Raw genomic sequence first — 54,109 nt, 5'->3', positions numbered from 1 at the left:
GTCGCGCGCTCGGCCCGCGCGCGCCGGCCCGCAGCCCGCAGCCAGCCGCGCGCCCGCGAAAGATCCGGCGCGTGATCGGGAGCGGGGGCGTCTGTGCAAAGCGTGAACGCGTCGGTCGTGGTGTCGTGCAAGGCGGCGACGAAGCGGGTATCCGCCGGCAGGTCGATCCCGTGGGCGCCAAGCCCGGCCCGCGTGTCGGGGTCGTTGAGCAGCTGCGCCAGCATTCGGGCCGAAACCTCGCCGGTATGACCGCCGCAGGCCCCGCAGTGATAGGCGCTTTCATGGGGGTTGTTGGCCGTCTGCGCACCGTGGCCGACCAGCAGCACCAGCCGCGCGAAGCCCCGGGTCAGGCTCATCGCCTTCAGCACGGCGGCGCAGGTCCGCGTCTTGGTCTCGGCGTCCAGTCCGCCGACGATCCGCGGCGCGGGCGTCGCGCCGCGCGCTTGGCGAAGGCCGAGCGCGTCGCGGACCAGTTTCACGCCATAGACCGGCCCCGCCGCTTCGACGAAGGCGAAGGAGGACACCGCCGCCTGCCGGAACCGCCCCCAGGCCCGCGCGGCGCGTGCGTCGATCCGCATCGCCGCCTCGACGGTGGGCCCGCCGCGGCTGATCGAGCGCAGCGACGGCGCGAGCAGCGCCGGCAGATGCGCCTCGATCACGTCCGAACCCTGCGCGCTGTGGGCGAGCGGCAGGCCGAAGAACCCGGCGAAGCCGAGGGTCTCGATTCCCGGATCCTGCGTCTCCAGCGCGCGGCGGATGACCTCGGAGCGGGTGTCGATGCAGAACGCCGCCTGCAGGGCGGGGCGGGCCTCGGCGGCCGTTCCGCCGGTCAGGGCGCGGTCGAGGCCACGCTGATGGGCGCGCTCCGCCGCCTCCTGCAGGATCGCATCGACGATCTGGTCGGGGGTCGCGGCCACGGGGGCTTCGTGGGCGGCGACCACCTCGCGCCACTGCGCGGCGATTTCGGGCGCGTGGTCCAGCAGCGCCGCCTCCCACACCATGCGGATCGCCAGCAGATCGGCGAGCGTCGCGTCGGTTCCCCCCGCCAGCTCCGCCTGCCACAGCCGCCAGCGGGCATGCTGCGCCCAACCGCCCAGGTCCATGAGCAGGCGGTGAAAAGCCGTCTCCGCGGCGGCGTCGGTCAGGCCGAGCTGACCGGCGGCGCGCAGGACTGCGCGCTCGGCCGTGTCGGGGGCGGCGGAGACGTGGGCGCAGAAGCCGGCGAGGCCGGCGATCTCCGGCGTCAGGTCCCGGCTCGCCCAGGCCCGCCAGGCGGCGTAGGCGCCAAGGCCGGGCGAGGGCTGCCACAGCGCCTGGCCCCGGTCGAAATGACCCGAAGCCCACAGCCCGAAGGTCCGCTCGATGACCGCGGGCCAGTCGACCCCGGTCGCCTCCGCCGCCAGCTCGGCCACGGTGGGCAGGGCGCGCGGCGGGGGCGGGGAGAGCGTCGAGGCCGCCTTCAGCCGGGCGAGATCCGCGGGTTTCAGCGGCGAGCGACAGGCCGCCAGGGCGCGCGCCAGATCGTCATCCGAAATCTCTCCGGCCGCGATCCGCGCCGCATGGTCCGCCCGCGGCAGGCTCAGCGACACCCCCGCGACGCGCGCCAGCCGGGCGGAGGCGGTGGCGAGGTCCTCGCCGCTCTGACCCAGGAAGGGGTTCACGGCCACGGTCGCCTCCAGCGGGAAGGCGGGGGGGATGGCGCGGGCGGCGGCCTCGGCGGCGGCGAGCAGGTTCGCGATGGTCGCAGGGGCGATCGGGTCTGGCTTCATGAACATCGGAATTCCCCCTTCAGTTCGGTTTCGCCGCCCGGAACCCGCCGATCAGGCGGTCGAGCAGGGCGTTGAGGTAGAGGCCGTTGGCGAGGTGCACCCGGATCCCGGCGCTGGCCGGATGGTGGGCCCAGAGCGGGAACAGGACCTGGGCGAAGGCGACCAGCCCGAAGGACAGCAGCGCCAGCACGATCAGCGCCCATTCGAGCGGCCCGGCCTCGGGCGCCGCGGGAAGCCCCGGCCCCCAGGCGGCATGGGCGCCCAGCTGGAAGGTGAAATAGGCGGCCGCGGCCCCGAGGGAGGCAAGCCCGGTGCGCCGGGTCAGGGCGGCGGGCGCGGCGTCGGCCAGGCCCTGCGCCACCAGATAGGCGACGCCGAAGATCAGCATCGCCCCCAGCGCCAGCGCCTGCGGCGATTTCGGCCCCGCCACCGCCAAGAACGCCGTCGCCATCACGGCGTAGAGCGTCAGCGCCATGGCGAAAGCCTTCAGCACCGCCCCCACCCGCGGCACGGCCACCGGCCCCGGCCGGCGCAGCCCCGCGACCGCCTGCACCGCGCCGCCGGCCGACAGGAAGGCGTGGGCCTTGTAGAGCGAATGGGCCACGATATGCAGCAGCGCCAGCGGCCAGAGGCCCAGCCCGCATTGCAGCAGCATGAAGCCCATCTGCGCCACCGTGGACCAGGCGAGCGCGGTTTTCGCCGCGCTCTGCGTCAGCATCACCACCGCGCCGAAAAGCGCCGTGAGCCCGCCGATCATCACCAGGGCCGCCATGACGCCGGGGCTCGCCTGCGTCAGCCCGGCCGAGCGGATCAGCAGCAGCCCGCCGGCGTTGACGATCCCCGCATGCAGCAGGGCCGAGACGGGGGTGGGCGCTTCCATCACCTCGGTCAGCCAGCCATGCAGCGGGAAGGACGCGGTTTTCAGGGCGGCGGCGAGCAGAAGAAGCACGGCCGCGAGATGCCCGGCGAGGGGCAGGCCGGGGGCGGCGGCGTCGGCCAGCGCCGCGAAATCCATGGTTCCGAAGGCGACGACCAGCAGCACAGCTGCGCCGATCAGGGCGGCGTCGCCCGCATGCCAGACCAGCGCGAACTTGGTCGCGGCGCGGCGCGCGGCCGGCCGCTCGGGGAAGTGCAGCAGCAGCCGCCGCATCCCGACCCCGATCGCCACGAAGCACGGGATCGCCAGCGCGAGGTCGCCCGCCTGCGCCAAGGTCAGCACCGCGGCCAGCGTGGCGAGCATCCAGCCGTGGAACGCGCCCTCGCGCGCCGCGCCGTCCATATAGGTCCGGGCGTAGCGCATCACCACCCAGCCGACGAAGGCGACCAGCAGCGTCATCGCCGCGCTGATCGGATCGAGCCGCAGCGTGAAGGCCAGCGGCCCGACAGGCAGGGAGACCTGCGCGTTCCCCGCGACGACCATCTGCACGAGGCTCATGCCCGCCATCGCCAACGCCGCCAGCGCCGCGGCTTCGGCGAAGCGCGGCACGCCCCCGGGGCGTCGGCCCGGGCGCCGGGCCGCGAAGCAGGCGGCGGCCAGCAGCGCGAGGGGCGCGAAATGGATCAGGGGGGCGAGGGTCGGCATGGCGATGACTCCGGTCGTTTCGGGGGGCGTTTCGGGGCGCATCCCGGAACTACCGCGTCGCCAGGCATGTAAAAATCACATATATTGCGCGGAGACGTTCCATGGAATCGAACGATCATGGCCTTGAACCTCCATCACCTCCGCCTGTTCCGCGCCGTGGCCCGCGACGGCACGCTGACCGGCGCGGCCCGGGCGCTGAACCTGTCGCAATCCGCGATGTCGACCCAGGTGAAGGCGCTGGAAGCCGCGCTCGGCCACGATCTCTTCGAGCGGCGGGGAAGGGGGCTGGCGCTGACCGAGGCGGGGCGCATCGCGCTCGACCATGCCGACGCGATCTTCGCCGCCGCCGAGGATCTCGCCGCCACCCTGCGCAACGCTGGGGCGGCGCGGCGCGCGCTGCGGGTCGGCGCGCTCGCCACGCTGTCGCGCAATTTCCAGATCGAGTTCCTCAAGCCGCTGGTCGGGCGGGCGGATGTGGAGATGGTGCTGCGCTCGGGCGCCCAGGCGGACCTGCTGCGGGCGCTGGAGGCGATGGCGCTCGATGTGGTGCTGACCAACCTGGTCCCGGCCCGCGATGCGGCGAGCCCTTATCTGGTGCACGCCCTGTCAGAGCAGCCGGTCAGCCTGATCGGCACGCCCCGCCTCGGCGCGCCCGAGGGCCGGTCGCTGCGCGAGATGATCGAGGCCGAACCGCTGATCCTGCCCACCCCGGAATCCGCGCTCAGGGCCTCGTTCGACGCGCTGGTCGAACGGCTCGGCGCGGTTCCCCGGATCGCGGCGGAGGCAGACGACATGGCCATGCTCCGCCTTCTGGCGCGCGAGGGCGCCGGGCTCGCGGTCATCCCCCCCATCGTGGTGCGCGATGAACTCGCCGCCGGCACGCTGGTCGAACGCGCCCGGCTGGAGGGGATTTCGGAGGGGTTCTTCGCCGTCACCCTGCAACGCCGCTTTCCCAACCCGCTGGTGGCCGAGACGCTGGAGGAATTTTCGGGCGCCCCGTGACGCGCCCCAGCATGACGCGCCCCAGCATGACGGCCCCCGGCCATGACGCGCGCCGCGATCAGCTGGCGTAGCGGGTGGCGCCGCGGCGGTTGGCGTCGACCGGCTTCGACAGCACCAGCGCGTTATGGGCACGCTGGTCGCAGGAGGCGCGGGGGCAGATCCGGCAGTTGATCCCGATCGGCGTGGGGTGCGCCCGCCCGGCGCTGAGATCCTCGGCGTAGCCGATGCGCTCGGCATGCTCGACCCCGCAGCCCATCGCCACCGCCAGCCGCACATCCTGGGCGTGGCGGGTGATGCTGGGACGTTCGACTGTGCGGGCGAAGACCAGAAAGCGGCTCGCATCCGGCATCTCGACGAACTGCGGCACGATCCGCCCCGGCGTGCGGAAGCAGGCGTGCACGTCGAGCCGCGGGCAGGCGCCGCCATATTCGGCGAGGTGGAAGTCGGTGGCGTTGAACCGCTTGGTGACGTTGCCGGCCTTGTCGATGCGCAGGAAGAACAGCGGCACCCCCTGCGCGCCGGCGCGCTGCAAGGTGGTGGCGCGGTGGCAGGCCTGTTCGAAGGTCACCCCGAAGCGGACCGCGAGATGGTCGAGATCGTAGCGGCTCGCCCGCGCTTCGGCGAGGAAAGCCCCGTAGGGCATCAGCACCGCCGCGGCGAAGTAGTTGGCGAGCTCCACCCGGCAGCGCGCCCGCCCATGCGCCTCGACGATCCCCGACTGGTCGAGGAGGGCGTCGAGCGCCTCCCGCCGCTCGATCAGCCCCGCCACATGCACCAGTTGAAACACCCGGTTGGGATGATCGAGCGCTTCCGAAAGCAGCACCTCGCCGCGGGTCTCGTCATGCTGGCGCAGGGTCTCGGGCATGTCGGCCACGCTCACCAGCCGCACCCGCAGACCGAGCCGGTCTTGCAGCAGCGCCTTCGCCTCGGCGTAGACGTCGTCGGCGGGGATGCGGCGGCCGCCCCAGAACGCTTCCGCCGCCGTCTCCAGCGCCGGGAAATGGTTGCGGTTGCGGCGGAAGAAGTCGTGGACCTGCGCCTCGGGCGAGGCGGCGGGCAGGGCGGCGGCGTCGCCGGCTCCCGCCGCCAGCGTCATCAGCTGGTCGGAGGCGGCGAGATAGGCGCGATGCAGCTTCAGAAATGCCGACGCAAGGTCCGGGCTGTGGATCTGGGCGGCGCGCATCTGGGTCAGGTCCGGCCGGCCGTCATCGAAGAGGTTGTCCTGCAGCGCCGCGCGCAGATCGGCGAGCCGGGCGGCGTCGTCATCCTCCGCGATCTCGCGCCAATCCACCCCGTAGGCGGCGAAGAGCTTGAGCAGCACCGGCACCGAGACCGAGCGCTCGTTCTTCTCCAGCAGGTTCACATAGGCGTTCGAGATCCCCAGCGCGCGCGCCATCTGGGCCTGGGTCTGGCCGTGATCGAGACGAAGGCGGCGAAGGCGCGGGCCGATGAAGGTCTTGAGCATCGCGAGGCTCTGAAAAGTTAACGGATTAACGGAAAAGCTAGCATGTAAACCTTCGCATTCACAGCAGGACCCGACAAAGTTTCCCCTGAGGCGCCCCAGCGGTCAGATTGCGCAGGAATGATCGCACCGGGAAGGACCGATGCCATGCTTGAACACGGTCTCATCAGACGCGCCGCGGCCCATGGGCGCGAGGTTGGAGCCGTCGACCTCCGGACATGGGTGGGTCGCACTCAGAGCCATGACGGCGCGCTGCCCGAGCAGGTCGCCGGCATGCTGGGCGCGTCGCTCTCCCACCCGTCCGCGCCGAGCTACGACCATAGCGCCGGCGCGCCGATGCCGCCGCTCTGGCACTGGGCGGCGTTCCCGGAATTCGTCCCGATGGCCGAGCTCGGCCCCGACGGCCACCCCGCGCGCGGCGGCTTCCTGCCGCCTGTGCCGCTGCCCCGACGCATGTGGGCCGGCGGCCGCCTGAGCTGGGAGGGCGCGCTGGTGATCGGCGAGCCGCTGCGCCGCCGCTCGGAGATTCTTTCCGTCACCGAGAAGACCGGCGCGGCCGGATCCATGGTCTTCGTCCAGGTCGAACATCGCATCGAAGGCGCGCTGGGCGAGGTGCGGGAGCTGCAGGACATCGTCTATCTCGCCATCCCCGACCCGTGGCGCGCCCCCCGCGCCATCCCCGCGCCCGAGACCACCGACTTCGACGAGACGGTGAGCATGAGCGAGGCGCGGCTCTTCCGCTTCTCGGCCGCCACCTTCAACAGCCACCGCATTCATTACGACCTGGCCTATGCGCGGGAGGCGGAGAAATACCCCGCGCTGGTCACGCATGGGCCCCTTCAGGCGATGCTCCTGATCGACGCCGCCTGCCGCCACGCCGGAAACCCGCCGCGGCGGTTCCGGTTCAAGGGAGTGCATCCGATGTTCCACGACCACGATCTGCGCCTGATCGGCGCCCGCCGGCCCGGAGAGGACAAGCTCGACCTCTGCACCGCCTCGCCCGCGGGAACCCAGGGGTTGCAGGCCGAGATGGAGTGCATGGCATGAGCGGCATTCTTCAGGGCATGCGGGTGGTCGAGGGTTCGGCCTTCGTCGCGGTGCCGCTGGCGGGCATGACGCTGGCGCAGATGGGTGCCGACGTGATCCGCTTCGACCGGCTGGAAGGGGGGCTCGACGCCGGCCGCTGGCCGCTGGCGCGCAATGGGCGGAGCCTGTTCTGGGCGGGGCTCAACAAGGGCAAACGCTCCATCGCCGTGGACATGAAAAGCCCGCGGGGGCGGGAGCTGATCACCCGGATCATCTGCGCGCCCGGCGACGACGCGGGCCTGTTCCTGACCAACCTGCGGGTGCGCGGCTGGATGGATTACGAGACGCTGTCGGGCCATCGCCCGGACCTCTGCATGGTCACCCTCGCCGGCGACCGGCGCGAACGCCCGGCGGTGGACTACACCGTGAACCCCTCGCTGGGCTTTCCGCATGCGACGGGGCCGGAGGGGTCGGACACCCCGGTCGCCCATGTCCTGCCCGCCTGGGACTGCATCGCGGGCAACATGGTGGTCTCCGGCCTGCTGGCGGCGGAGCGTCGCCGGCTGCGCAGCGGGCAGGGCTCCGAGGTCAACCTGACGCTGAAGGACGTGGGCGCGGCCATGCTCGGCCATCTGGGCATCATCGGCGAGGTCGAGCTGAACGGCGAGGGCCGGGCGCGGTCGGGCAACGCGCTCTACGGCGCTTACGGCCAGGACTTTTCGACCGCCGACGGACGCCGCGTGATGGTCATCGGGCTCACCGACCGGCAGTGGCGCAACCTGTTGAAAGTCACCGGAACGGGCGAGGCGGTGGCGGGGCTGGAGGCGGAGCTGGGCGTCGACCTCGGCGACGAGGGCGCGCGCTGGACGCATCGCCATCGCATCACCGAGATCCTCGCCCCCTGGTTCGCGGCCCGCCGCGTCGCCGATTTCGCCGAGAGCTTCGACAAGGCCGGCGTCACCTGGTCCGAATTCCGCGACTTCGCCCGGGCGCTGGCCGAAGATCCGGACCTCTCGCTCGACAACCCCATGTTCTCGCGCGTCGAACAGCCGGGCATCGGGACCTACCGGGTTCCCGGCACGCCCTTCGCCTTCTCGAGCGACCCGCGCGAAGCGCCGCGCCCGGCCCCGGAGCTTGGCGAGCATACCGAGGAGATCCTGGCCGACGTCGCCCGTCTGCCCGATACGGAGATCGCGTCGCTGTTCGACGCGGGCGTGGTGCAGAGCGCGCCGCGTCGCGAGCGTCGCCGCGCTTCCTGACTGGGCGCAGGCGACCGGACGTCCGACGGCGCGCCCCCCCTCGCCGCCGTCGGACGTCGTCGATCAAGGGGGGTCGGGCTCAGAACACCGCATGGTCGCCGAGATCGGTCGCGACCTCGCCCCGGATCAGGCGGGCGTAGTGGTCGAACAGCGTGTCCGATCCGAAGGAGGGCGTGGCGTCGGCGTCGTAGCGCCCGGTGGCGGGGTCGAGGACCAGCATCGACTCGGTCGCGTAATATCGCCCGATGCGCGCCAGCTCCGCCTTCTCCGCCATCTTCGGGCTGATCCGGCCGAGGGCGGCCAGACCCCTCTGGATCGTGTCGAGCAGCGCCACCGGCACGTGCTTGAACTTCGGCGCCCGCCCCAGCAGCGCGAAGAGGTGTTCCGCCTGATCGCGCGGCGTGATCGCGGGGCCGGGGCCGCCGATGGGCAGGATGCGGTCGCGCAGCGCGGGCTCGTCGAGGCATAGCGCGAGATAACGGCCGAGGTCCTCGTCCCCGATGGGCTTGCACGCGGTCAGGGTCCCGTCGCCGAACATCAGGAACGGCTTGCCCCGCTGCACCCGCGCCACCTGTCCCGACAGCGACTTGAAGAACGCGGTCGGCCGCACGATGGAATAGGTCAGGCCGGAGGCGATCAGCGCCGCCTCGAAGGCGAGTTTCGCGCGCTGGAATTCCAATAGCGGCCTCTGCACGCAGATCGCCGACAGCAGCGCCATCTGTCCGACGCCGGCCGCCCGCGCCGCCGCCAGCGCGCCCACATGCGCCGCGTGATCCACCGCCCAGGCGTCCCTGGGCGACCCGGTGCGCGAGGCGAGGCAGGAGACCAGCGCGTCGAACCGCTCGCCCCGGAACCCGTCGCGGGCGAGCGAGGCCGCATCGGTCGCATCCCCGAACCGCAGCGTCGCGCCTTCGAACCGCGCCTCCGCGCCGGGCTTCGGCCGCACGAAGCACACCACATCATGCCCGCGCGCGACCAGCGCCCGCGCCGTCGCCCTCCCGATGGTGCCGGTGGCGCCGAGCAGCATCACCCGGCGGGGATGCGGCGAGAGGTCGGGCGATGCTGCGGAAGGATGGGTGTCGGTCATGGCCATCCGGGGCGAGAGCGGGGGCGCGGAAGCGCCGATCAAGCGCCGCGAAGCCCCCCCCGATGCGGGGATGGCCGTCGCCCAGACTAGTCGCTACCCATAGGCTGACAACACAGGAGTTCGTTGCCGGAATGGACCCGAGCGCGTCGCTCGTCGCCGATGTCCCCGAACCGCGGTCGCCCGAGACCTGCGGAGGGCATGACCATGCGTCCCGCAGGCGGTTGGTCGGACGCTCCGCCGTTCTTCGGAGACGCGTCCGTTCTTTCATGCGGTCGGTCCGCCATGCCCGCGCCGGCCGATCGTTTGATCGCCGTGGGCCGACGGCCGCCCATGCCTGACGCCAGGTCGTCGATGAAACGCCATGTCGCCCTGTGGCTCCTCGCCTTCGCGGCGCTGCTCGCCATCGCGCTGTCGGTGGTCAACCTGGAGCGGGGCCGCGCGGGGCTGGAGATCTCCGAACGCGCGGTCGGCACGACCCCGGCCACGGTCTACCGCCGCCCGGGCGGAACCGGCCCGCTGGTGGTGGTGGCGCATGGTTTCGCGGGCTCGCGCCCGATGATGCAGTCCTGGTCGCTGACCCTCGCGCAATCGGGCTACGTCGTCGTCGCCTTCGATTTCGAGGGGCACGGTCGCAACCCCACGCCGATGTCCGGCGACGTGACCGCCATCGATGGGACCACAAGCCTGCTGGTGGCCGAGACCCGAAGGGTTCTGGAAGCCGGCCGGGCCCTGCCGGGGGTCGAGGGCGCGGCGCTGCTCGGTCATTCCATGGCGACCGACATCATCGTGCGCGCGGCGCTGGAGGAGCGGGCGGCGGGCCGGCCGGTCGCCGCGGTCGTGGCGCTGTCGATGTTCTCGCAGGCCGTGACGGCGACCGGGCCGAAGCGCCTGCTCGCCATCGCCGGCGAATACGAGGGGGCGCTGCGCCGGGTCGGACTCGACGCCGTCCGTCAGGTGGACCCGGACGCGGAGGAGGGCGAGACCGTCGTCGCCGGCGACGTCTCCCGGCGCGCCCTGGCCGCGCCGGGGGTGGAGCATGTCGGCATCCTGTTCAGCGCCACGGCGTTGCGAGAGGCCCGCGCCTGGCTCGACGAGGCCTTCGGGCGGACCAGCGAGGGCCCGATCCTCGCCCGCGGCCCCTGGATTCTGCTCATGCTGGCGGGCATCGTCGCGCTGCTGCGCCCGCTGGTCGCGCTGCTGCCGAAACGCGCGACGCCGACCCCGGAAATCTCCGCCCGCCGGTTCTGGGGGGCGATCCTTGCCCCGGCGATCCTCGCGCCGCTGGTCTGCGTGCCGCTGCGCCTGTCGTTCCTGCCGGTGCTGGTGGCGGACTATCTGGCGTTGCATCTCGCGCTTTACGGCGGGCTGCAGATCGTGATCGCACGGCCATGGCGCCTGGATCGAGGCGGCGTCTCCTGGCCGGGGGTCGCGCTGCTGGCCCTGTGGGGGATCGCCGCCTTCGGGCTGACGATGGACCGCTATGTCGCGAGCTTCGCGCCCAATGCCGAGCGTCTGGCGATCATCGCTTGCCTTTTCGTGGGGACCGCGCCGTTCATGGTCGCCGACAGCCTGGTCACCGGCGGCGGGCGCGGGGTCTGGTGGCGGCGGATCGCGGCGCGGGTGGCGCTTCTGGCGTCGCTCGGCGGCGCCGCGGCGCTCGACCCCGAGCGGCTGATGTTCCTCTTCATCGTCCTGCCGATCCTGCTGCTGTTCTTCCTGGTCCATGGCGCGATGGGACGATGGATCGGGCGTCGCGGCGGCTGGCTCGCGGCGGGGCTTGGCCTCGGCCTCTGCCTCGCCTGGGCGCTGGGCGTCACGTTTCCGCTGTTCGCCGCGGGCTGATCGGGGGCGCGGCCTGGCTCTGCCAAGCGTCCCAGCCGCACATCGACGCTTCCGCCACCGCCAGCAGCGCCGGCCGATCCGCGCCGTCGCGGGCCAGGACCGACATGCCCTGCATCACCGCGATCGCGAGATCGGCCAGCGCCCCCGATGGGATATCGGGCGCGAGCGCCCCGCGCCCGATATCCTTCTCGATCCGGCCGATGATCAGCGCCCGCACGCCCCGCCGCTCGGCCGCGACCGCGTCGCGCACATCCGCCGCCTCCGCCGACCCGGTCGCCGCGGCGCTGGCCAGCAGGCAGCCCGTCGGCGTCGCCGCGCCGGTGTAGAGCGCGGCCGCCTCGCGCAGCATGCTCGCCACCGCCTCCCGGGCCGTCGGCGCGGCGCGCATCGCCTGCGCCAGCGCCGCGCGGTCGCCGGCGTAAAGCCGCATCGCCTCCAGAAACAACGCCCGCTTGTTGCCGAAGGCCGCGTAGAGGCTCGGCGCCGTGATCCCCATCGCCGCGGTCAGATCGGCGATGGAGGTCGTCTCATAGCCGCTGCGCCAGAACGCCAGCATGGCCTTTTCGAGCGCCTCCTTGCGGTCGAAGGACAGCGGACGTCCGGTCTTGCGGGGCGGGAGGTCGGCGGGTTTCATAGCGATCGATATTAAAGCCGTTGACAGGGCCGCGCAAGCCGCAGAAGTGTTTCATATCGTTCGCTACGAAATATCGGAGCCCACCCATGCCCCTCACGGCCTATCGCGCCCTCGGGCGATCCGGCCTCGTGGTCAGCCCGCTCTGCCTCGGCGCGATGACCTTCGGCCCCGGCGACTGGGGCGTCGACGCCGCCGGCGCGCGGGCGATCTTCGACGCCTATCGCGAGGCGGGCGGCAATTTCGTCGACACCGCCGACATCTATTCGGGGGGCGCCAGCGAGGCGCTGGTCGGCGCTTTCATCAAGGACACCAGGTCGCGGGACGAGATCGTGCTCGCCACCAAATTCGGCTTCAACGGCTCACGCAGTCCGCTGGCGGCCCAGGCCGGGCGCGCGGGAAACCCCCATGCGGGAGGGGCGGGGGCGAAAAACATCCACCGCGCGCTCGACGCCTCGCTGAAGCGGCTGGGGACCGACCATATCGACCTATACTGGATGCACATCTGGGACGGCGTCACCCCGGTCGAGGAGATCGTGCAGACCCTGGGCGACCTGGTGCGCGCCGGCAAGATCCGCCATTACGCCTTCTCCGACATGCCGGCCTGGCTGGCGATGAAGGCCGCGACCATCGCATCCGAGCGTCGGGCGCCCGGGCCCATCGCGATGCAGGTGGAATATTCGCTCGTCGCCCGCGACGTGGAGGCCGAGCACATCCCCGCTTCGCGCGAGGCCGGGATGGGCGTGATGCCGTGGAGCCCGCTCGCCGGCGGGTTCCTGACCGGCAAATACCGGCGCGAGGATACCTCGGGCAGCGGCCGGCTCAGCGGCGCCAACCCTTTCGGCGACAGCAAGTTCACCGACCGGAACTGGGCGATCCTGGAGGTCCTGCGGCAGGTGGCGGCGGAGCGGGATCGCCCGCCCGCGCAGATCGCGCTCGCCTGGGCGATGGCGCGCCCCGGCGTCGCCTCCACCCTGATCGGCGCGCGCACGACGTCCCAGCTGACCGGCAGCATCGCCGCCGCCGGGATCCGCCTGACCGAAGATCAGACGGCCCGGCTCGACCAGGTCAGCGCGCCGGAGGCAGGGTTTTCGGCGAGCCTCGCGGCGCCGATGATCCGGCGCATGATCTATGGCGGCCACGACGTGCGGGGCTGGAACGAATAGAGGCAGGGACCCGCGCGCAAGGTTGACAGGCGCCGCCGCGCAGGGCCCATTTCCCGCGTCGCCTGACGCAGGCGCCGGCCTTGCGAAGGATGCGACCCATGGCGGTTCTCAACGATTTTCCGATCCGCAACCGCGGCGACCTCGCGCGCTTCGAGACGGAGATGACCCTCGCCCAGCGGTTGCCGGAGCGGAGCGTGCTCGACATCTTCGTCGCCGGCGCGCGCGACCATCCCGAGCGGACCGCGATCACCCTGCTGATGACCGGCGCCGAGGACGAGCAGCCGCGCCGCATCACCTATGCCGGCCTCCTCGGCCGGATCCGCCAGGCCGCCAACCTCTTCGTCGACCTCGCCGGCCCGCGCCCCGGCGTCGCCTACATGCTGCCGAGCCTGATCGAGACCCATGTCGCCCTTTGGGGCGCCGAGACGGCGGGCTTCGCCGTGCCGATCAACTTCCTGCTCCAGGTCGAGCCTATCGTCGAGCTGATTCGCAGCTCGGGCGCGAAGATCCTGGTGGCGCTGGGCCCGCATCCGGTGCTCGACATCTGGGAGAAGGCCGAGCATCTGCGCGCGATGATCCCCGGCCTGATCGTGCTGCGCGTCGGCGCGCCCGGCCAGCCCGCGCCCGAAGGGGTGCTCGACTTCCACGACGCCCTCGCCGCCCAGCCCGAGGACCGGCTGAGCTTCGGCGCGCCGGGCCAGGGCGACGACGTGGCCGCCTATTTCCACACCGGCGGCACCACCGGCACGCCGAAGCTGGTGGCGCACAGCCATGCGGGGCAGCTCGCCTCCGCGCTCGGCGGGGCGGCGCTCGCGGACATGAAGGGGACCGACACGCTGACCGCCACGCTGCCGCTGTTCCATGTCGGCGGCACGATCTTCTGCGCGCTCAGCCCGTTCATGGCGGGCGCGGGGCTCCTGATCATGTCGCCCGGAGGCTTGCGCACGCCCGCCATGGTGCAAGGTTTTTGGCGGCTGGTGGCCCAGCATGGCGCGACGCTGGTCGGCGCGGTCCCCACCTCCATCGGGGCGGTGCTGGAGGTTCCGCTGGACGGCGCCGACATCTCCCGCGTCCGCGCCGGGTTCTGCGGCGCGGCCCTGCTGCCTCCGGCGGTGGGCGCGAAGTTCCGCAAGGTGACCGGGCGCGATCTTTACGAGGTCTATGGCATGACCGAGACCTCGGGCCTGATCGCGCTCGACGCGGTGGCGGGGGAGCCTGGCATCGGCTCGGTCGGCTGGCCGCTGCCCTATACCGAGGTGACGGTCCGCCGGCTGGAGGCGGACGGGAGGCTCGGCGCGCCCTGCGACCCGGGCGAGATCGGGGTGATCGCGGTGCGCGGCCCCAACGTCTCCCCGGGCTATCACAACCCGGCCTATGGCAAGGGCGTGCTGGAGGGCGGCGTGCTCAACAGCGGCGATCTCGGCTATGTCGACCCCGACGGGCGCATCCGCATCGCCGGGCGATCGAAGGACCTGATCATCCGCTCGGGCCACAACATCGATCCGGTGATGATCGAGAACGCCATGGCGGAGCATCCGGACGTGACCCTCGCCGCCGCGGTCGGCATGCCCGACGCCTATGCGGGCGAGCTGCCGGTCTGCTTCGTGACCCTGCGCGAGGGCGCGACGGTGACCGAGGTGGAGCTGCGCGACCATGCCCAGCGCACCATCGGCGAGCGGCCGGCCTGGCCCAAGGTCTTCCATGTGGTGGACGAGATCCCGGTGACCTCCGTGGGGAAGATCTACAAGCCCCGCCTGCGCTGCGAGGCGGCGGCGTGGATGATCGGCGGTCTCCTGCGCGACACGCTTTCGCTGCCTGACGCGAAGGTCAGCGCGGCGGAAGGCGGCCCCCGCGGCCTGCGCATCGAGGTGACGCTGCCGGCCTCGGCCCGCGGCGCCGCCCCCGCGGTCGAACAGGCGCTGTCGGCCTATCTGTTCGAGGCGGTGGTCGCCGTGGCCTGAGCCCGGCGGGGGGCCCGCGCTCAACCCAAAAGCGCATAATATTTTGCCGAGACCCCGTGGGCGAGCTACTTCATGAGGAACCAAGCCTAAATCGGCCAGTCAGAACAGGTGGTTCCAAATGAAATACGCGCTTCTCGCGACGCTGCTGATGGGCGGAAGCCTCGCGCTTTCCGCCTGCGCGCAGGAGACGGGCTATTCGCGGCCCACGGCGCAGCGTCCCATCGTCCCCGCAGCCTCCGCTCCCGCCCCCGGCGGCGGCATGCCGGCGGTTTCGCGCCAGGCCAACGGCGCGACCGCCGTGCGCTACACCAACGGCTGCACGGTGACCTACAGCAACGACGGGCGACGCTCCGGCTCGCAGGGTTGCCGTCCCGAGCAGGTGGAGCGCGCCGACCGGGCCGTGCAGGAGGAGACCTCGGATCGCGGGGGCGGCGGGCTGAACTTCCAGAAGCTCCGGACCGGCGCCGGGCAGGCCACCTTCAACGACGGCTGCACGGTCACTTACGGCAAGGACGGCCGGCGCAGCGGGTCGCAGGGCTGCACCGCCAAGCAGGTCGCCCGCGCCGACAAGGCCGCCCAGCAGCAGTGGTGACATGACGGCGCCGCGCCTCATGGGGCGCGGCGCCGACCTTTAACGTCGTCACACGGCTCTGTCGCCCTACACGGCGGTGAAGGCGCGGACGAAATCGGTGGCGGGCCTGGCGCGGATCTCGGCCGGCTTGCCCACCTGCTCGATCCGTCCCATCGACATCACCACCACCAGATCGGCGAGCTCCATCGCCTCCTCCTGATCATGGGTCACGAAGACCGTGGTCAGGCCGGTGGCGTCATGGATCTCGCGCAGGCCCTGGCGCAGCTCCTTGCGGACCTTCGCGTCGAGGGCGCCGAAGGGCTCGTCGAGCAGCAGCATCCGCGGCTCGATGGCCAGCGCCCGGGCCAGCGCCACCCGCTGCCGCTGCCCGCCCGAGAGCTGACTGGTGTAGCGCGCCCCGATGCCGGGCAGCTGGATCAGGTCCAGAAGCCGGTTCACCCGCCGCCCGATCTCGGCCTCGTTGGGCCGCTCCCGCCGCGGCCGGGCGCGCAGGCCGTAGGCGATGTTCTCGAACACCGTCATGTGCCGGAAGAGCGCGTAGTGCTGGAAGACGAAACCCGCGCGGCGTTCCTGCACGCTGAGCCCGGTCGCATCCTCCCCGTCGAACAGCACCCGCCCCGAGGTCGGAAATTCCAGTCCGCCGAGGATGCGCAGCAGCGTGGTCTTGCCCGAGCCCGACGGCCCCAGCAGCGCGATCAGCGCGCCGGAGGGTATGGCGAGCGACACCGGATGCAGCGCCCGCGACGTGCCGAATTCCTTGGCCAGTTCGTCGATGTCGATATGCATGGGATCGCTCCGGTCAATGACGGCGCGTCGCGGCCAGCAGGTCCGCGTGACGCCATTCGAGAAGGGATTTGAGGGCGAGGGTGACGAGCGCCAGCGCGGCCAGAACCGCTGCGAGCGAGAAGGCCGCGACCGAGAGATATTCGTTGTAGAGCATCTCGATCATGATCGGCATCGTGGTGGTCTCCCCCCGGATCTTGCCGGAGATGACGGCGACCGCGCCGAATTCCCCCATGGCGCGCGCGTTGCACAGAAGCACGCCGTAGAGCAGCGCCCAGCGGATGTTGGGCAGGGTCACGGTGAAGAAGGCCCGCCAGCCGGTGGCGCCGAGGGTCAGCGCCGCCTCCTCCTCGGCCTGGCCCTGTTCGATCATCACCGGGATCAGCTCGCGCGCCACGAACGGGAAGGTCACGAACAGGGTGGCGAGCACGATGCCGGGGAAGGCGAAGACGATCTTCATGTCGTTGGCGATCAGCCAGGCCCCGAAGGTCGAATTGGCTCCGAAGAGCAGGACCAGCGCCAGCCCGGCCACCACTGGCGACACCGAGAACGGCAGGTCGATCAGCGTCACCAGGAACGCCTTGCCGCGGAAGTCGAACTTGGTGATCGCCCAGGCGGCGGCGACGCCGAAGATCGCGTTGAGCGGCACCGCGATGGCGGCGACGGTCAAGGTCAGCCGGATGGCGGAGCGGGCGTCGGGGGCGGCGAGGCTCGCGGCCGCCGCCCCCGCTCCCTGCCGCAGCGCCTCGGCGAAGACCACGATCAGCGGCGCGAAGAGCAGCGCCGAGATCAGGATCAGCACCGTTCCGATCAGCAGGCGACGCACGCGGCGCGGCTCGCTGGTCACCGGCTCGTGACCGGCCCATGCGACGTCAGACATGCACGGCGCTCCCGCGATAGGCGTCGAGGCTGCGGGATCGGCGGCGCCCGTCCCCGCGATCCTGCCGCGGACCGCGGCCGCCGCGGTTCGTCCGGGTCGCGAACACCAGAAGTCCGCTCGGTCCGGCCAGCAGCCAGGTGAGAAGCGCCCAGCCAGGTCCGGCCCCTGCGATCCAGACGGCGCCGGCCAGCATCAGGCCGCCCAGCCCCAGCAGGGCGGCCAGCGCCATGCCCGCGCCCCCGGGCGCGTCGCGGAGATCCGCGCCCGGGGGAGCGCAGCGGACATCGTGGCCCGGGGGCGCGTCGCAGCGGCGCCGGAACGTATGCTTCGAGTGTTCAAACAAGGCCGATCCTCCGTCTGCTCCAGATCTGAATGATGTTGATGGCCAGCAGCATCGCGAACGAAATCAGCAGCATGGCGATCCCGATCGCCGCGGCGGCGTCGTAATTGTATTCCTCGAGCCGGATCACGATCAGCAGCGGCGCGATCTCGGTCAGGTTCGGGATGTTGCCGGCGATGAAGATCACCGAGCCGTATTCCCCCACCGACCGCGCGAGCGCGAGCGCGAAGCCGGTCAGCAGCGCCGGGGTCAGCGTCGGCAGGATCACCCGGCGCAGCGTGCGGGCCCGGTTCGCGCCGAGCGTGGCGGAGACCTCCTCGACTTCACGGTCGAGCTCCTCGATCACCGGCTGCACGGTGCGCACCACGAAGGGCAGGCCGATGAAGATCAGCGCCATCCAGATGCCGACCTCCGTGTAGGCGACCTTGATGCCCAGCGGGGCCAGCGCCTGGCCGAAGATCCCGTTGGGCGCGTAGAGCGCGGTCAGCGCGATGCCGGCCACCGCGGTCGGCAGCGCGAAGGGCAGGTCGACGGCCGCGTCGACCAGCCGGCGCCCCCAGAAGCGGTAGCGCACCAGCACCCAGGCGAGCAGCAGCCCGAACACCAGGTTGAACAGCGAGGCGACCAGCGCGGCGCGGAACGACAGGCTCAGCGCCGACCAGATGCGGCGGGAATTGACCATGTCCCACAGCTCGGCCGGCCCGATGGCGAGCCCGCGGCTCAGGAGCGCCCCGATGGGAAGCAGGACCACCATGGACAGCGCCGCCATCATGATCCCGAAGCTCAGCCCAAACCCCGGAAGGGGAGAGGGCGAGCGCAGAAGACCCGCCCTCATCGCTCACTCCTCGTAGATCTGGTCGAAGACGCCGCCTTCGGCGAAATATTCCGGCTGCGCCGCCGCCCAGCCGCCGAAATCCGCGATGTTGGCGAGCGTCACTTCGGGGAAGCGCGCCACATCCTCGGGGGCCGCGGCGGAGGTGTCCCAGGCGCGGTAGTAGTGGCGCAGCGCCAGCGCCTGCGCCTCGGGGCTGTAGAGATGCTCGAGATAGGCCTCAGCCGCCTCGCGCTGCGCGTCGGACCTGATGTTGGCGTCGACCAGCGTCACCGGCGGCTCGGCCAGGATCGAGACCGAGGGGACCACGATGTCGAAGGCGCCCTCGCCCAGTTCGTCGAGCGCGAGGAAGGCCTCGTTCTCCCAGGCCAGCAGCACGTCGCCGAGGCCGCGCTGGGTGAAGGTGGTGGTCGAGCCGCGCGCCCCGGTGTCGAGCACCGGCACGTTGCGATAGATCGCGCCGACGAATTCCCGCGGATCGAGGCCGTTCTTCTGCGCATAGGCCCAGGCGGCGAGGAAGTTCCACCGCGCCCCGCCGGAGGTCTTGGGATTGGGGGTGATGACCGCGATGCCGTCCCTGGTCAGGTCGTCCCAGTCCTTGATGCCCTTGGGATTGCCCTCGCGCACCAGGAACACGATGGTCGAGGTGTAGGGCGACGAGTTGTGCGGCAGCCGCGCCTGCCAGTCGGCGGGAATGCGGCCCGACCGCTCGGCGATGGCGTCGATGTCGGCCGAGAGCGCGAGCGTGACCACCGTCGCCTCGAGCCCGTCGATCACCGCCCGCGCCTGGGCGCCGGCCCCGCCATGGGACTGCTGGATGGTGACGGCCGCATGGCCCTGCGCGGTCCACCAGGCGTTGAAGAGCTCGTTATACGCCCGGTAGAACTCGCGCGTCGGGTCGTAGGACACGTTGAGGATCTCGACCTGCGCCTGCGCCGTCCCGGGCCCGCCGCCGAAGGCGAGCAGGATCGTCGCCGCGAGAACCGCGCCGCGGCCCCGGCGGGCGAGCAGGGCGGGGGCTTTTTCCAGATGAGGAAGGGTGCGCAACATGCTGATCTCCTTTGATAAACCTGTCGGGCGCTTCAGCGCCTGGCCGCTGAGGCGCCCGACACCTGAATATCGACAGAGTTAATCGAGATTAGCAAAGGAAGAATCACGCTCTTTTGGGTCGTGTTTTTAGCGGATCATTCTCCCGCAGCGGCCTCAGGCAGGGCGAAACGTTCCAGCGAGGACGCGTCCTCCTGCAGATCGGCCAGCGTCAGCGACTCGATCATCAGGATGTAAGCCGCGTAGAATCCGCCGAAAACCGCGCGCACCCGGCAGGTTTTCTCGTCCGTGCAGTCCTCGCAGCGCTGATAGGCGCGGCGCGAAAGGCAGGGCAGCGGCGCCAGCGGCCCGTCGATCAGGCGCAGCACTTCGGCGAGCGAGATCCGCTTCGGCTCCTTGATCAGCTCGTAGCCGCCCTTGCGCCCGCGTCGGCTGCCGATCAGGCCGGCCCGCTTCAGATCGAGCAGGATATGCTCCAGGAACCGCTTCGGCGCGCCCGAGCGCTCGGCGATGTCCTCGATCCTGAGCGCCTCGGCTCGGCCCGCCTTTTCGTCGGCGAGGGTCATCAGCGCCTTGATCGCGTATTTGGTCTTGTGGGTGATCATCGGTGGCGAAGGATCCCGGAAAGCGCGACTGACCGGGTCGACTTTATCAGGATCGGCGGGGAAAGCGAGACTCGCGCCGTAAACACGATAAACCTGATCGACTTTTATGGGAAATCTGTCATGCTGACCTCATCGAACGTCACATTCCAGGGAGCGGCGCGATGACCTTCGACCGGATCGACTTGAAAATTCTCGATATCCTGCAAAGGGATGCGACGGTTCCCGTGGCCAGGATCGCCGAACAGGCGGGCCTGTCGCAGACGCCCTGCTGGAAGCGCATCCAGAAGCATGAGGCGGCCGGCGTGATCCGCGGGCGCGTCGCGCTGCTCGAGCCCGACGCCTTCGGCCTCGCCCTCACCGCCTTCGTCACGGTCGAGGCGGAGGCGCATACCGCCGAATGGCGCGCAGGCTTCCTCGTCGCCGTCGAGACGCTGGAGCCGGTGCGCGACGTCTATCGCCTCGCGGGGGCGCACGCGTTCCTGCTGCGGGTCGTGGCCCCCGACATGGCCGCCTTCGACCGTCTGTGCGAGACGCTTTCCGCCGCCTGCCGCATCCGCTCGCTCACTTCGTTCTTCGCGGTGGAGCGGGTGAAGGTCGACACCGCCCTGCCGCTGACCGCCCTGATGGGCCAGGACCGCCGCGACCCGGTCAGATCAGGACCGAGCGGATGATGAAGGCGATGGTCCCGATCACCGCGATGCCGGCGAGATACATCCCCGCGAACCACAGCCAGCGGCGCATCAGTGATAACCGTCGCCATGGCCGATCTTGCCGCGGAACACCCAGTAGGAATAGGCGGTGTAGATCAGGATCATCGGGATCAGCACCGCCGCGCCGACCAGCAGGAACCACAGCGAGGCGTCGGGGGCCGCGGCCTCGTCGATGGTCAGGCTCGGCGGCACCAGGTTGGGGTAGAAGCTGACGCCAAGGCCCGCATAGGACAGCACGAAGATCGCCACGGTGGCCAGAAACGGCGCGCGGTCGCCGCCGTCGCGCAGGCCGACCCAGAACCGCCACACCGCGACCGCCATCAGCAGCGGCACGATCACGCTCCACGCGCCCGAAGGCCAGCCGAACCAGCGGTCGAGATATTCCGGCCGCAGGAATGGCGTGAGCAGGCTCACCCCCCCGATCAGCCCGACCAGCGCCACGCCGAGCGGCAGGGCGAACCGGCGGGCGCGGTCATGGGTCTCGCCCTCGGTCTTGAGCATCAGCCAGGTCGCGCCCAGCGTGGCGTAGCCCACCAGCAGCGCCGCCGCGGTCAGGACCGAAAACGGCGTAAGCCAGTCCCAGGCGCCGCCGCCATAGGCCCGCCCGTCCACTTCGATGCCCTGCACCAGCGCGCCCAGCGCCATGCCCTGCGCGATGGTCGCGACCAGCGAGCCGCCCCAGAAGCCGATCTCCCAGAACCCCTGCATGCGCTTTGTGCGATGTACGAATTCGAAGGCCACGCCGCGGAAGATCAGGCCCAGCAGCATGGCGATGATCAACGGATAAAGCGCCGGCATCACGATGGCGTAGGCCAGCGGGAACACCGCGAAAAGCCCGCCGCCGCCCAGCACCAGCCAGGTCTCGTTGCCGTCCCAGACCGGGGCGATGGTGTTCATCGCCAGATGCCGCTCGTCCCGGTCCTTGAGGAACGGGAACAGGATGCCGATGCCGAGGTCGAAGCCGTCGAGCAGCACATAGGCCAGCACCGCGAAGGCGATCAGCCCGGCCCAGATGAAGGAGAGATCGAATTCCATGGCCTATTCCCCCACATTCGCGTGCGGCTGGGACGGGTTGCCGGCGACGGGCGTGACGCCCGCCGTCCGGGTCGGGCCGATGTCGTCGATGTCGATCCGGTCCCGCGGGCGTTTGCTCATCAGGCGCATCACGTAGAACGTGCCGGCGCCGAACACGAAGAAATAGACGACGATGAAGGCGATCAGCGAGGCGCCGACCGCCTCGGCCTGCAGGGGGGCCGCGCTTTGCGAGGTGCGCAGCAGGCCGTAGACGGTGAAGGGCTGGCGGCCGACCTCGGTGGTGATCCAGCCGCAGAGCACGGCCAGGAACCCCGAGGGGCCCATGAGGACCGCCGCGCGGTGCAGCCAGGGCGTGTCGTAAAGCCGGCCCTTGCGCCGCGCCCAGCCCGACCAGAGGCCGAGCCCCAGCATGGCGAAGCCGATGGCGACCATGATGCGGAAGGTCCAGAAGATCAGCGCCGATTTGGGCCGCTCATCCTCGGGGAAGGCGTCGAGGCCCTGGATCGGGGCGTCGAGCCCGTGGGTCAGGATCAGCGAGCCGAGCAGCGGGATCTCCACCTTGTGGCGGGTGACGCCGGCCTCGTCGTCGGGGATGCCGAACAGGATCAGCGGCGCGCGGCCCTCGGGAAAGCTCTCGAAATGGCCCTCCATCGCGGCGATCTTGGCGGGCTGATGCTCCAGCGTGTTCACGCCATGCATGTCGCCCGCGACGATCTGGATCGGCGTCACGATCAGCGCCATCCACATCGCCATCGAGAACATGATCGCCGCCCCCCGGCTTTCGCGGCTGCGCAGCAGGTGCCAGGCCCCGACGCCGCCGACCACGAAGGCGGTGGTCAGATAGGCCGCGAGCACCATGTGCACGAGCCGATAGGGGAAGGACGGGTTGAAGATGATCGCCCACCAGTCCTCGGGCACGAACTGGCCGACCTCGTTGATCGAATAGCCCTGCGGCGTCTGCATCCAGCTGTTCACGCTGAGGATCCAGAACGCGGAGAAGAGGGTGCCGATGGCGACGATGGCGGTGGCGGCCATGTGCAGCTTCTCGCCCACCCGCTCCCGTCCGAACAGCATGATGCCGAGGAAACCCGCCTCCAGGAAAAACGCCGACAGCACCTCGTAGCCCATCAGCGGCCCCAGGATCGGCCCGGTCTTGTCGGAGAACACCGACCAGTTGGTGCCGAACTGGTAGGACATCACGATGCCCGACACGACGCCCATGCCGAACACCACCGCGAAGATGGTCTTCCAGTAGTCGAAGAGCCGCAGATAGGCCTCGTCCCGGGTCCAGAGCCACAGGCCGTTCAGCACCGCCAGGAAGCTCGCCAGCCCGATGGAGAAGGCCGGGAAGATGATATGGGCGGAGATGGTGAAGGCGAACTGGAAGCGGGCCAGATCGATGGCGGAGAAGTCGCTGAGCATGGGGCTTGGCCTCGTATCGGGAGGGATGCCGCCGTACCCGCCGGGCGCGCCGGAGGGAATCGGTGTGGTCGCGCGCGCCGCGCTTCGCTCAGGCGCGTGATGCCGCGCGGGGCGCCTGCGCGGCCGGAACGTCGTTGCGCAGGTTTAGCCCGTGACGCCCGGGGCGTCGCGCGCAGGTTTGTCGCGCGGCGAAAGCGTCGTGGCGCGCAGGTCGGGGCGGGCCTCGGTCCGGCCCTGCGGAAACAGCGTCTTCGCCGCGTCGTCCCGGATCGAGGTCGGGAGGATCGCCGCATCCCCCGGCGTCCCGTCGGCGGGCGCGGCCACGCGATGGGCGCCGGCGGTGCGCAGGGCATCGATCACCCGCAGGATCTCGTCGACGTCGCGCCCGACATTCGTCGGATAGGCCAGGGTCAGGCGTATGGTCTTGTCCGGGTCGATGATGAACGCGGAGCGCTGCGCCCCCGTCGCGCGCTCATGCGCGTGGATCATGCCGCAGAGACGCGCGACCCGGCCCTCGGGGTCGGCGATGAGGGGAATGCCCAAGGTGCTATGCTGGGTGGCGTTGACGTCGTCGGTCCAGCTCGGATGCGACGCGACCTCGTCGGTCGAGAGGCCGAGGGGCTTTAGGCGGCGCCGGGCGAATGCGCCGGCCAGTTGAGCGGTGCGGCCGATCTCGGTGGTGCGGACCGGGGCGATGTCGCCGATATGGAGGCTCATCGAGGTATCCTTTCGCAGGTTCCGCCGCCTCGCCCTCGGGGAGCGGGACGCCGGACCCATGGGTCTCTTATCGCTCGAAATATATATTTTGAATATATCTTTGGTGTCGCACCCGGCGGCGTCGGGCCCGGCGGCGGGGCCTCGATGTCGTCCGGCTTGAACCCGACCAGCTGGCGCAACTGCGCCCTGCGCATCCTGCAGCGGGCGGCCTTGCGCGCGCCCGCGCTGCCGCGACGCGGGCGTTCATGGCGGTGCTCGACGGGCTCACGTTCGCCGACATCGCGTCGAACCGGGCGCAGCTGCTGGACCGGATCGCGCCGCCCGCCGATGACGGGAGGTGGCCCCTCCCGTCATCCGGCCCCGACCCCAGCCCCGACCCCGGTCACCGCGAATAGATCAGCGCGGTGTAGGAGCCGATGCCGATGCTTCCCGAGAAGGGCCGCCCGTCCTGCCCGGTCTCTTCGGCCTCGAGGTCATGGGACTCGAACCCCGCGAAATCCGCGCTGTAGCCCTGCCAGTCGGTGTTGAGCCGAAGCCGCCAGGTCCCGCCGGCGGGCAGGCCGACCCGCATGTCACGGGCGGGCTCCTGGCCGAAGTTCATCGCCACCAGAACGCCGTCGTCGCCCTCGTTGTCGCGGCGCAGGAACACCACCAGCTTGCGCGCGTCGTCGATCAGCAGCACCTCGACCTCGCGCCCCGAAAGCCCCCCGGTTCCGCCCTTGCGGTCGAGGCGGAGCGCGATCAGGTCGCGGTAAAGCCGGGTGATGCCGCGGAAGGTCTCGTCCAGATCCCAGTCGAGCGGCACGGCGTCGTCGAACCACGCGCCCTGCAGGAACTCCTGCCCCTGGAACATCATCGGGATGCCGGGGCTGGTGAAGATCAGCGCGGCCCCGAGGGTGGAGCGTTTCTGCGCCGCCCACCCGGCGTCGCCGTCGCCGTCGATCTCATGGGGCACGCGGGCTTTGCCGTTGGCCACCTCGTCATGGCTTTCGGTGTAGATCACCCGTTCGAACGGGTCGCCATTGTAGGTGTGGGTCAGGGCTGCGACCACCGCCTCCATCGAGCGGTCGGCGTCGTGCTCGGCGATCAGCACCTCCCGGATCGGGTGCACGAAGGCCGCGTCCCACTGCCCGCCGAAGCCCGCGCCGCCCTCATGGGTCGGGCCGGTGACGGCGTCCTTCTGGCGCAGATCCTCGGCGATGGTGATGCGGCCGGGGAACCGCTCGGCCACCTCCTCGTTGATCCACTGCATCAGGCTCCAGCCTTCGGGGAGCGCGTCGTCCTCGCTCGCCTCGTCGCCCGAGATGGTGCGGATATAGAGCGTCATGTCGAAGCGCAGCCCGTCGACGCGGTAATCCTCAAGCCAGTAGAGCGCGTTGTCGCGGATGAAGTGGCGCACTTCGCCGCGCCCGTAATCGGGCCGCGTATCCCCCCAGGGCGTGTCGGAGCGGTGGTCGTTGTAGAAATAGATCCCGCCCTTGTCGTTCTCCGACCAGCCGTCGAATTGCCAGAGGTCGAGGTCCGAGGGCCCGAAATGGTTGTAGACCACGTCGAGGATCACCGCGAAGCCGCTGGCATGGGCGGCGCGCACGAAATCCTTGAAGGCGTTGGGGCCGCCGTAGCTGCTTGTGATCGCGAAGATATGGGCGGGGTTGTAGCCCCAGCTGAGGTCGCCGGCGAATTCCTGGATCGGCATGATCTGGATGGCGTTGACGCCGAGCTTGCGCAGATGCCCGAACTTGGCGGTCGCCTCGGCGAAGCCGCCGGGCGTCTCGTCGTCGTCGCGGTGGAAGGTGCCGATATGCATCTCGTAGATCACCAGACGGTTCCAGTCCGGCGTCTCGAATCCGTCGTCGCCCCAGTCGTAATCGGTGTCGAAGACCACGCCGTTGCCGACGGAATTGGTCACCTCGCGGGCGTAGGGGTCGATCCGGGCGACCGCCTCTTCGCCCGCGACGATGCGGTAGCGGTATTCGTGGCCGGCGGCGGCATGGGGCAGGTGGGCGGCCCAGTAGCCCTCGCCCTCGTTGGTCATCGGGTCGGCGTCGTCGGTCCAGTCGTTGAACTCGCCGATGACGAAGACCGCATCGGCGTGGGGCGCCCAGACGCGGAAGCTCACGCCCGTCGCGCCCAGGGTCGCCCCCATGCCGACGGCGACCGGGGCTGCCAGGGTGTCGTGCATTTCGGGCTCTCCTGCGGACCGCTTCGAAGCGAAGCGGGCCCTGGGCGCATCATTCTCGTCTCCGGGATCGGAAGCAATGGCCTCTTTTGATGCGCGCCCTCAGGCGATGAAGCGCGCGGCCACGTTCTCCGCCCAGGCCGCGATGGATTGGGTGGGGGGCGCCGCGACCGGGGCGGGCAGGGCGGCGGCGTCGGCCACGAACAGCCCCGGCTGGCCATGCACCTCGCCGGCCGCGCCGACCACGCCCCCCGCCTCCGGACGGCCGAGGCAGGCGCCGCCCATCGGATGCACGCTCGATGGCCGCCGCCCCATCCGCATCCGCCCGCCGCTGCGCCGGGCCAGCTCCTGCATCGTGTCGTAGACCCGCGCGTAGATCGGGCTGTTCCCGGGGTTGAAGTCGATGTTCAGCCGCCGCCCCTCCAGCCGCACCACCCCGTCGGCCGCGTCCACCCCCATCGCCGAGGCGACCGAGCCGCGTTTCAGCCGATCGCGCCACCGCGCCGGGATCGGCCAGTGGTCGAGGCTGGGCAGGTTGTTCAGCCCGACCGAGACCCGCGGCTCCTGCGCGTCGCGCAGCACGATCCCGCCTTTGCTGGGCAGGCCCCGGGTCAGATCCGTGCCGGGTTCGTTCAGGTCCCAGAAGCCGCGCATGTCGCCGTTGCCGCTGAACCGTTGGCCGAGGCCGGGGATCGCGGGCAGCGCCTCGGCCTGCACGCTCGCCAGCAGCAGGCGCAGGGTGTTCATCGCGCCGGCGGCCACGATCACGTTTTCGGCGCTGCAGCGGCGGCGCAGGCCGGTGCGCAGGTCCGTCGTCTCGATCTCGTAACGCGCGCGGGGCTCGCCGGTGGCGCGGATCACGGTCGCCTCTGCCATGTCGCGCACTTCCAGCCCCGCCTTCAGCGCCCTGGCCAGATAGCGGATGTCGAGCGTCGACTTCGCGCCCGAGGGCGAGCCGAGAAAGCCGTTGTCGTTGGAGAAATAATCCGCCTCCCAGCGCTCGACCCCGTTCTCGTCGCGGATCTTCTTCGGGGCGGCGGGATCCTCGGGCAGCAGGAAGCCCGCGCGCACCTCGACCTTGGCCGCCGCCGGCTCGAAATTCGGGTCGTTGTGGTAGCGCTCGCGCGACGAGCCGGGCGGCCGGTTGTGGGGGCCGGGCACGACGGAGCCGATGCGCTTGAGAAAGGCGGCGTTGTGGGGGGCCATGCTCTCCTCGGAGATCCCGTCCACATGCCCGTCCCAGTAGTCGGGCGCGGCGGGGCGGCGATGCACGGCGGAATAGACATGGCTGCCGCCGCCGACGCCCGACGCGCAGATCACCTCCATCCCCGGCGACCAGAAGAATTCCAGCATGCCGTGGGTGTTGAGCGTCAGCCGCCCGCGCGGCACCCGCCCCCCGTTCAGCGTGCGGACCGAGCGTTTCAGCATTCCGAACCCGCGGGGCAGGGGCGCGCGGGTCCGGATGCCCATCGAGCGGGTGGGCACCGTGTCCCACCAGGGGCCGCGCTCCAGCAGCAGGGTGCGCACGCCGGCCTCCGCCAGCCGCGCCGCGGTGACCGAGCCGCCGAAGCCGCTGCCGATCACCACCGCCTCGTAGATGGTGCGGGTCACGGCTGCGCCCTCCGCCGGGATCCCTGGGTCCGTTGGTCCATGCTTGTCCTCCCCTTCGTCTTCGCCTTTGCGGCTTGGGTCGTCTCCCGGGTCGCCCTCCCGCGCTCAGAGCTGCGCGCGCGGTCGCGTCGGCGCGCCGGTCCGTCCCGGCGCGGCGGCGATGAGGCGGACCTCCCGTCCCGCCTCCGCCTTCCGTTTGTCGAGCGTCGTGGTCCCGACCCGATGCGCGCCCGTCTCGGCCGGGCGGCGCGGGCGGACGGGAATGGTCGGGCGGGGATGGCAGGCGTCGGGCGGCGGCGCCGCCGCCATGATCCCGACGGCGACCACAACCTGCGCGGTCGGCCGCCAGTCGGCGAGAAAGGCGCCCGACGCCCCGCTCGTTCGGTCTTGAAGCCGGGCGGTCATGCGACCGTCCCGGCCGGCTGGATCGGGGCCATGTCAGCGCCTCGCCTGGCAACCTGCTCTAGCGTTAACTGGCCTCACCTTGCGCGCGGTTCGTTTCAATCGCAAGCCGGGGTTGAGGCGAAATATTCGTGCGGGACTTGATCCGCGGGCGGCGCGGGCGTCTGATCGGGGACCGCCCCCGGGCGCCGCGGGCGGATACGAGAAACGGGAGGAAAGACCCATGATCATCGCGCTCGTCCAGATCCCGCGCAGTCCCAAGCCTGCGCGCGACGCCGCCATCCAGGGCGCGCTCGCGTCCAGCAAGATCTACCGGGAGGTGAAGGGCCTGCAGTCCAAGCACTACCTCAACGGCGAGGCGGGGGGCGGCGGCGTCTACATGTTCGACAGCCGCGAGAACGCCGAGGCCTGGTTCGACGACCAATGGCCGGCCTGGATGGAGTCCCGCTTCGGCGTGCGCCCGACCCTGACGCTCTACGATTGCCACGTGGTGGTCGACAACGTGGCGGGCGAGGTGCGGGTGGATGGCGCGCCGGCCGAGATCCCCGCCTGAGCCTGACCAGGCGCACCCGCGGCGACAGGCGGCGCCGACAGGCGCCGCCGGACCGTCGTCAATGGGTCGCGAGGCCTGCCGGATCCGACCGGCCAGGCCGCGCCCCATGATCGCGAGGAGATCGACGGATGACGGTTCTGAGTTGGGACGAATGGTCCGCGAAAGATGGTCTGGACCTGGCGCAACTCGTCCGCTCCGGTGAGGCGAGCGCCGAGGAGCTGGCCGCCCAGGCCGCCGAGGGCGCGTTGGGCGTCAATCCCGAGATTTCGGGCGTGATCGAGATCTTCGGCGACGCGGTCGCCGACGCCGCCGCCAACGGGACCGACCCGGCCGGCCCCTTCGCCGGCATCCCCTTCGCCATCAAGGATCTCGGCCCCACGCTGGCGGGGCGCCTGCAGGAGCAGGGGTCGTTCTTCATGAAAGGGAACCGGCCGGAGGCGGACAGCTTCCTCGCGTCCAAGATGAGACGGGCGGGCCTGAACTTCATCGCGCGCACCACCACGCCGGAATTCGGCTGCTGCAGTTCGGCCGAGAACCCTGACCTTTACGTCACCCGCAACCCCTGGAACGTGGACTACACCAGCTGCGGGTCGTCGGCGGGGTCCGCGGTCTCCGTCGCCGCGGGTGTGCTGCCGATGGCGCATGGCACCGACGGCGGCGGCTCGATCCGCATCCCGGCCGGGACCTGCGGGCTGGTGGGGCTGAAATCCTCGCGCGGCACCTTCTCGATCGCGCCGGCGGCCTCCGACTTCACTTCGGTCGTCTCGACCCAGGGCTGCCTGACCCGCACGGTGCGCGACACCGCCGCCTTCGTCGACGCCTGCCGCGGCGCGGCGCCGGGCGAGTTCATGCCCTACTGGAAACCCGACACCCCGTTCCTGACCCAGATCGAGGCGGACCCCAAGCCGCTGCGCATCGCCGTCTCCCACGAATGGGGGCCCTACAAGGCCACGCCCCATATCGCGGCCGAGCTCGAGCGGGTGGCGAAGGTCTTCGAGGCGCTCGGCCATCACGTCGAATGGGTCGCGCCGAAAGTCGATCTCGCCGCCGCCTACGCCGCGCAGACCACCTGCTACATCACCAATTTCGCCCAGACGGTGAACAACCTGATCCGGTCCCGCGGTCTCGAGAAACCCCCCGTCGACCTGATCGAGCCGATGAACATCCGGATCTGGGAGGCGGGGAAGGACGCGACCTATACCCAACGCTCGGACATGCAGATGGCGTTCAACGCCACCTCGCGCGCCTTCGCCGCGTTCTTCGAGGACTGGGACATCATCCTGACCCCGATCACCGCGCGCGAGACGCCGAAGGTCGGCACGCTCGAATACCTGACCCGCACCGACAACCCCTCTCCGCAGGACTGGTTCGAGAACCTGTGGGGCTTCTTCGCCTACACGCCGCTGAACAATCTTTGCGGCACGCCGGGGATTTCCGTGCCGATGGCGCGGCATGACTGCGGGCTGCCGCTGGGCATGCACCTGCAGTCGGCGATGGGCCGCGACGGGCTGCTGCTGCAGCTCGCGGCCCAGGTGGAACGCGCGGGGGGCTTCGACTGGAACGGCGGCGCGCGCCCTGACGTGCACGTAACCAGGCTCGGCTGACGCGACGGGTCCGGGGGGCGGGCGCCCCCCGGGGGCTCAGTTCATCAGGATCGAGGCTTCGGTCATGATCGCGAACACCACCGCCGCGGTCACGGCGATGGAGACCGCGCCGGCCGCCAGCCCTGCCAGCAGCACCGCGCCGTCCTGCTCGATCAGGCCGAAGGCGCAGATCAGCATGGCGATGGCCGGCCCCCAGGCGCTGAGCGGGATCGGCAGGAACAAAGCGACCGAAACCAGGAACATCAGCGCGCCCAGCAGCCGCTCGCGGTCCGGGCGGAACAGGCCGGGCAGGCGGGGCCTGAGCACCCGCTCCAGCACCCGGGTGATCGGGCGCAGCCGGTGCACGCCGCGGCGGAAGGCGGGGCGGCTGACCTCGAAGGCCATCAGCCGGCGCGGCAGCGTCACCTGGCGCCGTCCCCAGGCCATCTGCAGCGTCAGATACATCAGCGGAATCGCTGTGATCAGCGTCAGACCCGGCGGCAGCGGCAGCATGTTGACGATGGCGAAGAGCAGGATGGTCCAGCCGAAGGACAGCTCGCCCAGTTCCTCCAGCAGCTCGCCCACCGAAATCTTCGGCGCATCCCGTCGCGCGTTCGCCGCACGCATCAACGACAGGGTCAGAGACTTGCCGCCCGCAGCTCGCGTCGCCCGCACCTGTCCGACCTCTTTACGTTCGCGGCAAGGCGCCAGCCCTGCCAGGTCGCGACAGATGGGGCTCTTTCCGGCATGAGCGAATGCGACCAGACGTCTCCGGCCGTCCCGCGCGCCGCGCGCGGCGCGGTTGCGTTCCCTAGCAGGTGACCGGCGGGTTTGTCGAACGTCGTGGCGGGCCTGTCGCGATGACGCGACGACGGGGGCGGCGGGCAGGCGCCGCTCAGGCTCGGGGCCCGCCTCCGCCGCCGCCGCCGCGGCGCTCGCGGGCGACGACCCCGCTTGAGCTTTCTCCGAAAGCGGGGAAACCTGCGGTCGTCATGATCGCTGCGACGCCACGTCCGCCCCCCGGACGTGCGGACGCCCCAAAGACGATCCGAGGAAACGCCATGCCTGACGCCTACAAGATGCTCGCCGTCGAACGATCCGGTCGGGTCGCCACGGTCACCATCTCCGCCCCGCCGCTGAACGTGATCACGCTGGCCTTGCTGGCCGAACTGGAAACCCTGTCGCATGAGCTGAAGGCCGATCCCGACCTGCTCGTCGTCGTGATGAAAAGCGCCGACCCGGACTTCTTCCTCGCCCATTTCGACGTCTCGGCGATCCTCGACCGCCCAACCGAGGGGCCGGCGCGGCGTGACGTTCAGGTCAAGCCCTTCCATGCGCTGTGCGAGCGGTTCCGAACCCTCGACAAGGTGGTGATCGCCCAGATCGAGGGCCGGGTCGGCGGCGGCGGCGCGGAGCTTGCCGCGGCCTTCGACATGCGCTTCGGCGTGCGCGGCAAGACCAGGATCAACCAGATGGAGGTCCCCCTCGGCATCCTCCCCGGCGGCGGCGGCACCCAGCGGCTGCCGCATCTGGTGGGCCTGGGCCGGGCGATGGAGATGATCCTCGGCGGCGACGACCTCGACGCCGAGACCGCCGAGCGCTGGGGCTTTCTCAACCGCATCTACGAGGCCGACCGGATCGGCCCGGAAGTCGAGCGTCTCGCCCGGCGCATCGCCTCGTTCCCGGCGACCGCGGTGCGCCTGGCGAAGGAGAGCGTCCACGCCTCCGCCCTCCCGCTGCGCGAGGGCCTTTACGAAGAGGCCCATCTTTTCAACCAGCTGCTGCGCACCGAGGGGGCCCGCACCAACATGCGCCGTTTTCTGGAGATCGGCGGCCAGACCCGCGAGGGCGAGCTGCGCATGGGCGAACTGGCCGGGCAGCTGGGCGAAGGCTGAGCGCGCGGATCCAATGCCAGCGGCATCGGCATCGGCGCCAACCGCAAGCCGCCAGGCCGCGCGCGGCGAGGCGTCCTGCGCAGGGCGCCGCCTCCGGCGACGGCGTGATCGCGTCGGCGTCGACCTTCGCGGTCGGCGCCGTGGTCCCGCTCATCGTGGCGCGCCTCGCGCCCGGGGCGCGGTCAGGGTCACGCTCGCCATGGCCGCGACGGCGGGGGTGAGGATGATCTTCGGCGTGACCGCGGGCTAGGCGGCCAGCATCGCCTCCACCGCCGCGCGGCGGGGCAGGGGGGCGACGGCGCCATAGCCCTCGACCGAGATCGCGGCGGCGGCGGCGGCGAAGCGGGCGGCCTCCTGCGGGTCGCCGCATTCCAGCCAGCGGGTCAGGAAGGCGCCGTCGAAGCAGTCGCCCGCCCCGGTCGCGTCCACCGCGCGCGCGGTCCGCGCCGGGATGCGAACGCGGCCCGCAGCGGTCGCCACCATCGCGCCGTCCTCGCCCAGCGTCAGCGCCACGACCTTGGCGCCGAGATCGAGGTAGAAGCCGCAGATCGCCTCGGCATCCTCCAGCCCGGTCAGCGCGCGGGCGTCGTCGATCCCCGGCAGGGCCACGTCGACGCGTTCCATCGCGCGGTGGATCACCTCGCGGGCGCGGTCCAGAGACCACAGCCGCAGCCGCAGATTGGGGTCGTAGGAGACGAGCGCGCCGGCCTCGCGCGCCGCAGCGATCGCGGCGAAGCCCGCCTCGGCGGCCGTCTCCGAAATCGCCTGGGAGATGCCTGACAGATGCAGCAGGCGGGCCTCGCGGATCGCGTCCAGCGGCAGATCGCCAGGCCCCATCCGCGCCGCGGCGGATCCGGCGCGGCGATATTCGAACGCATGCCCGTCAGGCCCGTGCCGCACGAAATAGAGCCCGGTCGGCGCGTCCGGATCGCGGGCGACCGCCGAGGCGTCGACCCCCTCCGCCGCCCAGAGCCGCGCCAGCCCGTCGCCGAACCCGTCCGCGCCGAGCCGGGTCGCGATCCCGGCCCGGGCCCCCAGCCGGGCGGCGGCGATGGCGACGTTCGAGACGTCGCCGCCGAAGCCTTCCAGCCAGCGGCCGGGCTCGGTCTCGTTGAACTCGACCATCGGCTCGCCGAGGCAGAGGATGTCGAGTTTCGCCGTCATGCCGCGCCCCGGGCGGCGCGCGCCGCGGCGACGAGCTCGGCGGCGATCACCGCCACCTCGCTCGCCGGGCGTCCGGGTTTGTAGAGCGCCGAGCCGATGCCGGCCCCGTTCGCCCCCGCCGCCATGAATTCGGCGAGGTTCGTCGCCCCGACGCCGCCGGTGACCACCACGCGGGCGGTTTTGGGGAGCACTGCGCGAAGCGCCTTGATGAAGCTCGGCGCGATCGCGTCGCCGGGGAAGATCTTCAGGCAATCCGCCCCGGCGTCGAGCGCCGCGAACGCCTCCGAAGGGGTGAACACGCCCGGGCAGGACACCATGCCAAGCCGCTTGGTGGCGCGCACCACCTCGACGTTGAAGTTGGGCGAGACCACGATCCGCCCGCCCGCGTCGGCGGTGCGGGCCGCGTCCTCGGGGGTCAGCACGGTGCCGGCGCCGATCAGGCAGGTCTCGCCATGCGTGTCGGCGAGCTGGCGGATGGTGGCGAAGGCGTCCGGCGAATTCAGCGGCGCCTCGAGTATCGAAAACCCCGCCTCCACCAGCGCGTCGCCCACCGGCAGCGCCTCGGGCGGGGTGATGCCGCGCAGGATGGCGATCAGCGGCAGGTGGTCGAGGGCGGCGTCGAGGGTGATCATCGGGCGTCTCCGGGATGGGGGCGGAGGGGGGCTTTCGCCCGCCCCCTCAGTGGTTGTCGCGCGGCATGCCCTTGGCGGCGATGCGCTGGTATTTCACCGCCGGCTTCAGCACCATGCCGTCGCCGAGCTGGTCGACGCAGCCGCGCTGCATCTCCTGCCACGGCGTCTGCGAGGCGGGGTAGGCGTAGCCGCCCGCGTCCTGCAGCGCCGACAGCCGCAGCGCCCAGTCGGGTTCCGAGACCAGCGCGTCGACCGACCCGGTCTTCATGTCCACCCGCACCTTGTCTCCGGTCTTCAGCAGCGCCAGCGGCCCGCCGGCGGCGGCCTCGGGGGAGGCGTTGAGGATCGAGGGCGAGCCCGAGGTGCCGGACTGGCGTCCATCGCCGATGCAGGGCAGCTCGTTGACGCCGCGCTTCAGCAGGTAGTCGGGGGCGCGCATGTTCACCACCTCGGCCGCGCCGGGATAGCCGATGGGGCCGACGCCGCGCATGAAGAGGATGCAGTGCTCGTCGATCTCGAGCGCCGGGTCGTCGATGCGGTGGTGATAGTCCTCCGGCCCGTCGAAGACGATGGCGCGGCCGACGAAGGCCTCCGGGTCGTCGGGGTTCGACAGATACCGCGCCCGGAAGTTCGGCGAGATGGTCGAGGCCTTCATGATCGCGGTGTCGAAGAGGTTGCCGCGCATCACCCGGAACCCGGCCGCCTTCTTCAGCGGCGCGGAGAAGGGCATGATCACGTCGGCGTCCTCGGAGCGCTTGCCCCGGCAGTTCTCGCCCATGGTGCGCCCGGTGACGGTCATCGCCTCTTCGCGGATCAGACCTTCCTCCATCATCGCCCCGATCACCGCCGGCACGCCGCCGGCGCGATGGAAATCCTCGCACAGATACTTGCCGGCGGGCTGGAGGTTGACCACCAGCGGGATCTCGCGCCCGATCCGCTCCCATTCCTGAAGGTCGAGCGCGACCCCCGCATGCCGCGCGATGGCGGCGATGTGGATCGGGGCGTTGGTCGACCCGCCGATGGCCGAGGACACGGCGATGGCGTTCTCGAAGGCCGGGCGGGTGAGGATGTCGGAGGGCTTGAGGTCCTCGCGCACCATCTCCACGATCCGCTTGCCGGTCTGGTAGGCGATCTGGGCGCGTTCGCGATGGGGCGCGGGGATCGCGGCGCAGCCGGGCAGGGACATGCCCAAAGCCTCGGCCAGCGAATTCATCGTCGTCGCCGTGCCCATGGTGTTGCAGAACCCCGGAGACGGGGCCGAGGCCGCCGCCATCTCCATGAAGCCCTCATAGTCGATCTCGCCGCGCGCCAGCATCTCGCGCGCTTTCCAGATGATCGAGCCGGATCCGGCCCGCTCGCCCTGGTGCCAGCCGTTCAGCATCGGTCCGCCCGAAAGCGCTATGGCGGGAATATCCACCGTCGCCGCCGCCATCAGGCAGGCGGGCGTGGTCTTGTCGCAGCCGATGGTCAGCACCACCCCGTCGAGCGGGTAGCCGTAAAGCACCTCGACCAGCCCCAGATAGGCCAGGTTGCGGTCGAGCGACGCCGTGGGGCGCTTGCCCGTCTCTTGGATCGGGTGGACGGGGAATTCGAAGCAGATCCCCCCGGCCTCGCGGATGCCCTCGCGGGTGCGTTTCGCCAGCTCCATCAGGGGGCGGTTGCAGGGGGAGAGGTCGGAGCCGGTCTGGGCGATGCCGATGATCGGGCGGCCCGACTGCAGCTCCTCGCGGGTCAGTCCGTAATTCAGATAGCGCTCGAGGTAGAGCGCGGTCATGCCGGGATCGTCGGGATTGTCGAACCAGTTGCGGGAACGGAGTTTTCTGGGGGCGTCGGTCATCGCCGGTCTCCTCAATGGGTCGTCGCGCGGGTGCGCGCGTCGGGGCGGGTCTTGAGGCCCGCCCGGAGCGTCACGCCATGTCCGGGGGCGTCGGTGACATCTATCATGCCGTTCACGGGGGTGGGCACGGCCTCCGCGATCTCCAGATGCCAGCCGGTGTAGAAGGCGCGCACCGATTCCTGGATCAGGGCGTTCGGCGCATGCAGGGACAGGTGGCAGGACGCGGCGTAGACCACCGGCCCGGTGCAGTCATGGGGGGCCACGGGGATCTGATAGGCCTCCGCCATGCCGGCGATCTTGCGCGCGGCCGACACGCCGCCGCACCAGCCGAGGTCGAGCATCGCGACGCCCGCCACGCCGGTCTCGAAATAGTCCCGGAAGGCGTGGATCGAGGGCAGGGTTTCCGACGCGCAGATCATCGCGTCGGAATGGCGGGCGTATTCCTTCAGATCGGCGAGGTTTTCGAGGCGGAACGGATCCTCGTGCCAGTAGGTGTCATAGGGTTTCAGCGCGCGCGCCAGCCGGCGCGCCATGGGCGGCGACCACAGCGAGTGGAACTCGACCATGATGTCCATGTCGTCGCCGACCGCGCTCCGAATCTTTTCGAAGGGCTCCAGCGCGGTCCGCAGCTCTTCGGGGGTGATGTCCCACCCGCCCGACCGCTCGGCCGCCGGGTCGAACGGCCAGATCTTCATCGCGGTGATGCCCTGGTCCTTGAGGCTCAGCGCCAGCTCGTCGGCGCGATGCAAAAACCCGTCGAGGTCCTCATACGGCCCCTCGGCGGCCGTCGTGTTCCAGTTCGCCACGGCCTGCCCCTCAGCCGAGCGGACATAGCGGTAGCCGGCGCAGGTGTTGTAGGTGCGGATCGCGTCGCGCGCCCGCCCGCCCAGCATGTCGACCAGCGGCGCGCCATGGACTTTTGAAAACAGGTCCCACAGCGCGATGTCGATGGCGGAAAGCGCGCGCGTCTCCACCCCCGCCCCCCGCCAGCCGATATAGTCGCGCAGGCTCGTCATCCGCGCCGGGATCGCCAGCGGGTCCTGCCCGATCAGGCGCGGCGCGCACCAGTCGTGGACATAGGCCTCCACGGCGCTCGCGCCGAAGAAGCTCTCGCCCAGGCCCACCGTGCCGTCGTCGGCGGTGATCTCCACCCAGGCGAGGTTGGGGAACTCGCCCAGGCGCAGGGTTTCGACCTTCGCGATCTTCAATCCGGATGCCATGTCGTCCTCAGCGTCCGGTGATGCCGGGGAAGGCGATCAGCACCGCCAGCGCCAGGATCTGCATGGCGATGAAGGGCAGCAGCGACTTGAAGATCGTCCCCAGGCTGATGTCCGGCGGCGCCACCGATTTCAGGTAGAACGCGGCCGGCCCGAAGGGCGGCGACAGGAACGACACCTGCATGTTCATGCAGAACAGCACCCCGAACCACACCGGGTCATAGCCCAGCTTGGTGATGATCGGCACGAAGACCGGCATGGTCAGCAGCGCGATGCCGGTCCAGTCGAGGAACATGCCCAGCACGAACAGGATGCCCATCATGAACAGCAGCACATGCAGCCGGTCGTCGGAAATCCCGGTGATGAGGCCGGAGACGAACTGGATGCCGCCCATCAGGTTGAAGACGCCGACCAGCGCCGAAGCGCCGATGCCGATCCACACGATCATGCCGACCGTGCGCAGCGTCTGCAGCGCGGCGCCCTTGAGCAGCGCGAAGGTGAACTCGCCGCGCACCACGGTGGACAGCAGCACGCCCAGAACGCCGACCGCCGACGCCTCGGTCACCGAGGCGACGCCCCCGTAGATCGAGCCGAGCACGCCCGCCACCACCAGCATCGGCAGGATCAGGCCCTTGAGCAGCCGCAGCTTCTCGGCCCGCGGGATCGGGGCTTCGTCGACGATGGGGGCGATGGCGGGGTTGATGTAGGCGCGGACCAGCACATAGATCACGTAGAACCCGGCGAGCATCAGCCCCGGCAGGAACGACGCGGTGAACAGGTCGCCGATCGAGACGTTGGCGGTCAGGCCGTAGAGAATGAGCACGATCGACGGCGGCACCATGGTGCCGAGCGCGCCGCCCGCGCAGACCACGCCGATGGCGAGCTTGCGGTCATAGCCGAGCCGCAGCATCTGGGGCAGGGCGAGCAGGCCGAGCAGCACGATCTCGCCGCCGATGATGCCCGACATGGCGGCCAGGATCACCGCGACCAGCAGGGTCTGGATCGCCACGCCGCCGCGCAGGCGCCCGCCGACCAGCTTCATCGCGTCGAAGAGATCGCGGGCGATGCCGGACCGGTCGAGGATCGCCGCCATCAGCACGAACATCGGCACCGAGACGAAGATGAAGGACGACACGAAGGTGTAGACGCGGGACGTGATCAGCGGCACCGCCATCGGGCCGAACCAGCCCAGCGCGAAGACCAGCGCCACGAGCAGCGTCACGAAGGCCAGCGGAATGCCGGTCAGCAGCAGGACCAGCAGCATCGCGAACATGGCGAGCGTGGCGCCCTCGACGCCCAGCGCCTGGATGGAACCGAAGACCTCCATCACCCACGCCCCTTGCCGGCCGCGGTGCGGGTCCCGGTCGCATAGCTCCACGCCAGGATCACGAACTGGATCGCCATAAGGCCCATCACCACCATCAGGAAAATCTTGATCAGCGCCGGGAACGCCGGGTCCCAGGCGGAGCCGGAGCTCTCGAGCCGCACCGAGCCGTCGGGAGAGAACGCGGCGCGCGACACCATCACCCAGGCCGCCCAGCAGAACATGGCCGACGCGAGCGCGCAGATCGCCGAGATCGCCACGTCGAACCCCCGGCGGACCTTGGCGGGCAGCCAGTCGTAGATCAGCACCACCCGGATATGCCGGTCATGGGAGGTGCAGTAGAGCCCGCCGTAGACGAAGGCGCAGCCGCACAGGAACACCGTCGTCTCATGCGCCCAGATGGTGGGCGCGTTGAACACGTAGCGCAGGAACACCTCCTGGATCAGGATCAGCATCGAGACCACGATGCCGGCGGCGAACAGCAGTCCGCCGCGGTCGATCCAGCGGCCGAGCCGGCCGGCCTCGGGAACCGCGGTCACGTCCTCGCGCAGGATGGCTTCGGGCGGAGGGCTGTCGGTCATGGCGAGGTCTCCGCGATGGAGGCGAGGGACAAGGCGCGCGCCCACGCGGGGTGCGGGGCTGCGGGCGCCACGGGAATGTCGGAGGAGGGTGGGGCGCGAAAGCGCGCCGGCAACCCGAAGGCCGCGCGGGCCGAACGCGACGCGGGGGCCGAAGCCCCCGCGAAACGGTCTCAGTTCATCAGGCCCTTGTCCTTCAGATAGGCCACGAGCGTGTCGTAGACCTTGCGGGCGTTGTCGGACCGCTCGGCGACCTTCTCCCACTCGGCCATGGCGATGGTGCGGAACTTGGCCCGCTCCTCGGCCGACCAGTCGTGGACGGTGATGACGCCGCCGGCCTTGGCCTTCTCGACCGCGGCCGTGTCGGCCTTCTTCACCTCGGCGGTCTGGAGCTGGGCGAACTCGATCACCGACTCCTCCAGCGCCGTCTGCAGATCCTCGGGCAGCGCGTCGAACTTCGCCTTGTTCATCGAGATCTCGATGAGCGGCAGCGAGTGGAAACCCGGATAGACCGGGTGATGCGCCACGTCGTTCAGGCCCTGCGCCTGGTTGGTGGAGAAGACGTTGTAGTCCGCGGCCTCGATCACGCCCTTGTCGAGCGAGGTGAACACCTCCGACCCCGGCAGGTTGACCGGCGACGCGCCGGCGGCGGCGAAGACGTTCTGCACCAGGCCCTCGGGGGCGCGCAGCTTCAGGCCCTTGAGGTCGTCGACGCCGTCGAGCGGGACCTTGGACACGAAGGACTCGAGCCCCGGCGAGGTGGCGCCGATGAAGTGCAGGCCGTAGGGGCCTTCGAGTTCCTGCATCAGCTCCCGGCCGCCGCCCTCGTTGATGAAGTCGAACATCTCCTGGGGATCGGAATAGGCGCCGACCGGGTTGGCGATCAGGCCGAAGGCGGGGTCCTTGCCGGCGAAGTAGCTGACATCGGTGATGTGCCCGTCGAGGATGCCGGCGGCGATGGCGTCCTGGGTCTCGTTATGGGCGACGAGGGACTCGACCGGCATCAGCTCGACCGTGATCCGGCCGCCGGTCTTCTCCTTGACGATCTCGGTCCACTTCTTCTGCATCTCGTAGTTCGGGTTGCCGGCGGGATCGCTCGACTGGAACCGGAAATTGTAGTCCTGGGCCATCGCGGCCCCGATGCCCGCGCCGGTGGCGAGCGTGATCGAAGCGGCCGCGAGCGCGGTTTTCATCCACATCATGACGTTGTCCTCCCTTGGATTATCAAGCGCCCGGGCGTTCCGCCCGGAATTCATCCGTGCAGCCTCAAGGCCGCGAGAATCGACCGCCAAAGCTTGTGGCAGCGCTGCCACGACGGTATGATAGCGCTATCATGTTTGTCAACGCGACCCGATCCGGGCGCCTCGCCGCCGCCCGCGCCCCCCGGTCGACACAGGCCGCGCGATGGGCATTATGGCGCCGGGAACCGCAGGATGGGGGAGGGGATCAGGATGCGCGCGACGCGGCAGGGCACGGGGCGGGGGACGGGCGCATGAGCCAGCGCCGCTCCTCCGGCCGCCCGACGCTCGCCGACGTCGCCCGCATCGCCGGCGTCGGGCCGATCACGGTGTCGCGCGCGCTGCGCCGCCCCGACCAGGTCTCTCCCGACACCCGCGCCCGGATCGAGACCGCGATCCGCGAGCTGAATTACGTCCCCGACCCGCAGGCCCGCGTGCTCGCGTCGGGCCGCTCCGACGTCATCGGCGTGCTGCTGCCCAGCCTCACCAACAACGTCTACGCCGACGTGCTGCTCGGCATCCATGACGCCGTGGCGGGCTCGGGCTTCCAGATCCAGATCGGCGACACCCGCTATGATGCGGAGGAGGAGGACCGCCTCGTCTCCCTCTTCGCCTCCCAGCGCCCCGCGGCGATGCTGGTCACCGGCATCGACCAGTCGCCCCGCACAAGGGCGCTGCTGAGCGCCGCGGGCTTTCCCATCGTGCAGATCATGGAGCGGAGCGCCGATCCCATCGACATGCTGATCGGCTTCTCCCATCACGAGGCCGCCAAGGAGGCGGTGCGCCATCTCGCGGCGCGCGGCTATCGGCGCATCGGCATGCTCGGCGCGCGCATGGACGCCCGCCTGATGCGTCGGCGCGAGGGCTGGCGGGAGGCGTTGGGCGAAGCCGGCCTCGGCCCCCCCTTCCACGAGGCGCTCTCGCCCGAGCCGAGCAGCGTCACCATGGGCCGCCGGCTGACCGCGCAGCTGCTGGACGCGACCCCGGACCTCGACGCCGCCTTCTGCGCCAATGACGACCTCGCGCTCGGCGCGCTCTTCGAATGCCAGGCGCGCGGCATCGCGGTCCCCGACCGCTTCGGCATCGTCGGTTTCAACGACCTCGAGATGATGGCCGCCGCGGTGCCCTCGATCACCTCGATCCAGACCCGCCGCCGCCGCATGGGGCGGCTCGCCATCGAGATGCTGCTCGCCAGGATCAACGGCGCCGCCCCCGCCTCGCCCGCCGTCGATCTGGGCTTCGAGCTGATCCAGCGGTCGAGCACCCGGAGCGGCTGACCCAGATCCGCAAGGTGACGCATGGGCGCCGCGGAGCGGCCCGGCCGCGGCGCCTGCCGATCGCGCAGACCGTGGCGCGCAGTCGGGCGCCCCTGCTGCGATGCAATAATTCACGCCGTTTTCGCGGCGCCGCCGACATTCATTTGTGGACAGCCGAGACCTAATTTCACAGGCTCGTTATCGGGTCGCGGAACCAGCCGCGCCCGTCAAAGGAGGCCGGGCTCGACCCCGGCCCGACTTCAGGCCGCGTCCAACAGCGCGGCGCGCAACAGCGGAGGCGCGACCATGTTGATCACTCGCAGACTGGCGGCGACGGGACTCGCCGCGGCATTGCTTTCCAGCGTGGCGTTCGCGCCCGCCCCGTCCTACGCGGCCCCACCCGCCGACACGTTCGTGATGGCCAAGGACGTGTCCGACATCATCACCCTCGACCCGGCCGAGGTGTTCGAATTCTCCGGCGGCGAGATCATCGCCCAGATCTACGACCGGCTGATGTGGTTCGAACCCTCCGACATGTCGACCCTGGTCTGCGGCGTGTGCGAGACCAACACGGTTTCCGACGACGCCAAGACCATCACCTTCGCGATCCGCGAGGGCATGACCTTCGAGAGCGGCAACCCGGTCCGGGCCGAGGATGTGGTCTATTCGCTGCGCCGCGTGGTGAAGCTGAACAAGACCCCGGCCTTCATCGTCACCCAGTTCGGCTGGACGCCTGAAAACGTGGACGAGCTGGTCCGGGTCGAGGACGGGAAGGTGGTGGTCACCATCACCGAGGAATTCTCCCCCGCCCTCGTGCTGAACGCGCTGTCGGCCGGCGTCGCGTCCATCGTCGACATGAAGACGGTGGAGGCCAACGCCGTCGACGGCGACATGGGCTACGCCTGGCTGAAGAACCATTCCGCAGGCTCGGGCCCGTTCAAGCTGCAGACCTGGAAGGCCAACGAGCTGGTCTCGATGACCGCGAACGAGAGCTTCCGCCAAGGCGCGCCGGGCGTGAAGCGGGTGATCGTGCGTCATGTGGCCGAGCCGGGCGCCCAGCGCCTGCTGATCGAAAAGGGCGACATCGACGTCGCCCGCGATCTCACGCCGGACATGGTGGCGGCGCTCGGCGCCAACGCCGATCTCAAGGTGCAGACCGACCCCAAGGCCGCCGAGATCTACATGGCCTTCAACCAGTCGGACGAGATCCTGTCCAACCCCAAGGTCGCCGAGGCGATCCGGTATCTGGTCGACTACAAGGGCATGGAGGAGAGCTTCCTGAAGGGCCAGTTCAAGGTCCATCAGGCGGCCTGGCCCGAGGGGATGTGGGCGGCTTACAACGAGACGCCCTATCGCCTCGACGTCGAGAAGGCGAAGGCCCTGCTGGCCGAGGCGGGCTACCCGGACGGCTTCTCGATCCACATGGATACGCTCAACCAGTCGCCCTATCCCGAGATCGCCCAGGCGGTTCAGGGCACGCTCGCGCTCGGCGGCATCAAGGCCGAGATCGCCACGGCCGAGGGCAAGACCCTTTGGCCGATGTATCGGGCCCGCAAGCACCAGCTGATCCTCGCCCAGTGGTCGCCGGACTATGTCGACCCGCATTCGAATCTCGACGCCTTCGCCCATAACCCCGACAACCGGCTGGAAGCCAAGCTCACCGGCGTGCTGGCCTGGCGCAACGCCTGGGCGTCCGAGGACATGAACGCGATGGTGGTCGCGGCCCGCAACGAGACCGACGTCCCCAAGCGCGCCCAGCTCTACAAGGACATCCAGGAGAAGCTGATGCATGAGGGCCCCTACGCCATCATGTTCCAGCAGACCGAGCAGGCGGTGATGCGCAAGGAGGTCGAGGGCTTCGTCTCCGGACCGACCTTCGACCTGATCTTCTACCGCACCGTGACCAAGTAGGGCCGCGGTCTTGACCGACACGACGAGCGCGGCGCCGAAGGGGTCCTTCCCCGCGGCGCCGCGCGCCCTGCGGGCGACGGCGAGCGCGCTCGTCTCGCTCCTGCTCACCTTTCTCGGGCTGACCGCCATCACCTTCGTGATCGGCCGGGTCATGCCCTCCGACCCGGTGCTGGCGGTGGTCGGGGACCGCGCCTCCGAGGCGACGTATCAACGGGTGTTCCTGGAGATGGGGCTCGATCGCCCGATCTGGGAGCAATACCTCACCTATCTCGGCCAGATCTTTCGCGGGGACTTCGGGACCTCGATCATGACCTCGCGGCCGGTGACCGAGGACATCCTGCGGTTCTTCCCGGCGACGCTGGAGCTGGCGACGCTCGCCACCCTGATCGGCTGCGTGATCGGCATTCCGCTCGGCGTCTGGGCCGCGGTGAACCAGGGGCGCTGGATCGACCATTGCGCCCGGGTGCTGGGGCTCGCGGGCTATTCGGCGCCGGTGTTCTGGCTGGGGATGCTGGGCCTGCTGATCTTCTACGGCAATCTCGGCTGGGTCGAGGGCCCGGGCCGGATCGACATCTATTACGACGGGGTCGTGGACAGCGTCACCGGGGTGATCCTGATCGACGCGGCGCTTCAGGGCGAGTGGGAGATCTTCCACAACGCCATCGGCCACCTGATCCTGCCCGCCGGCGTGCTGGGGCTATACGCCCTCGCCTATATCGCGCGGATGACGCGGTCCTTCATGCTCGACCAGCTGGGGCAGGAATACGTGCTGGCGGCCCGGATCAAGGGCGCCTCCGAAACCTCGGTGATCTGGAACCACGCGTTTCGAAATGTGCTGGTGCAGCTGATCACCACCATCGGCCTGACCTACGCCTCGCTGCTGGAGGGCTCGGTGCTGACCGAGACCGTGTTCTCCTGGCCCGGCATCGGGCAATACATCACCACCTCGCTGTTCAACGCCGACATGAACGCGGTGCTGGGCGGGACCGTGGTGGTGGGCATCTGCTTCGTGGGGATCAACATGCTCTCCGATCTGCTCTACCGCTTCGCCGACCCGAGGGCCCGGACATGAGCGCCGTCGCCGACGCGCCGAGCGGCGGCGTCCGCGCCTGGCTCCGTTCGCCCTCGCCCGCCTCCACCTGGCAGGCGCGCGCGCAACGCGCCTGGCTCGGCTGGCTCGCTTTCCGCACCAATCCCATCGCGATGGCCGGGCTGCTCATCGTGACGGCGCTGGTGCTGGCGGCGATCTTCGCACCGCTGCTGACCGGCGGCCCCGGCCTGACCCCCGACCTCGAGAATCGGCTGCTGCCCCCCTCGGCCGAGCACTGGCTGGGCACCGATCAGCTGGGCCGCGACATCTACGACCGGCTGATCTGGGGGTCGCGGGTGACGCTCTACATCGTGGGGCTGGTGTCGATCATCGTCGCCCCCATCGGCCTCGCGGTCGGCACGCTCGCGGGCTATGCGGGGGGCTGGGTCGACGCGGCGCTGATGCGGATCGTCGACATTTTTCTCGCCTTCCCCCGCCTGATCCTGGCGCTGGCCTTCGTCGCGGCGCTGGGTCCGGGGCTGGAGAACGCCGTCCTCGCCATCGCCCTGACCACCTGGTCCCCCTACGCCCGCATCGCCCGGGCCGAGGTGCTGACCATCCGCAAGGCCGACTATATCGTCGCGGCCGAGGCGCAGGGCGCCTCCACCTGGCGCATCCTGCGCAAACACGTGGTGCCGCTGTGTCTGGCCTCGGTGATCGTGCGGCTTACGCTCGACATGGCGGGCATCATCCTGACGGCCGCCGGCCTCGGCTTCCTCGGCCTCGGCGCGCAGCCGCCGCTGCCCGAATGGGGGGCGATGATCTCCACGGGGCGCGATTTCCTCTATGACCAGTGGTGGGTGCCGACCGCGCCCGGCGCCGCGATCTTCCTGGTGTCGCTCGGCTTCTGCCTGCTCGGCGACGGGCTGCGCGACGTCCTCGACCCGCGGAGCGGCGAGGCATGAGCCCCCCTCTCATCGAGGTCGAGGACCTGCGCGTCACCTTCCGCACCCCCCATGGCCTCGTCGAAGCCGTCCGCGGCGTCTCCTTCGCCTTGGGCCGCGAGCGTCTCGGCATCGTGGGCGAAAGCGGGTCGGGCAAATCCCAGACCGGCCGCGCCCTCCTGCGCCTCTCCGCCCGCAACGGCCGGGTGCAGGCGAAGAAGATGGTGTTCGACGGCATCGACCTCCTCGCCGCCTCCGAGCGCCAGATGCGCAAGATCCGCGGGGCGCGGATCTCGATGATCATGCAGGACCCGCGCTATTCGCTGAACCCGGTGGTCAAGGTCGGCGAGCAGATCGCCGAGGCCTACCGCATCCACACCGACGCCTCCGCCCGCAAGGCCCGCGCCCGGGCGATGGAGATGCTGGAGACGGTGCGCATCCGCGAGCCCGGAAAGGTCTACGATCTCTACCCCCACCAGGTCTCGGGCGGCATGGGCCAGCGGGTGATGATCGCGATGATGCTGATCCCGGAGCCGGACGTGCTGATCGCCGACGAGCCGACCTCCGCCCTCGACGTCACCGTGCAGATGCAGGTGCTGGCGCTGCTCGACGACATGGTGCGCGAGCGGGGGATGGGGCTGGTGCTGATCTCCCACGATCTCAACCTGGTGGCGTCGTTCTGCGACCGGGTGATGGTGATGTATGGCGGCCAGGTGATGGAGGTCTTGGAGGCCGGGCGCCTGCACGAGGCGCGGCATCCCTACACGCGCGGCCTGCTCGACTGCCTGCCGACGCTGGAGCATCCGCAGGACATGCTCCCGGTTCTGACCCGGGACGCCGGCTGGCTGGAGGGCGCGCGATGATCGAGGTCGAGAACCTCTCCGTCGCCTTCGGCCGGGGCGTGAGCGCGGTCCAGGCGGTGCGCGGCGTGTCGTTCAAGGTGGCGAAGGGCGAGGCCTATGGCCTGGTCGGCGAAAGCGGATCGGGCAAATCCACGGTCCTGCGCGCCATCGCCCGGATCAATCCCGACTGGGGCGGGGCGATCCGGGTCCATGGCACGCCCCTGACCTCCAAGCGCTCGCGCGACGAGGCGCGGCGGATGCAGATGGTGTTCCAGGACCCCTATGGGTCGCTGCACCCGCGCCACACCGTCGACGCCATCCTGCGCGAACCGCTGGAGATCCATCGGATCGGCGACCGGGACCGACGGATCATCGCGGCGCTGTCGGATGTCGGCCTCGGCCCCGAATTCCGCTTCCGCTATCCCCACCAGATCTCGGGCGGGCAGCGCCAGCGCATCGCGGTCGCCCGCGCCCTGATCCTGGAACCCGAGATCCTGCTGCTGGACGAACCGACCTCGGCCCTCGACGTGTCGGTGCAGGCGGAGGTGCTGAACCTCCTGAAGCGCCTCCAGCGGGACCGGGGGCTCACCTATCTGATGGTCTCCCACAACCTCGCCGTCGTCACCCATCTGTGCGGGCGGGTGGCGGTGATGAACCGCGGGCGGGTGGTGGAGGAACTGACCGCCGAAACCCTGCGCACCGGCGCCCCGGCGGAGGCTTACACGCGCCAGCTGGTATCGGCGACCGAAGGCTATGACCGGGAGGCGGTGCGGGGGTATGTGACCTACGAGTAAGGGGGGCGCGGGGCGGGCGGGTCGGCGCCCGCCCCGATGCGGCGAAGGCGGGTTCGCACCCGCCCTACGAGCGCATGTAGGGCGGGCGCCAACCCGCCATGGCCCTGCCCCCTGTCAGGTGGGGATCAGGTTGGCGCGACGGAACTGGTAGGTCCAGGTCTCGGTCAGCGGCGTGCCGTTCATCGCCATGTAGAGGCGCAGCTCGGCCACCTCGTCCGACCCGATCTCGATGTCGAAGAACGCCCGCCACACGTTCCCGCCCGGCACCGGCTCCACGAAGGTCCGCACGATGCGCCCGACCGACGTGGTGGCGATCACGTCGGGCATCACCCCGTAGGGGATGGTGGTCAGCACTTCGGGCCGCTCGAACTCCACCGCGATCTTCCAGGTGTTGGCCGGCCGGGGCAGGCCCGGCTGGCCGCCGCGGCCGATCCGGGTGGAGATGGTCTGGGCGATGTTGGTGGCGGGGTAGGGGTGGTCGTCGCGCCAGTGCAGCTTGTAGCGCAGCCGCCAGGCGGACCCGGCCTTCGCCGGCCGCTCGGGCACCCAGAACGCCCCGACATTGTCGTGGATCTCGTCGTCGGTCGGGATCTCCAGCAGCTGGATCGCGCCGCGGCCCAGCGGCTCGATCGGCTCGACCCAGAGGCTCGGGCGACGCTCGTAGTTCACCCCGTCGCGGTAATGGTCAAAATCGCGGTCGCGCTGCATCAGCCCGAAGCCGCGCGGGTTTTCCGCGGTGAAGGCCGAGACCTGGGTCCCGGTCGGGTTGTTCAGCGGGCGCCACATGCGTTCGCCGTCGGCCATCCACAGCTCGAGCCCGTCGCTGTCATGCACCTCTCCGCGCCAGTCGAAGGCGCGTTCGCGGCCATATTCGCCATACCAGAACATCGAGGTCAGCGGCGCGAGGCAGAGCCGCTGCACATCGCGGCGCAGGAAGAGCTGAGCCTCGACCTCCATCTCCACGCCGCGCGTCCGGTCGCGGCCGCGCAGCACGGTGAAGCGGAAGGCGCCGGTGATCGACGGACCGTCGAGCAGCGCGCAGACCGTGACCGGGGCGTCGGGATCCTCGCTCTCGCCGATGTAGAATTCGGTGAAGTCGGGAAATTCCTCCGGCCCGTCGGGCAAGGCGGGGTTGATCGCCACGCCGCGGGCGGAGAGGCCGTATTGCCCCGAGGCGCCGATGGCGCGCAGGTAGGACGCGCCGAGGAAGGCGAGCCAGTCCTGCGTCGGCCAGTCCTCCGTCCCCACCCATTCCTGGAAGCGGAAGCCGGCGAAGCCGCTGTCGGCGGGCAGCTTGCGGGCCGGATTGTCGGCGGGCATCGAGAACAGGGACTGGTCGTAGGGGAATTCGGTGGCGCGTCCGTCGCGGACGATGTGCATCTTCACCGACTTCTGGAAGTACTGGCCCAGATGGAAGAACGTCACCGGATAGGGTCCGGTCTCGGCGAAGGGGGCCTGGTCGGTGCGGAAGCGGATCTCGCCCCATTTGGAATAATCGATGCCGGCGGTGACCTCGGGCATCGGCTTGTAGGGCTCGCGATAGGCCATGCGGCAGGCGGCTTCGGCCCGGGCCACCAGCGCCTCGTAGGCGAAGGGGACGGAGGCGGGGACGGGGGCGGCGGATTGCGCAACGGCCCGGCCCAGCGGCGCGACGGCGGCGAGCGCCCCCATCGCGGCGGTGGATCCCAGGATGGCGCGGCGGCTGACGATCATGTGGGCCTCGACCTTGATGCAGGGCAGGGGGCGCGCGAACGCGCCCCTTCGACAGGCCAACCCCAGATAGGCGCCGCGGGGAAGACAACAAGACGTCGCGCGTCCGGACGCGCGATGGGTCGCGGCCCGTCGGACGGGGCGCGTTCGACGAGGGCGGCTCAGGCGGTCGCGATCCCCTCCGACCCGGCCCCCAGCAGCCGCGCGAGCGTCCCGGGACGGGCGCGGAGCGTCTCCGCCAGATCGTGCCGGTCGAGCGCGGCGTAGAACGCGTCCTTCGCCTCCTTCAGCGCCCTGACCAGCCCGCACTGGCCGCGCAGCAGACAGGTCGCGCAGTCGACCATGGCCGCGTCCCCTTCCATCAGCCGCACGATCTCGCCCACCCGGATCTCGGCCGCCGGCCGGGCCAGCGCCACGCCGCCGTTGCGGCCGCGCACCGATCGCAGGATCCCGCCGTCGACCAGCGTGTTGACCACCTTCATCAGGTTGTTCTGCGACAGCCCATGGGCGCGCACGATCTCCGAAATCGGGACCACGCGCCCCTCATGCGCGCCGAGATAGAGACAGGCCCGAAGCGCATAGTCCGAGAAACGAGACAGCCGCATGATCCATGTCCTGACCGGGAACGCCGCTCATCTAAGCCGCCCCGCGCCGCGCTGGCAATCGCCCAGACCCCCCGGTCGCTGCGGGGCATGATCTTCGGCCCCGCGCCGCTTCAGTCCATCAGCGAGGGCAGCCAGGTGCTCAGCTCCGGAACCAGGAACAGCAGCGTGATCACCACCAGCTCGCCCAGGATGAAGGGGGCGACGCCGCGGAAGCCGTGCTCGATCTTCGCCCCCGCCGCCCCGCAGGCGACGAAGACGTTCATGCCCAAAGGCGGCGTCACCAGGCCGATCTCCGCGGTCTTGGTGACGATGATCCCGAACCAGATCGGGTCGTAGCCGAGCGACATCACCAAAGGAAACGTCAGCGGCAGGGTCAGGATGACGATGGCGATCTGGTCGATGAAGAAGCCGAGGATGATGTAGATGCAGATGATGACGATCATCACGCCCCAGCGCGGCAGCGGCAGGTCGCCCACCGCCGCCACCAGCGTCTGCGGGATCTGGGCGATGGCGAGGAAATAGCCGAAGATCATCGCGCCGATGATGATGGTGAAGATCATGCAGGTGGCGCGCAGCGTGGCGGTCAGCGCGTCGTTCAGCCCCGCGAGCCGCAGCCCGCCGATCAGCACCGAAATCACCAGCGCGCCGAGCGCGCCGACCGCCGCGGCCTCCGTCGCCGTGATCGCGCCGGAATAGATGCCGCCCAGAACCAGGAACACCAGCACCAGCGCCGGCCAGACCCGGGGCAAAGCGTCCATCCGCTCCTTGAGGGGAAACCGCTCGGTCGCCGGCGCGATCCCGGGGCGGCGGCGGACGAGGATCTGGATGACGATCAGGTAGCCCGCCACCGTGATCAGCCCGGGGATGACGCCCGCGAGGAACAGCTTGCCGATGGAGGTCTCGGTCATCACCCCGAAGAGGATCAGCGCGAGGCTCGGCGGGATCATGATCGACAGCGTGCCGCCGATGGCGATGACGCCGAGCGCGAAGCTCTCGTCATAGCCGTAGCGCCGCATCTCGGGCATCGAGATCCGCGCCATGGCCGCCGCCGCCGCGGTGGACGAGCCCGACAGCACCGCGAAGCCCACATTGGCCGCGATCGCCGCCATCGCCAGGCCGCCGCGGATATGGCCGAGCCACAGATAGGCCAGCCGGTAGAGGTCGCGCACCACCGACCCCCGCGCCAAAAACTCCGCCATCAGGATGAACAGCGGCACCGTCGACAGCAGGAAATGCGCCGAGGTCCGGTAGGGCGTGGTCTGAAGCACCCCCATCATCGGGCCGAAACCGATCTGGGAGAGGACGCCCAGCGCGCCGGTGACGCCCAGCGCGAAGGCGATGGGCATGCCCAGCGCGATCAGCGCGAGCAGGAGAAGAATGACCGTGGCGGCGAGCATCGGCGTGTCCTGAACGGGAGAACGGGAGGAAGGGGCGGCGCGGGATCAGAGCTCGTGCACGTCGGGCCCGTCGGCCCCGCGCCCGGCGATCTCGCCGCCCAGCATCAGCTGGATGGCCTGCAGCGCGAGCCGCAGGCAGAACATGAAGGACCCGAACGCGGCGATGGCCCAGGACGGTCCGGTGGGGATCGCCACCACGCCGGTGGTCCAGCGATTGGCCTCGAAATTCTGCAACGAGGTCCGCGCCGCCGCCCAGGCGATCAGCCCGAACAGCACGAGGGCCGCTAGCAGGTAGACGATCTCCAGACCCTTCTGCGCGCGGGCGGGCAGCAGGTCGAAGAACACGTCCGCCCGCACATGCCCGCCGACCCGCTGGGTCATCGCGAAGCTGAGGAACACCGCGCCGATCATCAGGTACATCTCGGTGATCTCGTAGACCCCCGGCACCGGGCTGTTGAGCAGATAGCGCCCCCCCGCATCGGCGCAGATCAGCAGCATCATCGCGACCAGCGCGAGCTTGGCGAACCAGCCGAGGAAGGTCTCGAGGGCGGCGACGGCGCGGTCGATGGCGTGCATTGGGCTCAAGGCTCCGGGATCAGAAGGAGAGAGGCGGGAGGGCCGCCCGGTCGCGCGCCCGAAAGCGGCGCGGCCGGGCGCGAGGCTCACATCGTGGTGAGCTCCTCCCATTTCGCCGCGACCATCTCGGCCGGCTTGCCCAGCTTGGCGAGGTTCTCCTCCCAGTCCTTGCGGACGGGGGCCAGCGCCTCGACCCAGGCCTTCTTCTCCGCGTCCGGCACCTGGTAGAGCCCGCCGCCGCGCTTCTCGAGCGCCGCGCCGAACTCCGCCTGCCGCTTGTCGTCCTGGGGCCATTGCAGGACGATGGTCTCCTCGCCCGCCTGCACCAGCGCGGTCTGGATGTCCTCGGGCAGCCCCTCCCACACGTCCATGTTGATGACGTTGGTGGTGGGGAAGAGGCCGAGGTTGAGGTTGTCGGTCGACCACATCAGCTGTTCCTCCAGCCGGTAGCCCGAGGCGGTCGGCAGGTTGAAGAGCGCGCCGTCGACCGTGCCGCGCTGGATGGCGGCGTAGAGGTCGGGGGCGGGAATGGCGGTCGGGATCGCGCCCAGCTGCTCCACCGACTTCTCCTGCACCCCGCCCGAAGACCGGATCTTGCGGCCCTTGAGCTGGTCGAGCGTGGTGACCTTCTCCTTGCGCATCATCAGCTGATAGGCGGGCGTGGTGGACGAGCGGATCACCCGGACCCCCTGCGGCTCGTATTCGATCTCGTTCAGCGTCCCCAGCAGCAGCTCATGCCAGGCCTTGTCGAGCCCCGCGCGGTCGGTGACGTTGCCGATCAGCGGCAGCGCCGCCACCGTCGACAGCGGCAGCCGGTCGGAGATGTAGAGCGGCGCCGCGTAGACCACGTCGGCGATGCCGTTCTGGCAGGCGTCGAGCATGTCGGCGGCCTTGGCCAGCTGCTCGGCCGGGAAATAGTCCAGCTTCACCCGGCCCTCGGTCAGCTCCACCACCCGCTCGATCCAGGCCTTGGTGTTGATCGAGGACGAATGCGTGGTCGGATAGCTGTCGGCGACGCGCAGGTTGAACTCCGCCGCGCGCGCCCGCCCGCCGATGGAGAACACGGCCGCGCCCGCGGCGCCGGCGGCGGCGGTCTTCAGAAAAGCTCTTCTCTTCATGGGGTTTCCTCCGGTTGGTTTTTGTATTGGCGGCGCGGGTCGGGGCGCCGCGCGGCTCAGTCGGTCGGGGCGGCGGCGGCGGGGATCATCCCGATCTCGGCCAGCAGCTCCTCGGTATGCTCGCCGAGCCGGGGCGCATGGCGGCGCAGGGCGTAGGGCGCGCCCGAAAACGTGACCGGCGGGCGGATGGTGCGATAGGCGCCCTCGGACGGGTGCTCGTCGGTCCCGAAGAGGCCCACCGCCTTGATGTGCGGGTCGTCGGGCAGATCCTCCAGCGCGATCACCGGCATGCAGGGGATCGAGGCCGCGTCGCAGAAAGCCGCCCATTGCGCGTTGGTCCGTCCGGGGGCGGCGCGGTCGATCACTTCGTAAAGCACTTCGATATGCGCCACCCGGTCGGGCATGGTGGCGAAGCGCGGATCGGCGATCAGCTCGCTTCGCCCGACCTCGGTCAGGAAGTCGCGCCAGTTGGCGTTGGAATAGGGCAGGATGCAGCAATGCCCGTCGGCGGTGGCGAAGGGTTTGCGCCAGGCGTTGAGCAGGCGTCGATAGCCGGGTTTGCCCAAGGGGGGCTCGAAGCCGAAGCCGCCCAGATGTTCGAGCAGCATGAACTCGATGGCGGTTTCGAACATCGGCACTTCCACGGCCTGTCCGCCCGCCCCGCGTTCGCGCGCGAACAGCGCCGCCAGGATCGCATAGGCGATGGCCTGTCCCGCGAGCTTGTCGCAGATCACCGTGGGCGCGTAGGAGGGCGCGCCGTCCCGCTCCGCCGCGAAGGCCGCGAAGCCGGAGCCGGCCTGGATGATGTCGTCATAGGCCGCCTTGTCCGCGTAAGGCCCGGCCGCCGAGAACCCGTAGGCGCCGCAATGGATGATGTCGGGCTTGATGGCGCGGACGTTGTCGTAGTCGAGGCGCAGCCCCCGGATCGCCTTGGGCCGCAGCGCATGGACGAAGACGTCCGCCGTGGCGATCAGCCGGCGCATCGCCTCCGCCCCCTCCGCCGATTTCAGGTCCAGCACCACCGAGCGTTTGTTGCGGTTCAGGTGCAGGAAATTCCCCGACATGCCCGGGTTGCGGCTGGGGCGGCCGCCGCGGGTGCTGTCGCCCTCCGCCGTCTCGATCTTGATGACGTCGGCGCCCATGTCGGCGAGGATATGGGTCGCGAAGGGCCCCATGATCACATTGGTCAGGTCGACGATCCGCACGCCCGCGAGCGGCCCGCCGGGCGTCAGGTCCCGCGGGCTCATGCGCGGGCCTCAGCGGCGGTGACGGCGACGATGGCGGGCCACAGCGCCTCGCCTCCCGCGGCGCAGATCCGGGCGCCGATCCGCTCCTCCCACCAGCTTTCGGCGCCGAACTCCTCGCGCCAGGACCACATGCGCCGGGTCAGGAAATGCAGCGGATGGTCCTGGGTGAATCCCATCGCCGCGTGCACCTGGTGGGCGATGGCGGAAACGCGGCCCGCCGCCTCCCCCGCCCGCGATTTCGCGAGGCCTGCGGCGAAGCCGAAATCGTCGGTCCCCCACGCCTCGGCGGCCATGTCGACGATGGCCGAGGCGGCGGCGACATGGCCGGCGGCCTCGGCCAGCATCTGCTGGATCGCCTGGAATTTCGCGATGGGCCGGCCGAACTGAACCCGGTCGTTGGCATGCGCCACCGCCATCTCCAGCGCGCGCTCCATCGCCCCGGCCATCTGCGCCGCCCGGATCAGCGCGCCATGGGGCATAAGACCGTCAGGGCCGAGCCCCGGAATTCTTCGAAGGGGCGCGTCCCCCTCCAGGACCAGCCCGTCCCGCGGCTCGTTCGCCAGGTTGCGCTCATGGGTCAGCGCGCGCCCCGTCAGCGGGACCAGCGCCACGCGGTCGTCGCCCGCATGGACCAGCGCCTGCGCCGCGTTGCGCCCGAAGGCGAGCCGGGTCAGCGGCCCGCGCCCGTCGGGCGCCGTCTGCACGGCCAACGTCGC

Annotated in this window: 49 protein-coding genes; 17 read left to right on the top strand and 32 right to left on the bottom strand. The window is 70.4% G+C overall.

The genetic code is table 11. The annotated features are described in order from the left end of the window. Both ACTB72_RS03700 and ACTB72_RS03695 read right to left on the bottom strand, forming a co-directional pair. Nucleotides 1-1,769, bottom strand: a 1,769-nt coding sequence (locus ACTB72_RS03700; protein ID WP_463035636.1) for a putative inorganic carbon transporter subunit DabA, incomplete at its 3' end; no start/stop codon positions are given. Between the two features lie 19 nt (nucleotides 1,770-1,788). Next, on the bottom strand, nucleotides 1,789-3,351 hold the full coding sequence (locus ACTB72_RS03695) for a proton-conducting transporter transmembrane domain-containing protein (RefSeq protein ID WP_463035635.1): 1,563 nt from the start codon (nucleotides 3,349-3,351) through the stop codon (nucleotides 1,789-1,791). Nucleotides 3,352-3,468: 117 nt separating this feature from the next. Here ACTB72_RS03695 and ACTB72_RS03690 point away from each other — a divergent pair, with 117 nt between their 5' ends. Beyond that, entirely contained in the window at nucleotides 3,469-4,353 is an 885-nt protein-coding gene (locus ACTB72_RS03690) for a LysR family transcriptional regulator (RefSeq protein ID WP_463035634.1), read from the top strand. Between the two features lie 58 nt (nucleotides 4,354-4,411). Here ACTB72_RS03690 and ACTB72_RS03685 read toward each other — a convergent pair whose 3' ends face one another. Next, nucleotides 4,412-5,818 carry a helix-turn-helix domain-containing protein gene (locus tag ACTB72_RS03685; protein WP_463035633.1) on the bottom strand — a complete coding sequence of 469 codons (1,407 nt, stop codon included), beginning with the start codon at nucleotides 5,816-5,818 and terminating at the stop codon, nucleotides 4,412-4,414. 219 nt (nucleotides 5,819-6,037) lie between these two features. Between ACTB72_RS03685 and ACTB72_RS03680 the strand changes: the two genes are divergently transcribed. Further along, the gene (locus ACTB72_RS03680) at nucleotides 6,038-6,862 is read left to right on the top strand and encodes an HTD2 family dehydratase (protein WP_463035632.1); all 825 of its coding nucleotides are present in this window, start codon (nucleotides 6,038-6,040) and stop codon (nucleotides 6,860-6,862) included. Further along, the gene (locus ACTB72_RS03675; RefSeq protein ID WP_463035631.1) at nucleotides 6,859-8,100 is read left to right on the top strand and encodes a CoA transferase; all 1,242 of its coding nucleotides are present in this window, start codon (nucleotides 6,859-6,861) and stop codon (nucleotides 8,098-8,100) included. Before ACTB72_RS03680 ends, ACTB72_RS03675 begins: the two co-directional genes overlap by 4 nt. A 79-nt stretch (nucleotides 8,101-8,179) precedes the next feature. Here ACTB72_RS03675 and ACTB72_RS03670 read toward each other — a convergent pair whose 3' ends face one another. Further along, a complete protein-coding gene (locus tag ACTB72_RS03670) occupies nucleotides 8,180-9,187 on the bottom strand; it encodes an NAD(P)H-binding protein (protein WP_463035630.1) in 1,008 nt (335 codons plus the stop codon). Between the two features lie 330 nt (nucleotides 9,188-9,517). Between ACTB72_RS03670 and ACTB72_RS03665 the strand changes: the two genes are divergently transcribed. After that, nucleotides 9,518-11,029, top strand: coding sequence for an alpha/beta hydrolase (locus ACTB72_RS03665; RefSeq protein ID WP_463035629.1), 1,512 nt, complete (start codon nucleotides 9,518-9,520; stop codon nucleotides 11,027-11,029). Here ACTB72_RS03665 and ACTB72_RS03660 read toward each other — a convergent pair. Then, nucleotides 11,001-11,663: a TetR/AcrR family transcriptional regulator gene (locus ACTB72_RS03660; RefSeq protein WP_463035628.1), complete on the bottom strand. Its 663-nt coding sequence runs from the start codon at nucleotides 11,661-11,663 to the stop codon at nucleotides 11,001-11,003. The two genes, ACTB72_RS03665 and ACTB72_RS03660, sit on opposite strands and share 29 nt — an antisense overlap. 86 nt (nucleotides 11,664-11,749) lie before the next feature. Between ACTB72_RS03660 and ACTB72_RS03655 the strand changes: the two genes are divergently transcribed. From ACTB72_RS03655 to ACTB72_RS03645, 3 genes are all read left to right on the top strand, one after another. Then, nucleotides 11,750-12,826 carry an aldo/keto reductase gene (locus tag ACTB72_RS03655; RefSeq protein ID WP_463035627.1) on the top strand — a complete coding sequence of 359 codons (1,077 nt, stop codon included), beginning with the start codon at nucleotides 11,750-11,752 and terminating at the stop codon, nucleotides 12,824-12,826. 98 nt (nucleotides 12,827-12,924) lie between these two features. Then, nucleotides 12,925-14,787, top strand: a complete 1,863-nt coding sequence (locus ACTB72_RS03650; protein WP_463035626.1) for an AMP-binding protein — start codon at nucleotides 12,925-12,927, stop codon at nucleotides 14,785-14,787. Nucleotides 14,788-14,905: 118 nt separating this feature from the next. Beyond that, a complete protein-coding gene (locus ACTB72_RS03645; protein ID WP_463035625.1) occupies nucleotides 14,906-15,379 on the top strand; it encodes a hypothetical protein in 474 nt (157 codons plus the stop codon). 66 nt (nucleotides 15,380-15,445) lie between these two features. On the opposite strand, the gene ACTB72_RS03640 is transcribed toward ACTB72_RS03645, so the two are convergent. From ACTB72_RS03640 to ACTB72_RS03615, 6 genes are all read right to left on the bottom strand, one after another. Next, nucleotides 15,446-16,165 carry a sulfate/molybdate ABC transporter ATP-binding protein gene (locus ACTB72_RS03640; RefSeq protein WP_463035624.1) on the bottom strand — a complete coding sequence of 240 codons (720 nt, stop codon included), beginning with the start codon at nucleotides 16,163-16,165 and terminating at the stop codon, nucleotides 15,446-15,448. Nucleotides 16,166-16,178: 13 nt separating this feature from the next. Beyond that, complete coding sequence (gene cysW / locus ACTB72_RS03635; protein WP_463035623.1) at nucleotides 16,179-17,042, bottom strand: sulfate ABC transporter permease subunit CysW; 864 nt, start codon at nucleotides 17,040-17,042, stop codon at nucleotides 16,179-16,181. Next, entirely contained in the window at nucleotides 17,035-17,271 is a 237-nt protein-coding gene (locus ACTB72_RS03630) for a hypothetical protein (RefSeq protein ID WP_463035622.1), read from the bottom strand. The genes cysW and ACTB72_RS03630 overlap by 8 nt, the downstream gene beginning before the upstream one ends. A 106-nt stretch (nucleotides 17,272-17,377) precedes the next feature. Continuing rightward, a complete protein-coding gene (gene cysT / locus ACTB72_RS03625; RefSeq protein ID WP_463035621.1) occupies nucleotides 17,378-18,217 on the bottom strand; it encodes a sulfate ABC transporter permease subunit CysT in 840 nt (279 codons plus the stop codon). 3 nt (nucleotides 18,218-18,220) lie between these two features. Further along, nucleotides 18,221-19,264, bottom strand: a complete 1,044-nt coding sequence (locus ACTB72_RS03620) for a sulfate ABC transporter substrate-binding protein (protein WP_463035620.1) — start codon at nucleotides 19,262-19,264, stop codon at nucleotides 18,221-18,223. 134 nt (nucleotides 19,265-19,398) lie between these two features. After that, nucleotides 19,399-19,866 (bottom strand): RrF2 family transcriptional regulator, encoded by a 468-nt coding sequence (locus ACTB72_RS03615; RefSeq protein ID WP_463035619.1) that lies wholly within the window; start codon nucleotides 19,864-19,866, stop codon nucleotides 19,399-19,401. Between the two features lie 161 nt (nucleotides 19,867-20,027). Here ACTB72_RS03615 and ACTB72_RS03610 point away from each other — a divergent pair, with 161 nt between their 5' ends. Next, nucleotides 20,028-20,537, top strand: coding sequence for an Lrp/AsnC family transcriptional regulator (locus ACTB72_RS03610; protein WP_463035618.1), 510 nt, complete (start codon nucleotides 20,028-20,030; stop codon nucleotides 20,535-20,537). Here ACTB72_RS03610 and ACTB72_RS03605 read toward each other — a convergent pair. From ACTB72_RS03605 to ACTB72_RS03580, 6 genes are all read right to left on the bottom strand, one after another. Beyond that, nucleotides 20,515-20,607 (bottom strand): DUF2474 domain-containing protein, encoded by a 93-nt coding sequence (locus ACTB72_RS03605; RefSeq protein ID WP_463035617.1) that lies wholly within the window; start codon nucleotides 20,605-20,607, stop codon nucleotides 20,515-20,517. The genes ACTB72_RS03610 and ACTB72_RS03605 overlap by 23 nt on opposite strands. Next, nucleotides 20,607-21,611, bottom strand: coding sequence for a cytochrome d ubiquinol oxidase subunit II (cydB, locus tag ACTB72_RS03600; RefSeq protein WP_463035616.1), 1,005 nt, complete (start codon nucleotides 21,609-21,611; stop codon nucleotides 20,607-20,609). The genes ACTB72_RS03605 and cydB overlap by 1 nt, the downstream gene beginning before the upstream one ends. A gap of 3 nt (nucleotides 21,612-21,614) precedes the next feature. Continuing rightward, the gene (locus ACTB72_RS03595; RefSeq protein WP_463035615.1) at nucleotides 21,615-23,033 is read right to left on the bottom strand and encodes a cytochrome ubiquinol oxidase subunit I; all 1,419 of its coding nucleotides are present in this window, start codon (nucleotides 23,031-23,033) and stop codon (nucleotides 21,615-21,617) included. 144 nt (nucleotides 23,034-23,177) lie between these two features. Further along, nucleotides 23,178-23,750, bottom strand: coding sequence for a redoxin domain-containing protein (locus ACTB72_RS03590; protein WP_463035614.1), 573 nt, complete (start codon nucleotides 23,748-23,750; stop codon nucleotides 23,178-23,180). Nucleotides 23,751-24,132: 382 nt separating this feature from the next. Further along, entirely contained in the window at nucleotides 24,133-25,932 is a 1,800-nt protein-coding gene (locus ACTB72_RS03585; RefSeq protein ID WP_463035613.1) for an alpha-amylase family glycosyl hydrolase, read from the bottom strand. Nucleotides 25,933-26,031: 99 nt separating this feature from the next. Next, complete coding sequence (locus ACTB72_RS03580) at nucleotides 26,032-27,540, bottom strand: GMC oxidoreductase (protein WP_463035612.1); 1,509 nt, start codon at nucleotides 27,538-27,540, stop codon at nucleotides 26,032-26,034. 625 nt (nucleotides 27,541-28,165) lie between these two features. Between ACTB72_RS03580 and ACTB72_RS03575 the strand changes: the two genes are divergently transcribed. Together ACTB72_RS03575 and ACTB72_RS03570 are read left to right on the top strand one after the other, a co-directional pair. Further along, complete coding sequence (locus tag ACTB72_RS03575) at nucleotides 28,166-28,495, top strand: hypothetical protein (RefSeq protein WP_463035611.1); 330 nt, start codon at nucleotides 28,166-28,168, stop codon at nucleotides 28,493-28,495. Between the two features lie 128 nt (nucleotides 28,496-28,623). Beyond that, nucleotides 28,624-30,099 carry an amidase gene (locus tag ACTB72_RS03570; RefSeq protein ID WP_463035610.1) on the top strand — a complete coding sequence of 492 codons (1,476 nt, stop codon included), beginning with the start codon at nucleotides 28,624-28,626 and terminating at the stop codon, nucleotides 30,097-30,099. 36 nt (nucleotides 30,100-30,135) lie between these two features. Here the strand turns inward: ACTB72_RS03570 and ACTB72_RS03565 are convergent, their stop codons facing one another. Beyond that, complete coding sequence (locus ACTB72_RS03565) at nucleotides 30,136-30,753, bottom strand: exopolysaccharide biosynthesis protein (RefSeq protein WP_463035609.1); 618 nt, start codon at nucleotides 30,751-30,753, stop codon at nucleotides 30,136-30,138. A 386-nt stretch (nucleotides 30,754-31,139) separates the two neighbouring features. Here ACTB72_RS03565 and ACTB72_RS03560 point away from each other — a divergent pair, with 386 nt between their 5' ends. After that, nucleotides 31,140-31,973 (top strand): enoyl-CoA hydratase/isomerase family protein, encoded by an 834-nt coding sequence (locus ACTB72_RS03560; protein ID WP_463035608.1) that lies wholly within the window; start codon nucleotides 31,140-31,142, stop codon nucleotides 31,971-31,973. 246 nt (nucleotides 31,974-32,219) lie between these two features. Here ACTB72_RS03560 and ACTB72_RS03555 read toward each other — a convergent pair whose 3' ends face one another. The 7 genes from ACTB72_RS03555 to ACTB72_RS03525 all read right to left on the bottom strand — a co-directional run bounded on the left by ACTB72_RS03555 (nucleotide 32,220) and on the right by ACTB72_RS03525 (nucleotide 39,918). After that, nucleotides 32,220-33,137 carry a sugar kinase gene (locus ACTB72_RS03555; protein ID WP_463035607.1) on the bottom strand — a complete coding sequence of 306 codons (918 nt, stop codon included), beginning with the start codon at nucleotides 33,135-33,137 and terminating at the stop codon, nucleotides 32,220-32,222. After that, a complete protein-coding gene (locus ACTB72_RS03550) occupies nucleotides 33,134-33,769 on the bottom strand; it encodes a 2-dehydro-3-deoxy-6-phosphogalactonate aldolase (RefSeq protein WP_463035606.1) in 636 nt (211 codons plus the stop codon). Before ACTB72_RS03550 ends, ACTB72_RS03555 begins: the two co-directional genes overlap by 4 nt. 46 nt (nucleotides 33,770-33,815) lie before the next feature. Beyond that, nucleotides 33,816-35,606 carry an IlvD/Edd family dehydratase gene (locus ACTB72_RS03545; protein WP_463035605.1) on the bottom strand — a complete coding sequence of 597 codons (1,791 nt, stop codon included), beginning with the start codon at nucleotides 35,604-35,606 and terminating at the stop codon, nucleotides 33,816-33,818. A gap of 11 nt (nucleotides 35,607-35,617) precedes the next feature. Next, nucleotides 35,618-36,826: a mandelate racemase/muconate lactonizing enzyme family protein gene (locus ACTB72_RS03540; protein ID WP_463035604.1), complete on the bottom strand. Its 1,209-nt coding sequence runs from the start codon at nucleotides 36,824-36,826 to the stop codon at nucleotides 35,618-35,620. A 7-nt stretch (nucleotides 36,827-36,833) separates the two neighbouring features. Continuing rightward, nucleotides 36,834-38,150, bottom strand: coding sequence for a TRAP transporter large permease (locus tag ACTB72_RS03535; RefSeq protein ID WP_463035603.1), 1,317 nt, complete (start codon nucleotides 38,148-38,150; stop codon nucleotides 36,834-36,836). After that, entirely contained in the window at nucleotides 38,150-38,728 is a 579-nt protein-coding gene (locus tag ACTB72_RS03530) for a TRAP transporter small permease subunit (protein ID WP_463035602.1), read from the bottom strand. Before ACTB72_RS03530 ends, ACTB72_RS03535 begins: the two co-directional genes overlap by 1 nt. A gap of 170 nt (nucleotides 38,729-38,898) precedes the next feature. After that, nucleotides 38,899-39,918, bottom strand: coding sequence for a TRAP transporter substrate-binding protein (locus ACTB72_RS03525; protein ID WP_463035637.1), 1,020 nt, complete (start codon nucleotides 39,916-39,918; stop codon nucleotides 38,899-38,901). 299 nt (nucleotides 39,919-40,217) lie between these two features. On the opposite strand from ACTB72_RS03525, the gene gntR reads away from it, so the two are divergent. The 6 genes from gntR to ACTB72_RS03495 all read left to right on the top strand — a co-directional run bounded on the left by gntR (nucleotide 40,218) and on the right by ACTB72_RS03495 (nucleotide 46,740). Then, nucleotides 40,218-41,240, top strand: a complete 1,023-nt coding sequence (gene gntR, locus ACTB72_RS03520; RefSeq protein ID WP_463035601.1) for an HTH-type transcriptional regulator GntR — start codon at nucleotides 40,218-40,220, stop codon at nucleotides 41,238-41,240. Between the two features lie 285 nt (nucleotides 41,241-41,525). After that, complete coding sequence (locus tag ACTB72_RS03515; protein WP_463035600.1) at nucleotides 41,526-43,130, top strand: ABC transporter substrate-binding protein; 1,605 nt, start codon at nucleotides 41,526-41,528, stop codon at nucleotides 43,128-43,130. A gap of 10 nt (nucleotides 43,131-43,140) precedes the next feature. Beyond that, nucleotides 43,141-44,202, top strand: a complete 1,062-nt coding sequence (locus tag ACTB72_RS03510) for an ABC transporter permease (RefSeq protein WP_463035599.1) — start codon at nucleotides 43,141-43,143, stop codon at nucleotides 44,200-44,202. Further along, the gene (nikC, locus tag ACTB72_RS03505) at nucleotides 44,199-45,125 is read left to right on the top strand and encodes a nickel transporter permease (RefSeq protein ID WP_463035598.1); all 927 of its coding nucleotides are present in this window, start codon (nucleotides 44,199-44,201) and stop codon (nucleotides 45,123-45,125) included. Before ACTB72_RS03510 ends, nikC begins: the two co-directional genes overlap by 4 nt. Continuing rightward, nucleotides 45,122-45,967: an ABC transporter ATP-binding protein gene (locus ACTB72_RS03500; RefSeq protein WP_463035597.1), complete on the top strand. Its 846-nt coding sequence runs from the start codon at nucleotides 45,122-45,124 to the stop codon at nucleotides 45,965-45,967. The genes nikC and ACTB72_RS03500 overlap by 4 nt, the downstream gene beginning before the upstream one ends. Further along, nucleotides 45,964-46,740, top strand: coding sequence for an ABC transporter ATP-binding protein (locus ACTB72_RS03495; protein WP_463035596.1), 777 nt, complete (start codon nucleotides 45,964-45,966; stop codon nucleotides 46,738-46,740). Before ACTB72_RS03500 ends, ACTB72_RS03495 begins: the two co-directional genes overlap by 4 nt. Nucleotides 46,741-46,854: 114 nt before the next feature. On the opposite strand, the gene ACTB72_RS03490 is transcribed toward ACTB72_RS03495, so the two are convergent. The 7 genes from ACTB72_RS03490 to ACTB72_RS03460 all read right to left on the bottom strand — a co-directional run. Then, nucleotides 46,855-48,453, bottom strand: coding sequence for an OpgD/OpgG family glucan biosynthesis protein (locus ACTB72_RS03490; RefSeq protein ID WP_463035595.1), 1,599 nt, complete (start codon nucleotides 48,451-48,453; stop codon nucleotides 46,855-46,857). A 158-nt stretch (nucleotides 48,454-48,611) separates the two neighbouring features. After that, the gene (locus ACTB72_RS03485) at nucleotides 48,612-49,055 is read right to left on the bottom strand and encodes an RrF2 family transcriptional regulator (RefSeq protein WP_463035594.1); all 444 of its coding nucleotides are present in this window, start codon (nucleotides 49,053-49,055) and stop codon (nucleotides 48,612-48,614) included. 110 nt (nucleotides 49,056-49,165) lie between these two features. Beyond that, nucleotides 49,166-50,452, bottom strand: coding sequence for a TRAP transporter large permease (locus tag ACTB72_RS03480; protein ID WP_463035593.1), 1,287 nt, complete (start codon nucleotides 50,450-50,452; stop codon nucleotides 49,166-49,168). A 45-nt stretch (nucleotides 50,453-50,497) separates the two neighbouring features. Continuing rightward, complete coding sequence (locus ACTB72_RS03475) at nucleotides 50,498-51,028, bottom strand: TRAP transporter small permease (RefSeq protein WP_463035592.1); 531 nt, start codon at nucleotides 51,026-51,028, stop codon at nucleotides 50,498-50,500. Nucleotides 51,029-51,114: 86 nt separating this feature from the next. Beyond that, nucleotides 51,115-52,146, bottom strand: coding sequence for a TRAP transporter substrate-binding protein (locus ACTB72_RS03470; protein WP_463035591.1), 1,032 nt, complete (start codon nucleotides 52,144-52,146; stop codon nucleotides 51,115-51,117). A 56-nt stretch (nucleotides 52,147-52,202) separates the two neighbouring features. Beyond that, nucleotides 52,203-53,393 (bottom strand): CaiB/BaiF CoA transferase family protein, encoded by a 1,191-nt coding sequence (locus ACTB72_RS03465; RefSeq protein ID WP_463035590.1) that lies wholly within the window; start codon nucleotides 53,391-53,393, stop codon nucleotides 52,203-52,205. Then, nucleotides 53,390-54,109 (bottom strand): acyl-CoA dehydrogenase family protein (locus ACTB72_RS03460; protein ID WP_463035589.1); only part of this gene is annotated, 720 nt, incomplete at its 5' end. The genes ACTB72_RS03460 and ACTB72_RS03465, both read right to left, overlap by 4 nt.

The sequence above is a fragment of the Albimonas sp. genome (assembly GCF_055129145.1).
Note: the sequence above shows the minus strand (reverse complement) of the source record. Positions and strands in the feature narration are given on the sequence as shown.

Bases quoted from the DNA above. Each gene is read 5' to 3' on its own strand.
- ACTB72_RS03695 (WP_463035635.1), bottom strand. From the start codon at position 3,351: ATGCCGACCCTCGCCCCCCTGATCCATTTCGCGCCCCTCGCGCTGCTG.
- ACTB72_RS03690 (WP_463035634.1), top strand. From the start codon at position 3,469: ATGGCCTTGAACCTCCATCACCTCCGCCTGTTCCGCGCCGTGGCCCGC.
- ACTB72_RS03685 (WP_463035633.1), bottom strand. From the start codon at position 5,818: ATGCTCAAGACCTTCATCGGCCCGCGCCTTCGCCGCCTTCGTCTCGAT.
- ACTB72_RS03675 (WP_463035631.1), top strand. From the start codon at position 6,859: ATGAGCGGCATTCTTCAGGGCATGCGGGTGGTCGAGGGTTCGGCCTTC.
- ACTB72_RS03670 (WP_463035630.1), bottom strand. From the start codon at position 9,187: ATGACCGACACCCATCCTTCCGCAGCATCGCCCGACCTCTCGCCGCAT.
- ACTB72_RS03665 (WP_463035629.1), top strand. From the start codon at position 9,518: ATGCCTGACGCCAGGTCGTCGATGAAACGCCATGTCGCCCTGTGGCTC.
- ACTB72_RS03660 (WP_463035628.1), bottom strand. From the start codon at position 11,663: ATGAAACCCGCCGACCTCCCGCCCCGCAAGACCGGACGTCCGCTGTCC.
- ACTB72_RS03655 (WP_463035627.1), top strand. From the start codon at position 11,750: ATGCCCCTCACGGCCTATCGCGCCCTCGGGCGATCCGGCCTCGTGGTC.
- ACTB72_RS03650 (WP_463035626.1), top strand. From the start codon at position 12,925: ATGGCGGTTCTCAACGATTTTCCGATCCGCAACCGCGGCGACCTCGCG.
- ACTB72_RS03645 (WP_463035625.1), top strand. From the start codon at position 14,906: ATGAAATACGCGCTTCTCGCGACGCTGCTGATGGGCGGAAGCCTCGCG.
- ACTB72_RS03640 (WP_463035624.1), bottom strand. From the start codon at position 16,165: ATGCATATCGACATCGACGAACTGGCCAAGGAATTCGGCACGTCGCGG.
- cysW (WP_463035623.1), bottom strand. From the start codon at position 17,042: ATGTCTGACGTCGCATGGGCCGGTCACGAGCCGGTGACCAGCGAGCCG.
- ACTB72_RS03630 (WP_463035622.1), bottom strand. From the start codon at position 17,271: ATGGCGCTGGCCGCCCTGCTGGGGCTGGGCGGCCTGATGCTGGCCGGC.
- cysT (WP_463035621.1), bottom strand. From the start codon at position 18,217: ATGAGGGCGGGTCTTCTGCGCTCGCCCTCTCCCCTTCCGGGGTTTGGG.
- ACTB72_RS03620 (WP_463035620.1), bottom strand. From the start codon at position 19,264: ATGTTGCGCACCCTTCCTCATCTGGAAAAAGCCCCCGCCCTGCTCGCC.
- ACTB72_RS03615 (WP_463035619.1), bottom strand. From the start codon at position 19,866: ATGATCACCCACAAGACCAAATACGCGATCAAGGCGCTGATGACCCTC.
- ACTB72_RS03610 (WP_463035618.1), top strand. From the start codon at position 20,028: ATGACCTTCGACCGGATCGACTTGAAAATTCTCGATATCCTGCAAAGG.
- ACTB72_RS03605 (WP_463035617.1), bottom strand. From the start codon at position 20,607: ATGCGCCGCTGGCTGTGGTTCGCGGGGATGTATCTCGCCGGCATCGCG.
- cydB (WP_463035616.1), bottom strand. From the start codon at position 21,611: ATGGAATTCGATCTCTCCTTCATCTGGGCCGGGCTGATCGCCTTCGCG.
- ACTB72_RS03595 (WP_463035615.1), bottom strand. From the start codon at position 23,033: ATGCTCAGCGACTTCTCCGCCATCGATCTGGCCCGCTTCCAGTTCGCC.
- ACTB72_RS03590 (WP_463035614.1), bottom strand. From the start codon at position 23,750: ATGAGCCTCCATATCGGCGACATCGCCCCGGTCCGCACCACCGAGATC.
- ACTB72_RS03585 (WP_463035613.1), bottom strand. From the start codon at position 25,932: ATGCACGACACCCTGGCAGCCCCGGTCGCCGTCGGCATGGGGGCGACC.
- ACTB72_RS03575 (WP_463035611.1), top strand. From the start codon at position 28,166: ATGATCATCGCGCTCGTCCAGATCCCGCGCAGTCCCAAGCCTGCGCGC.
- ACTB72_RS03570 (WP_463035610.1), top strand. From the start codon at position 28,624: ATGACGGTTCTGAGTTGGGACGAATGGTCCGCGAAAGATGGTCTGGAC.
- ACTB72_RS03560 (WP_463035608.1), top strand. From the start codon at position 31,140: ATGCCTGACGCCTACAAGATGCTCGCCGTCGAACGATCCGGTCGGGTC.
- ACTB72_RS03555 (WP_463035607.1), bottom strand. From the start codon at position 33,137: ATGACGGCGAAACTCGACATCCTCTGCCTCGGCGAGCCGATGGTCGAG.
- ACTB72_RS03550 (WP_463035606.1), bottom strand. From the start codon at position 33,769: ATGATCACCCTCGACGCCGCCCTCGACCACCTGCCGCTGATCGCCATC.
- ACTB72_RS03545 (WP_463035605.1), bottom strand. From the start codon at position 35,606: ATGACCGACGCCCCCAGAAAACTCCGTTCCCGCAACTGGTTCGACAAT.
- ACTB72_RS03540 (WP_463035604.1), bottom strand. From the start codon at position 36,826: ATGGCATCCGGATTGAAGATCGCGAAGGTCGAAACCCTGCGCCTGGGC.
- ACTB72_RS03535 (WP_463035603.1), bottom strand. From the start codon at position 38,150: ATGGAGGTCTTCGGTTCCATCCAGGCGCTGGGCGTCGAGGGCGCCACG.
- ACTB72_RS03530 (WP_463035602.1), bottom strand. From the start codon at position 38,728: ATGACCGACAGCCCTCCGCCCGAAGCCATCCTGCGCGAGGACGTGACC.
- ACTB72_RS03525 (WP_463035637.1), bottom strand. From the start codon at position 39,918: ATGAAAACCGCGCTCGCGGCCGCTTCGATCACGCTCGCCACCGGCGCG.
- gntR (WP_463035601.1), top strand. From the start codon at position 40,218: ATGAGCCAGCGCCGCTCCTCCGGCCGCCCGACGCTCGCCGACGTCGCC.
- ACTB72_RS03515 (WP_463035600.1), top strand. From the start codon at position 41,526: ATGTTGATCACTCGCAGACTGGCGGCGACGGGACTCGCCGCGGCATTG.
- nikC (WP_463035598.1), top strand. From the start codon at position 44,199: ATGAGCGCCGTCGCCGACGCGCCGAGCGGCGGCGTCCGCGCCTGGCTC.
- ACTB72_RS03500 (WP_463035597.1), top strand. From the start codon at position 45,122: ATGAGCCCCCCTCTCATCGAGGTCGAGGACCTGCGCGTCACCTTCCGC.
- ACTB72_RS03495 (WP_463035596.1), top strand. From the start codon at position 45,964: ATGATCGAGGTCGAGAACCTCTCCGTCGCCTTCGGCCGGGGCGTGAGC.
- ACTB72_RS03490 (WP_463035595.1), bottom strand. From the start codon at position 48,453: ATGATCGTCAGCCGCCGCGCCATCCTGGGATCCACCGCCGCGATGGGG.
- ACTB72_RS03485 (WP_463035594.1), bottom strand. From the start codon at position 49,055: ATGCGGCTGTCTCGTTTCTCGGACTATGCGCTTCGGGCCTGTCTCTAT.
- ACTB72_RS03480 (WP_463035593.1), bottom strand. From the start codon at position 50,452: ATGCTCGCCGCCACGGTCATTCTTCTCCTGCTCGCGCTGATCGCGCTG.
- ACTB72_RS03475 (WP_463035592.1), bottom strand. From the start codon at position 51,028: ATGCACGCCATCGACCGCGCCGTCGCCGCCCTCGAGACCTTCCTCGGC.
- ACTB72_RS03470 (WP_463035591.1), bottom strand. From the start codon at position 52,146: ATGAAGAGAAGAGCTTTTCTGAAGACCGCCGCCGCCGGCGCCGCGGGC.
- ACTB72_RS03465 (WP_463035590.1), bottom strand. From the start codon at position 53,393: ATGAGCCCGCGGGACCTGACGCCCGGCGGGCCGCTCGCGGGCGTGCGG.